The 57,671-nt window shown below is 60.0% G+C and carries 49 protein-coding genes (2 of these 49 only partly in view); 21 read left to right on the top strand and 28 right to left on the bottom strand.

Translation table 11 applies throughout. The features are described 5' to 3' along the window. From FBY12_RS05695 to FBY12_RS05685, 3 genes are all read right to left on the bottom strand, one after another. Positions 1–92: the beginning of a dermonecrotic toxin domain-containing protein gene (locus FBY12_RS05695; RefSeq protein ID WP_145251876.1), read on the bottom strand. 4,639 nt of this gene lie to the left of the window's left edge; the window shows 92 of its 4,731 coding nt (coding positions 1–92); its start codon is at positions 90–92; the stop codon falls past the left edge of the window. Positions 93–289: 197 nt separating this feature from the next. After that, positions 290–1,018 carry a FadR/GntR family transcriptional regulator gene (locus FBY12_RS05690; RefSeq protein WP_121733097.1) on the bottom strand — a complete coding sequence of 243 codons (729 nt, stop codon included), beginning with the start codon at positions 1,016–1,018 and terminating at the stop codon, positions 290–292. Between the two features lie 101 nt (positions 1,019–1,119). Next, positions 1,120–2,856 (bottom strand): IlvD/Edd family dehydratase, encoded by a 1,737-nt coding sequence (locus tag FBY12_RS05685; RefSeq protein WP_121733098.1) that lies wholly within the window; start codon positions 2,854–2,856, stop codon positions 1,120–1,122. Positions 2,857–3,051: 195 nt separating this feature from the next. Between FBY12_RS05685 and FBY12_RS05680 the strand changes: the two genes are divergently transcribed. The 8 genes from FBY12_RS05680 to FBY12_RS05645 all read left to right on the top strand — a co-directional run bounded on the left by FBY12_RS05680 (position 3,052) and on the right by FBY12_RS05645 (position 9,857). Next, positions 3,052–4,374, top strand: coding sequence for an MFS transporter (locus FBY12_RS05680; RefSeq protein WP_145251874.1), 1,323 nt, complete (start codon positions 3,052–3,054; stop codon positions 4,372–4,374). Between the two features lie 146 nt (positions 4,375–4,520). Next, positions 4,521–5,513, top strand: a complete 993-nt coding sequence (araD1, locus tag FBY12_RS05675) for an AraD1 family protein (protein WP_145251872.1) — start codon at positions 4,521–4,523, stop codon at positions 5,511–5,513. Positions 5,514–5,523: 10 nt separating this feature from the next. Further along, positions 5,524–7,119, top strand: coding sequence for an aldehyde dehydrogenase (NADP(+)) (locus FBY12_RS05670; RefSeq protein WP_145251870.1), 1,596 nt, complete (start codon positions 5,524–5,526; stop codon positions 7,117–7,119). A gap of 200 nt (positions 7,120–7,319) precedes the next feature. Next, complete coding sequence (locus FBY12_RS05665) at positions 7,320–7,619, top strand: DUF5629 family protein (protein ID WP_121733101.1); 300 nt, start codon at positions 7,320–7,322, stop codon at positions 7,617–7,619. Beyond that, positions 7,606–8,781, top strand: a complete 1,176-nt coding sequence (locus FBY12_RS05660) for a lactonase family protein (RefSeq protein WP_145251868.1) — start codon at positions 7,606–7,608, stop codon at positions 8,779–8,781. The genes FBY12_RS05665 and FBY12_RS05660 overlap by 14 nt, the downstream gene beginning before the upstream one ends. Before the next feature lie 179 nt (positions 8,782–8,960). Beyond that, positions 8,961–9,140 (top strand): hypothetical protein, encoded by a 180-nt coding sequence (locus tag FBY12_RS05655; RefSeq protein WP_092280610.1) that lies wholly within the window; start codon positions 8,961–8,963, stop codon positions 9,138–9,140. A 247-nt stretch (positions 9,141–9,387) separates the two neighbouring features. Further along, positions 9,388–9,603, top strand: a complete 216-nt coding sequence (locus tag FBY12_RS05650; RefSeq protein ID WP_145251866.1) for a hypothetical protein — start codon at positions 9,388–9,390, stop codon at positions 9,601–9,603. Further along, positions 9,600–9,857, top strand: coding sequence for a hypothetical protein (locus tag FBY12_RS05645; RefSeq protein WP_145251864.1), 258 nt, complete (start codon positions 9,600–9,602; stop codon positions 9,855–9,857). The genes FBY12_RS05650 and FBY12_RS05645 overlap by 4 nt, the downstream gene beginning before the upstream one ends. 96 nt (positions 9,858–9,953) lie before the next feature. Here the strand turns inward: FBY12_RS05645 and FBY12_RS05640 are convergent, their stop codons facing one another. The 17 genes from FBY12_RS05640 to FBY12_RS05560 form a co-directional block, all read right to left on the bottom strand. Next, positions 9,954–10,550 carry a glutathione S-transferase gene (locus tag FBY12_RS05640; RefSeq protein ID WP_145251862.1) on the bottom strand — a complete coding sequence of 199 codons (597 nt, stop codon included), beginning with the start codon at positions 10,548–10,550 and terminating at the stop codon, positions 9,954–9,956. Continuing rightward, positions 10,547–14,188: an AAA family ATPase gene (locus FBY12_RS05635; RefSeq protein ID WP_145251860.1), complete on the bottom strand. Its 3,642-nt coding sequence runs from the start codon at positions 14,186–14,188 to the stop codon at positions 10,547–10,549. The genes FBY12_RS05640 and FBY12_RS05635 overlap by 4 nt, the downstream gene beginning before the upstream one ends. Beyond that, positions 14,185–15,429: an exonuclease SbcCD subunit D C-terminal domain-containing protein gene (locus tag FBY12_RS05630; protein ID WP_145252336.1), complete on the bottom strand. Its 1,245-nt coding sequence runs from the start codon at positions 15,427–15,429 to the stop codon at positions 14,185–14,187. The genes FBY12_RS05635 and FBY12_RS05630 overlap by 4 nt, the downstream gene beginning before the upstream one ends. Before the next feature lie 235 nt (positions 15,430–15,664). Next, positions 15,665–16,414, bottom strand: a complete 750-nt coding sequence (locus tag FBY12_RS05625) for a hypothetical protein (protein WP_256663264.1) — start codon at positions 16,412–16,414, stop codon at positions 15,665–15,667. 485 nt (positions 16,415–16,899) lie between these two features. Continuing rightward, on the bottom strand, positions 16,900–17,859 hold the full coding sequence (locus FBY12_RS05620) for a hypothetical protein (protein ID WP_256663263.1): 960 nt from the start codon (positions 17,857–17,859) through the stop codon (positions 16,900–16,902). 151 nt (positions 17,860–18,010) lie between these two features. Continuing rightward, positions 18,011–21,634 carry a toxin VasX gene (locus tag FBY12_RS05615; RefSeq protein WP_145251856.1) on the bottom strand — a complete coding sequence of 1,208 codons (3,624 nt, stop codon included), beginning with the start codon at positions 21,632–21,634 and terminating at the stop codon, positions 18,011–18,013. After that, a complete protein-coding gene (locus FBY12_RS05610) occupies positions 21,631–22,497 on the bottom strand; it encodes a DUF4123 domain-containing protein (protein WP_145251854.1) in 867 nt (288 codons plus the stop codon). Before FBY12_RS05610 ends, FBY12_RS05615 begins: the two co-directional genes overlap by 4 nt. Further along, positions 22,494–24,497 (bottom strand): type VI secretion system tip protein VgrG, encoded by a 2,004-nt coding sequence (locus FBY12_RS05605; RefSeq protein ID WP_145251852.1) that lies wholly within the window; start codon positions 24,495–24,497, stop codon positions 22,494–22,496. Before FBY12_RS05605 ends, FBY12_RS05610 begins: the two co-directional genes overlap by 4 nt. Positions 24,498–24,631: 134 nt before the next feature. Next, positions 24,632–26,284, bottom strand: coding sequence for a BatD family protein (locus FBY12_RS05600; protein WP_145251850.1), 1,653 nt, complete (start codon positions 26,282–26,284; stop codon positions 24,632–24,634). Next, positions 26,281–28,020 carry a tetratricopeptide repeat protein gene (locus tag FBY12_RS05595; protein WP_145251848.1) on the bottom strand — a complete coding sequence of 580 codons (1,740 nt, stop codon included), beginning with the start codon at positions 28,018–28,020 and terminating at the stop codon, positions 26,281–26,283. Before FBY12_RS05595 ends, FBY12_RS05600 begins: the two co-directional genes overlap by 4 nt. Further along, positions 28,017–29,096, bottom strand: a complete 1,080-nt coding sequence (locus tag FBY12_RS05590; protein WP_145251846.1) for a VWA domain-containing protein — start codon at positions 29,094–29,096, stop codon at positions 28,017–28,019. The genes FBY12_RS05595 and FBY12_RS05590 overlap by 4 nt, the downstream gene beginning before the upstream one ends. Then, positions 29,089–29,583 carry a DUF4381 domain-containing protein gene (locus FBY12_RS05585; protein WP_145251844.1) on the bottom strand — a complete coding sequence of 165 codons (495 nt, stop codon included), beginning with the start codon at positions 29,581–29,583 and terminating at the stop codon, positions 29,089–29,091. The genes FBY12_RS05590 and FBY12_RS05585 overlap by 8 nt, the downstream gene beginning before the upstream one ends. After that, the gene (locus tag FBY12_RS05580; protein ID WP_145251842.1) at positions 29,580–30,524 is read right to left on the bottom strand and encodes a DUF58 domain-containing protein; all 945 of its coding nucleotides are present in this window, start codon (positions 30,522–30,524) and stop codon (positions 29,580–29,582) included. Before FBY12_RS05580 ends, FBY12_RS05585 begins: the two co-directional genes overlap by 4 nt. A 5-nt stretch (positions 30,525–30,529) precedes the next feature. Next, positions 30,530–31,489, bottom strand: coding sequence for a MoxR family ATPase (locus tag FBY12_RS05575; RefSeq protein ID WP_003218556.1), 960 nt, complete (start codon positions 31,487–31,489; stop codon positions 30,530–30,532). Positions 31,490–31,658: 169 nt separating this feature from the next. Beyond that, entirely contained in the window at positions 31,659–33,359 is a 1,701-nt protein-coding gene (locus tag FBY12_RS05570; RefSeq protein WP_145251841.1) for an ABC transporter ATP-binding protein, read from the bottom strand. Next, positions 33,331–34,548 (bottom strand): YcaO-like family protein, encoded by a 1,218-nt coding sequence (locus tag FBY12_RS05565; protein ID WP_145251839.1) that lies wholly within the window; start codon positions 34,546–34,548, stop codon positions 33,331–33,333. Before FBY12_RS05565 ends, FBY12_RS05570 begins: the two co-directional genes overlap by 29 nt. Positions 34,549–35,146: 598 nt before the next feature. Further along, the gene (locus FBY12_RS05560; protein WP_145251837.1) at positions 35,147–35,500 is read right to left on the bottom strand and encodes a hypothetical protein; all 354 of its coding nucleotides are present in this window, start codon (positions 35,498–35,500) and stop codon (positions 35,147–35,149) included. 503 nt (positions 35,501–36,003) lie between these two features. Between FBY12_RS05560 and FBY12_RS05555 the strand changes: the two genes are divergently transcribed. Further along, complete coding sequence (locus FBY12_RS05555; protein ID WP_145251835.1) at positions 36,004–40,896, top strand: NAD-glutamate dehydrogenase; 4,893 nt, start codon at positions 36,004–36,006, stop codon at positions 40,894–40,896. A gap of 165 nt (positions 40,897–41,061) precedes the next feature. Here the strand turns inward: FBY12_RS05555 and FBY12_RS05550 are convergent, their stop codons facing one another. From FBY12_RS05550 to FBY12_RS05535, 4 genes are all read right to left on the bottom strand, one after another. Next, a complete protein-coding gene (locus FBY12_RS05550; protein WP_145251833.1) occupies positions 41,062–41,769 on the bottom strand; it encodes an ATPase in 708 nt (235 codons plus the stop codon). A 220-nt stretch (positions 41,770–41,989) separates the two neighbouring features. Beyond that, positions 41,990–42,388: a cupin domain-containing protein gene (locus tag FBY12_RS05545; protein WP_145251831.1), complete on the bottom strand. Its 399-nt coding sequence runs from the start codon at positions 42,386–42,388 to the stop codon at positions 41,990–41,992. Between the two features lie 237 nt (positions 42,389–42,625). Then, positions 42,626–42,919, bottom strand: a complete 294-nt coding sequence (locus tag FBY12_RS05540) for an antibiotic biosynthesis monooxygenase family protein (protein ID WP_092280640.1) — start codon at positions 42,917–42,919, stop codon at positions 42,626–42,628. Between the two features lie 122 nt (positions 42,920–43,041). Next, positions 43,042–44,475, bottom strand: coding sequence for a PLP-dependent aminotransferase family protein (locus FBY12_RS05535; RefSeq protein WP_145251829.1), 1,434 nt, complete (start codon positions 44,473–44,475; stop codon positions 43,042–43,044). Positions 44,476–44,694: 219 nt separating this feature from the next. On the opposite strand from FBY12_RS05535, the gene FBY12_RS05530 reads away from it, so the two are divergent. The 12 genes from FBY12_RS05530 to FBY12_RS05475 all read left to right on the top strand — a co-directional run bounded on the left by FBY12_RS05530 (position 44,695) and on the right by FBY12_RS05475 (position 56,079). Further along, positions 44,695–45,135 (top strand): carboxymuconolactone decarboxylase family protein, encoded by a 441-nt coding sequence (locus FBY12_RS05530; RefSeq protein ID WP_145251827.1) that lies wholly within the window; start codon positions 44,695–44,697, stop codon positions 45,133–45,135. A 306-nt stretch (positions 45,136–45,441) separates the two neighbouring features. Continuing rightward, on the top strand, positions 45,442–46,329 hold the full coding sequence (locus FBY12_RS05525) for a Dyp-type peroxidase (RefSeq protein ID WP_145251825.1): 888 nt from the start codon (positions 45,442–45,444) through the stop codon (positions 46,327–46,329). Between the two features lie 16 nt (positions 46,330–46,345). Next, on the top strand, positions 46,346–47,311 hold the full coding sequence (locus tag FBY12_RS05520) for a Gfo/Idh/MocA family protein (RefSeq protein WP_145251823.1): 966 nt from the start codon (positions 46,346–46,348) through the stop codon (positions 47,309–47,311). 252 nt (positions 47,312–47,563) lie between these two features. Continuing rightward, positions 47,564–48,316, top strand: a complete 753-nt coding sequence (locus tag FBY12_RS05515; protein WP_109504223.1) for a GntR family transcriptional regulator — start codon at positions 47,564–47,566, stop codon at positions 48,314–48,316. A 17-nt stretch (positions 48,317–48,333) separates the two neighbouring features. After that, positions 48,334–50,064, top strand: a complete 1,731-nt coding sequence (locus FBY12_RS05510) for a fumarate reductase/succinate dehydrogenase flavoprotein subunit (protein ID WP_092281745.1) — start codon at positions 48,334–48,336, stop codon at positions 50,062–50,064. Positions 50,065–50,089: 25 nt separating this feature from the next. After that, positions 50,090–50,335: a ferredoxin family protein gene (locus tag FBY12_RS05505; protein WP_145251821.1), complete on the top strand. Its 246-nt coding sequence runs from the start codon at positions 50,090–50,092 to the stop codon at positions 50,333–50,335. A 226-nt stretch (positions 50,336–50,561) separates the two neighbouring features. After that, entirely contained in the window at positions 50,562–51,980 is a 1,419-nt protein-coding gene (locus tag FBY12_RS05500; RefSeq protein ID WP_178111721.1) for an ABC transporter substrate-binding protein, read from the top strand. Between the two features lie 138 nt (positions 51,981–52,118). Next, on the top strand, positions 52,119–52,901 hold the full coding sequence (locus FBY12_RS05495; RefSeq protein WP_121733123.1) for an ABC transporter permease: 783 nt from the start codon (positions 52,119–52,121) through the stop codon (positions 52,899–52,901). Then, positions 52,901–53,749 (top strand): ABC transporter ATP-binding protein, encoded by an 849-nt coding sequence (locus FBY12_RS05490; protein ID WP_121733124.1) that lies wholly within the window; start codon positions 52,901–52,903, stop codon positions 53,747–53,749. The genes FBY12_RS05495 and FBY12_RS05490 overlap by 1 nt, the downstream gene beginning before the upstream one ends. Continuing rightward, on the top strand, positions 53,746–54,708 hold the full coding sequence (locus tag FBY12_RS05485; protein WP_145251819.1) for a HEAT repeat domain-containing protein: 963 nt from the start codon (positions 53,746–53,748) through the stop codon (positions 54,706–54,708). The genes FBY12_RS05490 and FBY12_RS05485 overlap by 4 nt, the downstream gene beginning before the upstream one ends. Continuing rightward, positions 54,705–55,043 (top strand): DUF971 domain-containing protein, encoded by a 339-nt coding sequence (locus FBY12_RS05480; protein WP_145251817.1) that lies wholly within the window; start codon positions 54,705–54,707, stop codon positions 55,041–55,043. The genes FBY12_RS05485 and FBY12_RS05480 overlap by 4 nt, the downstream gene beginning before the upstream one ends. A 37-nt stretch (positions 55,044–55,080) precedes the next feature. Continuing rightward, positions 55,081–56,079, top strand: a complete 999-nt coding sequence (locus FBY12_RS05475) for an acyltransferase (protein WP_145251815.1) — start codon at positions 55,081–55,083, stop codon at positions 56,077–56,079. Positions 56,080–56,099: 20 nt separating this feature from the next. Here the strand turns inward: FBY12_RS05475 and FBY12_RS05470 are convergent, their stop codons facing one another. The 4 genes from FBY12_RS05470 to FBY12_RS05455 all read right to left on the bottom strand — a co-directional run. Beyond that, complete coding sequence (locus FBY12_RS05470) at positions 56,100–56,306, bottom strand: hypothetical protein (RefSeq protein ID WP_121733144.1); 207 nt, start codon at positions 56,304–56,306, stop codon at positions 56,100–56,102. A gap of 2 nt (positions 56,307–56,308) precedes the next feature. Further along, positions 56,309–56,551, bottom strand: coding sequence for a hypothetical protein (locus FBY12_RS05465; protein ID WP_145251813.1), 243 nt, complete (start codon positions 56,549–56,551; stop codon positions 56,309–56,311). A 24-nt stretch (positions 56,552–56,575) separates the two neighbouring features. Beyond that, positions 56,576–56,881 (bottom strand): hypothetical protein, encoded by a 306-nt coding sequence (locus FBY12_RS05460; protein ID WP_092280664.1) that lies wholly within the window; start codon positions 56,879–56,881, stop codon positions 56,576–56,578. A gap of 184 nt (positions 56,882–57,065) precedes the next feature. Next, positions 57,066–57,671: the end of a dipeptidase gene (locus FBY12_RS05455; protein WP_145251811.1), read on the bottom strand. 1,134 nt of this gene lie beyond the right edge of the window; 606 of the gene's 1,740 nt are visible here — the last part of the coding sequence; its start codon lies off the right edge, out of view; the stop codon is at positions 57,066–57,068.

Below are 57,671 nucleotides of genomic sequence, written 5' to 3'. Positions count from 1 at the left end.
AGGGTCGGACGGCTGTTGAACCGTTCGCTGATGGTCTGCGCGATCAGGTTGGTGTAATCGCCCGTCGCGGCGGGCAATGTTGTGGTTGGCATGATGCAATCCTTTGCATGGCTGATGCCGGAACCATAACGCCTGAATAAATCAGCCGTGCGGTATATAGATACCGCACATTATCGAATTTTCCCGAAACCCCTGTAGGAGGGAGCCTGCTCGCGAAGGCGATCCGTCAGCCACCTTTTTGGTTGCCTGGCACACCGCTATCGCGAGCAGGCTCACTCCTACATTGGGTTCAGTGGTTGTTCGGTGGATCGCCGCCCAGCACCACGTCCAGCGCAGTGCGCGCGTCGTCGAGTTGCACCAGCGTCGCGTGACGTGCGCCGAGGGCATCGCGGTTTTCGATAGCGGTCAGGATCGCCTTGTGCCGTGGCAGCGCCAGCTCATGCAGATTCGGCCGCTGGTTGGAATGCTTCAACGCTTCGGCGATGGCCACGGCGAGCATGTTGCACAAGTTGGCCAGCAAGTCGTTGTGGGTCGCGTCGGCGATGCGGCTGTGGAAGTCCAGGTCCGGTTGCAGCAAGGCTTCCGGGGTCGGCGCGGCTTCCATGCGTTGGTAGGCTTCGCCGATCGAGGCGATGTCGGCGTCGGTGGCGTATTGCGCGGCGAGCGCGGCGGCGGCCGGTTCGATGATGCTGCGCACGCTGGTCAACAAGCCGAAAAATTCATTCTGCGGACTGCTTTGCATCAACCAATGCAATACGTCCGGGTCGAGCATGTGCCATTCCTTGCGTGCCTTGACCACCGTGCCGACGCGCGGACGGGAATACACCAGGCCTTTGGCGACCAACACCCGCGTGGCTTCGCGCAATACCGGCCGGCTGACCGCGTACTCTTCGCACAACAAGGCTTCGGCGGGCAGTTTGTCGTCGGGCTTGAAGCGTCCGGAGACGATCTGCATGCCCAATTCCTGGACGATGCGCGAGTGCATGCTTTTGCGGTCGGAGGGTTTGCGGTAATCCATGGGGAACGGCGCGATCCTGGGCGATGGGGGTGGGGCGCATGATAGCAGGGGAGCGATGATCGTTCCCGCGCTCTGCGTAGGAACGATCAGGGGGGAGGGGATCAGTGCGAGTGGCGCGGCACCTCGGCGCCACGGCAGCCGACCAGGAAGTCGAAGTCGCAGCCCTGATCCGCTTGCAGCACATGGTTGACGTACAACTGGCGATAGCCACCGACAATCAATGGCTGCGGCGGTTGCAGATCGGCCATCCGTGCCGCCAGCTCAGCGTCCGGAATGTCCAGGTGCAAACGCCCGGTGGCGCAATCGAGCTCAATGAAATCGCCTTCCTGCACCACCGCCAACGGCCCGCCTGCTGCCGCTTCCGGCGCCACATGCAAAACCACTGTGCCATACGCCGTGCCGCTCATGCGCGCATCGGAAATCCGCACCATGTCGGTCACACCTTGCGCCAGCAACTTGGCCGGCAGCCCCATGTTGCCGACTTCGGCCATGCCTGGATAACCCTTCGGCCCGCAGTTTTTCATCACCAGAATCGAGGTGGCATCAACGTCCAGTTCCGGGTCGTTGATTCGCGCCTTGTACATGTCGAAGTTCTCGAACACCACGGCCCGGCCGCGATGCTGCATCAGTTCGGCGGTGGCGGCGGATGGTTTCAGCACGGCGCCGAGTGGCGCCAGATTGCCGCGCAGGACACAGATGCCGCCGTCAGCGCGGATCGGATTGTCGAGGGTGCGAATCACTTCGTCCTGACCGTAGATCGGCGCGTCCTTGGTGTTCTCGCCGAGGGTCTTGCCGTTGACGGTCAAGGCGTTCGGATGCGGGATCAGATTGGCTTCGCCGAGGCGCCGCAGCACCGCTGGCAAACCGCCCGCGTAATAGAACTCCTCCATCAGGAAACGCCCCGATGGTTGCAGGTCGACGATGGTCGGCATGCCGCGACCGATGCGCGTCCAGTCGTCCAACTCGAGATCGACACCGATGCGTCCGGCGATGGCTTTCAAGTGAATCACCGCGTTAGTCGAACCGCCAATCGCCGCGTTGACTCGAATCGCGTTTTCAAAGGCTTCCTTGGTGAGGATTTTCGACAGCCGCAGGTCTTCGCGAACCATCTCCACCGCGCGCATGCCGGACATGTGCGCCAACACATAACGGCGCGCATCCACCGCCGGAATCGCCGCGTTGTGCGGCAGCGAAGTGCCGAGTGCTTCGGCCATGCAGGCCATGGTCGACGCGGTGCCCATGGTGTTGCAGGTGCCGGCCGAACGCGACATGCCGCCCTCGGCCGCGAGGAAGTCGTCGAGGGTGATCGTGCCTGCTTTCACTTGCTCGCTGAGTTGCCAGACCACCGTGCCCGAGCCGATGTCCTGGCCCTTGTGCTTGCCGTTGAGCATCGGCCCGCCGGTGACGACGATCGCCGGCACGTCGCAACTGGCGGCGCCCATCAACAATGCCGGAGTAGTTTTGTCGCAACCGGTCAGCAGCACCACGCCGTCGATCGGGTTGCCGCGAATGGCTTCTTCGACGTCCATGCTGGTCAGGTTGCGGGTAAACATGGCAGTGGGGCGCAGGTTCGATTCACCGTTGGAGAACACTGGAAACTCAACCGGCCAGCCACCCGCCTCGATCACCCCGCGTTTGACGTGCTCGGCGATCTGCCGAAAGTGCGCGTTGCACGGGGTCAATTCCGACCAGGTGTTGCAGATGCCGATGATCGGCTTGCCGTGGAACTGATGGTCGGCGATGCCCTGATTCTTCATCCAGCTGCGGTACATGAAGCCGTTCTTGTCGGCGGTGCCAAACCATTGGGCGGAGCGCAGGGTGGGTTTCTTATCAGACATGATCGATTCTCTTATTGTATGACTATATTGTTCGAGCTGACGCTTAACATAAGCGCAAATCTAGGGATTTGGAAGTGTTGCTAGCTTAAATAGTATTACTATATAGTCTGACTCAACGGAGGGATTGGTCCTGGCGGTTTTCCGCGAGAGGCGTCCCCCGAGGTTCTATAACAACAACAATCGGAGACCGATCTCATGAGCCAGGAACTGCGGCTTATTCGTCGCATCACGCTGAAACTGATTCCCTTCCTGATCCTGCTGTACCTGATCGCCTATGTGGATCGCTCCGCCGTCGGCTTCGCCAAGCTGCACATGGGCGCCGACATCGGCATCGGCGATGCCGCTTATGGCCTCGGCGCCGGGCTGTTTTTCATTGGCTACTTCCTGTTGGAAATCCCCAGCAACCTGATGCTCGAACGCTTCGGCGCGCGGCGCTGGTTCGCACGAATCATGGTCACCTGGGGCGCAATCACCATCGGCATGGCGTTCGTCCAGGGCCCGCACAGTTTTTACGTGATGCGCTTTTTGCTCGGCGCCGCTGAGGCCGGGTTCTTTCCGGGCGTTCTGTACTACATCACCCAATGGTTCCCGGTGCGCCATCGCGGCAAGATCCTCGGTTTGTTCATCCTTTCGCAGCCGATCGCGATGATGATCACCGGGCCGGTGTCCGGCGGTTTGCTCGGCATGGACGGCACCCTTGGGCTGCACGGCTGGCAATGGCTGTTCATCGTCATCGGCACGCCAGCGATCCTGCTGACCTGGCCAGTGCTGCGCTGGTTGCCGGACGGTCCGCAACAGGTGAAATGGATGGACCAGGCCGAGAAGGACTGGCTGACCGGCGAGCTGAAAAAAGACCTCGCCGAATACGGCCAGACCCGTCACGGCAACCCTCTGCATGCGCTGAAAGACAAACGCGTGCTGCTGCTGGCGCTGTTTTATCTGCCGGTCACTTTGAGCATTTATGGTTTGGGCCTGTGGCTGCCGACTTTGATCAAACAGTTCGGCGGCAGCGACCTGACCACGGGTTTCGTGTCTTCGGTGCCGTACATTTTCGGGATCATCGGTTTGCTGATCATTCCGCGCAGTTCCGACCGCTTGAATGATCGCTACGGCCACTTGGCGGTGCTTTACGTGCTGGGTGCGATTGGCTTGTTCCTCAGCGCCTGGTTGACCTTGCCGGTCGCGCAGTTGGCGGCGCTGTGCCTGGTGGCGTTTGCGCTGTTTTCCTGCACCGCAGTGTTCTGGACCTTGCCGGGCCGGTTCTTCGCCGGGGCCAGTGCAGCGGCGGGGATTGCCTTGATCAACTCGGTCGGCAACCTCGGCGGCTACATCGGGCCATTCGTGATTGGTGCGCTGAAGGAATACACCGGCAATCTGGCCTCAGGGTTGTATTTCCTGTCTGCGGTGATGGTGTTCGGGCTGGTACTGACGGGCGTGGTTTACCGCTTACTTGAGCGCAAACACGTGCTGCCCGCCGAGCAGTTCGCCGCGAGCGCCCGGGGTGCGACGCGTACTTGAACAACTGACACCGACCCCTGTAGGAATGAGCCTGCTCGCGATGGCGGTGCATCAGCCACCCACAATTTTCAATGTGCCGACGCTATCGCGAGCAGGCTCACTCCTACAGGGATCTGCGGTGTTCTGGAAAACACAGGAGAAGAATGATGCGTTTAGTTCAATTCGAGTTAAGTAATGGCGAGCGCCGGGTTGGCGTGGTTGAAGGCGCTTTGATCCGCGAAGTACAAGACGCGCGCAGCGTGCGTGACCTGGCGCTGGCCGCGATCGAGGCCGGGGTCAACCTTGAGCAACAAGTGCAAACCCACGGTTTGGGCAGCAGCCACGACTATCCAGAGCTACTGGCCAACTTGCGCATTCTGCCGCCGCTGGATCACCCGGACCCGGCGCACATGCTGGTCAGCGGCACCGGTCTGACGCATTTGGGCAGCGCCTCGGCGCGCGACAAAATGCACCAGCAAGTCGGCGATGAAGCCGCGCTTACCGACACCATGCGTATCTTCAAGTGGGGCGTCGAGGGCGGTAAACCGGCGGCGGGCGAGGCGGGCGTGCAACCGGAATGGTTCTACAAGGGCGACGGCAGCATCGTCGTGCGCCCGGGCCAATCGTTCCCGCTGCCACCGTTTGCCGAAGACGCCGGCGAAGAGCCCGAACTCAGCGGTCTGTACGTCATCGGCCACGACGGCAAGCCGTATCGACTCGGTTATGCAGTGGGCAACGAGTTCTCCGATCACGTCATGGAACGCAAGAATTACCTCTATCTGGCCCACTCCAAATTGCGCAGTTGCAGTTATGGTCCGGAACTTCGCGTCGGTGAGCTACCCCAACACTTGGCAGGCACCAGTCGTATCCTGCGCGACGGTGAAGTGCTGTGGCAGAACGAGTTCCTCAGCGGCGAGGCCAATATGTGCCACAGCCTGGCGAACCTCGAGTATCACCACTTCAAGTACAGCCAGTTCCTGCGGCCGGGAGATGTGCACATTCACTTCTTCGGCACCGCGACCCTGTCCTTCGCCGATGGCATCCGCACCCAACCGGGTGATGTGTTTGAAATCAGCCAGGCCGAATTTGGCGCACCTTTGATCAACGGCATTGCGCCGGTGGCAGCGGCATTCGAACCCGGCACCGTCGGCACCCTTTAAGGAGACTTGCATGACCCAGATCCTTGGCCACAACTACATGGGCCACAACTACATCGGCGGCCAGCGTAGTGCGGCCGGCGGCCTCAAACTGCAAAGTGTCGATGCCACCACGGGCGAGAACCTGCCGGGCGATTTCTACCAGGCGACCCCGGAAGAAGTCGACGCCGCCGCCAAGGCTGCCGCCAGCGCGTATCCGGCCTATCGCAGCCTCAGCGCCGAACGCCGCGCGCAATTTCTCGACGCGATTGCCGACGAACTGGACGCCTTGGGCGATGACTTCGTCGCCGTGGTCTGTCGCGAAACCGCGTTGCCCGCCGGGCGCATTCAGGGTGAACGCGGTCGCACCAGCGGGCAGATGCGTTTGTTCGCCAAAGTCTTGCGGCGCGGCGACTTTTATGGCGCGCGGATCGATCAGGCGTTGCCCGACCGCCAACCGCTGCCACGTCCGGACCTGCGCCAATACCGCATCGGCCTCGGACCGGTCGCCGTGTTCGGCGCGAGCAACTTCCCGTTGGCGTTTTCTACCGCCGGCGGCGACACCGCTTCGGCACTTGCCGCCGGTTGCCCGGTGGTGTTCAAGGCCCACAGCGGCCACATGGCCACCGCCGAATGGGTCGCCGACGCGATCATTCGTGCTGCGGAAAAAACCGAGATGCCGGCCGGCGTGTTCAACATGATCTTCGGCGGCGGGGTCGGCGAAGCGCTGGTCAAGCATCCGGCGATTCAAGCGGTGGGTTTCACCGGTTCGCTGAAGGGCGGTCGCGCGTTGTGCGACATGGCCGCCGCCCGTGCGCAGCCGATTCCGGTGTTCGCCGAAATGTCGAGCATCAACCCGGTGATCGTGTTGCCGCAAGCGCTGCAAGCACGCGCAGAAACCGTTGCGCGTGACCTGACCGCCTCGGTGGTGCAGGGCTGCGGGCAATTCTGTACCAATCCGGGGCTGGTAATCGGTATTCGTTCGCCGCAATTCAGCGCGTTTGTGCAGCAAGTGGCTGCGTTGATTGCTGAGCAACCGGCGCAAACCATGCTCAATGCCGGCACGTTGAGCAGCTACGGCAAAGGCCTGCAAAAGCTTCTGGCGCATTCGGCCATCGAACACCTGGCGGGCAGCGCGCAGCAAGGCAATCAGGCGCAGCCGCAGCTGTTCAAGGCGGATGTCAGTTTGTTGATCAATGGCGACGAAGTGTTGCAGGAAGAAGTTTTTGGCCCGACCACGGTGTTTGTCGAAGTCGCGGACCAACCGCAGCTCAGCGCTGCGTTGAACGGGCTGCACGGACAACTGACCGCGACGATCATTGGCGAGCCGACGGACTTCGAGCAGTTCGGCGAACTGACCGCGTTGCTGGAACAGAAGGTCGGGCGGATCTTGCTTAACGGTTATCCGACCGGCGTCGAAGTCTGCGATTCGATGGTGCATGGCGGGCCGTATCCGGCGACGTCCGATGCGCGCGGCACTTCGGTGGGCACCTTGGCCATTGACCGTTTCCTGCGCCCGGTGTGCTTCCAGAACTACCCCGACAGCTTGCTGCCGGAACCGCTGAAAAACGCTAACCCGCTGCGTATTCAACGGCTGGTGGACGGCAAACCTTCGCGCGAAGCGTTGTAACCGCCGAGCAGCGTCCCCTGTGGGAGTGAGCTTGCTCGCGATAGAGGCCCGTCAGTCACTGCAATGTGACTGTGCTGGCGTCATCGCGAGCGAGCTCGCTCCCACTTTTGTTCATGGCTCGATGGAAGTGGGTTGCCTGGCTCGGGCCCGCTCCCACATTGAGCTATCATTGCGGCTTTCCATCCAAATGACTGATTGCCATGACTGCCGTTACCGACACCTTGCTCAATGCCCTCGAAAACTGCGACATGCTGGAAATCGACGGCTTGCACGCCTTTGATTTTTTCCTCGATGAAGCCAACAACAACCTGCACATCGAGTGCATGAATGGTCGAGAGTTGGAACACTGGGAATTCACCAAGGTCGAAATCGACGCCGCGACATTCGATCCAACCCTGCAGAGCTGGTTGATCACCGGTGATTCCGGCGAGCATCGGCTGGTGTGCATGGCTGCAATTGGCGGTCATGACGATGAGGAAGAAGAGCATGAAGATGCGTAATTTCTGGCCGCTGTTGATGGCCGGCAGCGTCGGCGCCATGGGCGTGCCACTGGCCAGTGCCGACGATTTTCAACTGCTGGTCGGCTCGTACACGGCCGGCCAGAGTCAGGGGATTTATCGCCTGAACTTCGACAGCGCCACTGGCCAGATCGGCGCCAAGCCGCTGCAAGTGATCAAGACTGAAAACCCGTCGTGGCTGACCGTCTCTAAAGACCTGCAACGGGTGTTCGTGGTCAACGAAAATGGCCCCGGACAGGCTGATCCGGTCGGCAAGGTCAGCAGCTATGCGCTCGACCCCAAGACCTTCGAACTGAAGCTGATCAATCAGGTGCAGAGCCTCGGCAACGAGCCAACGCACTCGAGCCACAGCGGTGACGGCAGCCACCTGTTTGTCAGCAACTATTCAGTGGTCGAAGATCCGGGCGGCACCCTCGCGGTGGTCCCGGTAGACGCCGACGGCCAGCTCAAACCCGTGGTGCAGATGAGCAGTCATCCGTCGAGTCGGGTCAATCCCGAGCGCCAGATGTCGGCGCACGTGCATTCGACGATTTCCTCGCCGGACGGCAAATATGTGTTCTCCAACGACTTGGGCGCAGACAAGATTTTTGTCTATCACTTCGATCCCAAGGCCAATCCGCAGCTGCCGCTGACCCCGGCCAATCCGCCCTCGGTGGCATTGCCAGCAGGCAGCGGTCCGCGGCATTTGCTGTTCAGCGCCGATGGCAAACACGCCTGGCTGACCATGGAAATGAGCGCTCAGGTGGCGGTGTTCGATTATCAGGACGGCACGCTCAAGCAAACTCAACTGGTGGACATGGCGGCGGGGCAGCCGACTGCCGACAAGGCCGGCGCGGCACTGCACGCTTCCAAGGACGGCAAGTTCCTCTACGTCAGCAACCGTGGCACGGCGAATCAGTTGCTGGTGTTCGCCATCGACCCGGCGACCGCGCAGCTCAAGGAAGTGCAACGCCGTTCCGTGGAAGGCGACCATCCGCGCGAGTTCAGCCTCGACCCGAGTGGCAAATTCCTGCTGATCGCCAATCAGAAAAGTAATCAGATTGTCGTGGTCGAGCGTGATGCCAAAACCGGTCTGTTAGGCAAAACCGTGCAGAAATTGCCGATGGATGCGCCGAGCGATATCAAGTTTTTGGTGCGTCAGTAACGCATCAAAAGCTGCGTCAATACGCCGCAGGCCCCGTTTGATGGGGCCTGCGCACTAGTATTAATCAGACTGATAACGGCTACTGTTACAAAGCATTTCAGGGCGCACAGCCTCGGGCGTTAAGTTTGCTTCACGGCCTAACCAGGCAAGCAAGCCAACTGACTCCGAGGAATACCGCCATGAACTTCAATCTCTTCTCCATCATCGCCGCATCCGCTATCTCTGCCACCGTTGCCCTGCCAGCCAGTGCCAACACTGAAATCAGCAGCAAAAAATCCCACACCCAGAGCTACACGCAAAAATACCTGCAACAAAGTGCCAACTTCTACGCCGCGCTGGACCACAAAACTCAAGCCTGAAATCTAATGAACGTTGCCTATAGGCGCTGCCGAAGGCTGTGATCTTTTGACTTTTAACAGCAAAAGATCGCAGCTTTCGGCAGCGCCTACGCGTGTGCGTTTTCTTGCTTTATAGGTTTTATTCAGCGGCGATATAGATGCTTTTAATGATCAACCAGGTTGATGGTCACTATGGAAAACCCTGAGTGGTGAGCACCGTTTTTTTGATCGATTCTGTCGGCACTGAAACATGCCCACGGAGAACACCATGGCCCACGCAATCATCACTTCCGCCAAACACGGCGCCTACCTGGCCATCGGTCTCTACGTGGCCATGGTCCTCGTCATCAGCCTCTCGCCGCAAGCGCAGCACGACCGTCAGGCACCGATTGAAGTCGCCTATCCCGGCGTCCAGTTCGAACACCGCGCCCAACAAAATGTGGTGGTCGATCGCGCAGACATTGCGGGAGTCGTCGGGGCATGAAAGGGCACAAACTCTGGGTCATTGCCTTTCTGGCATTCATGACCAATGGCGCTTCGTTACTGGGGATCGGGCAGGGCTCGGCAGGTTCGGTAGCGCGGGCCATCGAATGCAATCACAACATTGCGCACAATATTCAGACCGCCAAGGCCTTGGGCCTGCTGGTGGGGAATCCGCCGATCAAGCGCAGCGCCGAGTTTCTCGGGACGTTCCAGGTCGATTGCTCGACGCTGGGGATGTGCTCGGTGTTGGCTTGAACACCCGCATACATGACGCTGTAGGAGCATGGCTGGCCCGCGATGGCGTCCTTGGTAACGTCATCGCGAGCAAGCTTTGCTCCTACGGGTACGCGGTCATTTCTTCATGATGGCGGTGAACAGTTCCGAGTCGAGGAACCGTTGCAGCCAGGCCTGCAATCGCGCATACGGCGTCTGCGCAAACCATTCCCGATCGACATGCGCAAACTGCCGCACGAACGGCAGCAACGCCACATCCGCCAGACTCGGGTGCTCGGCCAGCAAATAATCCTGACCTCGCAGCAACTCATCAAGCATGCGCAAAAACACCTCGCCTTCGGCCCGATACGTTTCCATCGGCTGCTCGGGATACCGCTCGGCGTATTTGTAGCGATTCAAATGCACCTTGAACACTTGATCATTTTCCTCGATCAGCGCCGCGATCCGTTGCTGCCCGACCGCGTCACCTGCGAGCAGCCAGTCCTCAGGATCGTTCTGCGCCAACGCCCAGTGCATGATCGCCAGGCTTTCATCAATCACCCGACCATCCACCGCCAGCACCGGCACCGTGCCTTTGCTCGACAACGCCAGCATCTCGGCCGGTTTGGCTTTCAGGCTGACTTCGACAATTTGCACCTCAACCCCTGAATAACGCAGCGCCATGCGGGCGCGCATCGCGTAGGGACAGCGGCGGAAAGAATACAGCGTGGTCATTTGACCTCCAGCGTGCTCAAGCCATTGCCTTGGCGGCGGACCTGAATCTGCACCGGAATCCGTTCATGCATTTCCTGCACGTGGGAAATCACCGCGACCTTGCGCCCCTGCGCCTGCAAACCGTCGAGCGCGTCCATTGCCAGTTGCAGCGATTCCGGATCGAGGCTGCCGAAACCTTCGTCGATAAACAGCGATTCGATTTTCAACGTGCTCGACGCCATTGACGCCAGACCTAGCGCCAGGGCCAACGACACGAGGAACGTTTCGCCGCCCGACAGCGAATGCACCGAACGCAATTCGTCGCCCATTTCCGTGTCCATCACCAGCAAGCCGAGCATGCTGCCGCCGCGCTTCAGACGATAGCGTCGCACCAGTTGGCGCAATTGCACGTTGGCGTGATGCACCAACAAGTCGAGGTTGTAGGCCTGAGCGATCTTGCGGAAGGTGTCGCCGGTCGCCGAGCCGATCAGCGCACTCAAGCGCGCCCAGCGCTGGTACTCGGTGTAGGCATCGGCGATCTGCTGCGCCAGGGCCTGATTGGCATTTTGCCGGCGCTGATCTTCAGCCTGCTCGGCACGCAATTCGGCGCATCGGTGCTCACTGACGCTGAACTGGTTTTGCAGTTCCGCCAGCGCATTCGCCAATTGTTCGGCGTCGAGGTTGCCGTTGTGCTGCGCCTGATGCTGGAGCAGACGCTTGTCGCGTTCCTCCAGCAACACCTTGGCTTGTTCGATGGCTTTTTCGCTGCTTTGCAGCATCTGCCGCAGCTCACTGACCTGCTTATCGTCCACGCTCAGCAATGCTTCGAGACCACCGTCATCCAGCTGCGGATGCTGCGCGCGCCAGTCGGCAATCTTGCTGCTGAGCTCGCGATCCTCAGTTTCCAGCGCTTGCGAACGCTGTTGCTGCGCCTTGAGTTCGGCGGCCAGTTGCACCAGCGCCGTGCGCACGCTTTGCAGCTCCTGATTGGCGCCGGATTCCGCTGCGCGAGCCTGTTCAACCGCCTGATCGAGTTGCTGCTGCCACTGCTCGGCGCTGGCATGTTCTCCGAGCAATTGTGCGAGTTTGTGCTCGCCAGTCTGGTGCTGTTCGGCCAGTACGTTGAACTGCTGTTGCACGGTTTGCAGGTGTTGCGCGCGGGTCTGCTGGCGATCCTGTTCTTTTTCAAGCGTATGTTGGCGCTGCTGCTGTTCGCCGAGTTCGTCGCGCTGCTGCTCAAGTTGCTGCAAGCGCTGGGCGATTTGCTGGTCGAGCTGCATGAACGTCGCGGCCGGCTCGTTGCGCAGGGCTTCGAGCGTATCGGACGGGAGCAGCGTGCGGAACGCCGTCAGTTCTTCGTCGAGGCGCTGGCGGTCGTTGCCCAACGCTTGTTGCTGATTGCTCAGGTGTTGCGCGGCTTGCTGGCTGGCGGTCTCAGCGTTGCGCAGTTGCTGCGCGAGGCGCGCGGCGTCCTGTTGCAAGGTGAGCAGGGCGCTTTGGCGCTGTTCGTCCTGAGTGATGCTCTGGTTCAGTTGACTGTTCTGTTGCGCGAGCCAGGCGTCGCGTTTGGCCGCGTCCTGATTGAGCAATTGCGCGGACAGCGGGTGCGCTTCGAGGCTCGGCGTCAGGCTCTGTTGCTGGCTGGCGAGCTGTTCCTGCTGTTGCAGCAACTCTTTCTGCTGGGCGATCAGACCGCCGACTTCGGCGCGCAGCTCGGTGAGTTTTTCCTTCAGCACATCGACCGCTTGCTGCGCGTTGGTCAGCTCACTTTCGTCATGCCGGCCGAGGCTTTGCAGCAGCGCTTCGGGCTGATGATAAGGATGCTCGGGGCTGCCACAAACCGGGCACGGCTGATCGTCCTGCAACTGCGCGCGCAGTTCCTCGACACTTTCGCTGCGTGCCAGGCGTTGGCGTTCGAGCAATTGGCGGGTGACGTTCAGGGTCTGTTCGGCGACGGTCAGTTCGGACTTGGTTTTCACCCCGTCCTGGGTCAGGCGTTCGCGTTCCTGCTGGGCGGCGAGTTGGCGCTGTTGCAGCTCGGCACCGCGCTTGTCCAGATCTTGCTGACTGGCCCACAAGCGCGTCAGTTCTTCGAACCCGCGAAGTTGTTTGCGGTTGTCCTGCAGCAAAGTGCTCAGCAGCTGGATTTGCTCGGCGACGGCTTCCGGCTCAGCACCGGCCTCCTTGTAAAGCACTTCCAGATTCTGCTTTTGCGCCGCCAGCGCTTCGGCGGCGTGCGTCGCGCGTTGGTCTAGATTGGCCAGTTCTTCCTGACCTTTGTTCAGGCGATTGCCGATCAACATAAGTTGTTGCAGCCGATCGCGGTAAGCATTCCAGGCATCGCTGAGCGGCGCCAGATGCACGCTTTGCGCAAGCTCCGCGCCAATGCGCTGCAAGCGTTCGGCGACCTGCTGTTGCTGGTCGAGCAAACCTTGAATGGCGGTTTGGCCCTGGGTGCAGGCCTGCTCGGCTTGCTGCTTGAGGTCGGCGCTCGAACTCGTCTCGCGCACCAGGCGGGCGAGGGTGCTTTGCTCTTCAAAAGCCTGACGCAGCAGCGGCGCGTTTGTCGCATGCTGGTCCTGCGCTTCGGTCAACGCGATGTGCGCGGTGTTCAGGCTCTGCTCGAGTTGAGTCTGGCGCTCGGTCAATTGCTGTTGCTGCTGCGTGTGCTGCTGGATCTGCGCGGCCAGCGGCGTGAGCTGCGCGACCAGTTCAGTCTGGCGCGCAAATTGATGGCGCTGCGGTGCCAGTTGCTCCAGCCGGGTCAGCTTCAAACGCTCGCCGGCCAGGCCTTCCCAATGCTGCTGGGCGGTGTGCAATTGCTCGGCGGCGCTTTGCTGTTCTTCCTGCAATTGGCGTAGCTGTTTGAGCCAGGTGTGTTGCTCTTCGAGTTGCTTGAGTTGTGCTTGCTGGAGCTTGAGTTGCTGCTGCGCTTCGTTGAAGCGCTCATCCAGTTCAGCGCGCGCCTCGGGCGCCAGCGGCGTGACGCCGGTGGCCTGATCCTGGAGCAATTTGTGCGCTTCACGCGCCTCTTTGGTCTTGTCGAACGCGCGCCGGCCCAGACGCGTGTAAAGCGCGGTGTCGGTGAGTTTTTCCAGCAGTTCGCTGCGGTCGTTGTCGTCAGCCTTGAGGAACGCGCTGAACTCGCTCTGGGCCAGCAGCACGGCGCGGGTGAACTGTTCGAAGTTCAGGCCCAGCGCGGCTTCGAGTTGGGTCTTGTACTCGCCTTTCTGACTCGCCAGCAACTGATCCTGATCGATATCGCGCAGGCTCTGGCGACTGGCTTGCAACTTGCCGCCAGCCTTTTCCCGAGCGCGATTGGCTTCCCAGCGCGCGCGATAACGACGGCCATCAATGCCGACGAAATCGACTTCGGCATAACCTTCGCCGGTGCCACGGCGCAGCAAGGTACGCGGGTCGCCGGTGCCGATTTCGCCGTCGGCGTCCGGCACTTTGGCGTCGCGCCCGGTGTTGTTCAGGCGCGGCACGGCACCGAACAGCGCCAGGCACAAGGCATCGAGCAAGGTGCTTTTGCCGGCGCCGGTCGGCCCGGTGATCGCGAACAATCCGGCGCTGGCCAGCGGTTCGGCGGTGAAGTCGATTTCAAACGGCCCGGCGAGCGAGGCGAGGTTTTTCAAGCGGATCGCGAGAATTTTCATGGCTGTTCGCGCTCCATTTGCACGTCTTGCAGCAGCTCGGCAAAGTCCTTGAGGGTTTGCTCGTCAACCTCGCTGCCGTAGTTGTCCTGCCACGCGCGGCTGAACAATTCCTGCGGCGAGAGCTGGTCCAGTTCGATCAGCGTGGCATTGTCATCAGCGCCGTCATTGCGTCCGGTGCCGGCGTATTCAGCGGCAATCCGCACCAGCCGCACGGCTTTGCCTTGCAGCGCGGTTTCCACTTGATAACGCAGATCGGGTTGCGGCTCTTCGAGGCGCACGCGCACTTCCAGCCACGGTTGGCGCTGCAGATCTTCGAGCAAATCAGTGTTCGGCAGCTCGGCTAGTTGCAGCAGAATCTCGGCCAGCGGCGCCGGGCCGATGCGCTGCAGATTGACCGCGCGCGGGATCAGTTTCGGTTCGACGCTGAGCAGGGTTTCGCCGTCGAGTTTGACGTCGAGAATCTGGTGTTGGTAATTGATCTCGGAGAACGACAGCGGAATCGGCGAGCCGCTGTAGCGGATGCGTTCTTCACCGTTGACCTTCTGCGGTTTGTGCAGATGCCCGAGCGCGACGTAGCTGATGGTCGTGCCAAACAGGCTGGCGGGCAGGGCTTCGGCATTGCCGATGATCAGGCTGCGCTCGGAATCTTCCGAGACCGACCCGCCGGCCATGTGCGCGTGGCTGATGGCGATCAGCGCCTGCCCCGGCGTGCGTTTGGCGTTGGCTGCGGCGATCAGCCATTCGTGGACCTGCCCGATACCGCGCAAATAGTTGTCGCCCAACTGCGCGCCGGTCACTTCGGCCGGCCGCAGGAACGGCAGCGCCAGGCACCAGGCGCGAATTTCGCCGCTGGCGTCGGGCAACGGCAGCAACAGCCGTTCGGCATCAAGTTGGCCGTCATCCAGCCACAACACCCGACCCAGCGCGTGAGTGCGCAAGCGCCGCATCAGCGGCGCGGGCAGTTCGATGCGCGAGCCGGAATCGTGGTTGCCGGCAATCATCACGATGGTCAGCGACGGCTGCTGTTCGTGAGCGCCGACGATGAAATCGTAGAGGCGTTCCTGGGCTTTGACCGGCGGGTTGACCGTGTCAAAGATATCGCCAGCGATCAGCAAAACGTCGGGCTGGTCCAGCTTCAGCTGGCGCAACAGCCATTCGAGAAAACAACCGTGCTCGAAATCGCGATCCTGGCCGTGCAAGTTCTGCCCAAGGTGCCAGTCGGAGGTGTGGAACAGACGCAAGGCAATCTCCGCAAACAATAAAGTGATGGCCGCGGGGGTAAACATGGGCGGCTAAAGGAGAGGGAGTTTACTGGCAAACACCGCGGATGTGGTCACGCATCACCTGTGGCGAGGGGGCTTGCCCCCGTTCGGCTGCGCAGCAGTCGTGCTTCAAATGATTCGGCGGGCTGGAATAAAACAACGGGGCCGCTTCGCGACCCAACGGGGGCAAGCCCCCTCGCCACAAAGAATGTGTTTATCCGCCGGGTTTTCGGCACGGATTCATCCGCCGCACTTCAGCAAAAATCTCGGTAATTGGCCGCCGAGGCTGGCGTTTGTGCAGTTGCCGGACTTGTTCGCTCATCCGCACCAGTTCCTCGCTGGGTTTGGCCCATTGTTCTTTCGGCAGCGATTCCGACCACTGTTGCATCACTTCCGGCATGGCGTGCGGGGCCATTTTCTGGATGCGGCGGACTTCCCATTCGGTCAGGTGGTTGGGGATCGTCCACAGGGTCATGACGTGGTACAGGTACCAGAAAAATCCAGAGAGCCGGTTACGTTCGCCGTCGCGGATTTGTTGATGCATGCGCGCGCGAGCATTGTGGAAAGTGTGCAGGCCTTCGTGCGGTGGGTCGCCGGGGTTTTGCAGGTCTTGCGGATCCTGGATGGTCTTGAGGTCGTTGATTTCGTATTCCATGTACCCGCGAATCGCTTCCCAATGGCTGATGGCGATGGGCAGGCCGAAGCAGGGGAATTCGACGCTGGTCAGGGTTTCGCCATGCTGGAAACCGATGCCCATGCCGTAGTGGCGCTGGATGCCGTATTGGGTGGCGCCTTGGGATTCGATGACCCACGCGGATAGGGATTCCCAAGGGACGAAGACGGGTTCGGTGGCGTCTTCGGGGTTGAAGCAGACTTCGCGGCGCTGGCGGTTGAAGCGGGTGGGGATGATGGTGAGGCGTTTTTTGTGGTTGTGGTTCCAGACGCAGAGGCCGATCAGCAGCATGAAAGCACCGGTTATCAAAGCGTATGCATAGCCGGTGTCGAATATCCCGACCACTGAGCTCCAGATATCCTCCCAACCGTAACCAAAGAAAATTCCTAATACGCCAGTCAGTAGCGGAAATAGAAAAGCGATAGAGAAGGCGACGCTAAATGCACCTCCCAATATTGCTTGCCATGAAAATACCTCAGGCCATCCCAGTCCGAAGTCCAAGTAGATGTCATTCAATTCCCCTATGTGAGGGCCGTGCGGTGGTATGAGTGTCGGTAGTGGTAACGGCGCCAGATAAGTGATACTTCCACTTGGAAACGGTTCCACATCGCCAGCCTCACGGGATTGCTCAATGTGGGAGGAAGGCAGCGGGCTATCAATCTTGGTGGGCATGATCGGCCAGCTCCAGCAAATGGGTTTCAACCAGCGACATTGGGCCGGCGCTCAGTAATGAGCCGAGTAAAAAGCGCCGCGCGTGTCTAACCCCCCAGAAGATTTCAAGCACTTCGTTTACCCGTCGGATTCATCCGCCGCACTTCAGCAAAAATCTCGGTAATCGGTCGCCGAGGCTGGCGTTTGTGCAGTTGCCGCACTTGTTCGCTCATCCGCGCCAGTTCCTCGCTGGGTTTGGCCCATTGTTCTTTTGGCAGCGGTTCCGACCACTGTTGCATCACTTCCGGCATGGCGTGCGGGGCCATTTTCTGGATGCGGCGGACTTCCCATTCGGTCAGGTGGTTGGGGATCGTCCACAGGGTCATCACGTGATACAGGTACCAGAAAAATCCCGAGAGCCGGTTGCGTTCGCCGTCGCGGATTTGTTGATGCATGCGCGCGCGAGCATTGTGGAAAGTGTGCAAGCCTTCGTGCGGTGGATCGCCGGGGTTTTGCAGGTCTAGCGGGTCCTGGATGGTCTTGAGGTCGTTGATTTCATATTCCATGTAACCGCGAATCGCTTCCCAATGGCTGATGGCGATGGGTAGGCCGAAGCAGGGGAATTCGACGCTGGTGAGGGTTTCGCCATGCTGGAAACCGATGCCCATACCGTACTGGCGCTGGATGCCGTATTGGGTCGCGCCTTGTGACTCGATGACCCAGGCGGATAGCGATTCCCAAGGGACGAAGACGGGTTCGGTGGCGTCTTCGGGGTTGAAGCAGACTTCGCGGCGCTGGCGGTTGAAGCGGGTGGGGATGATTTGGAGACGTTTTTTGTGGTTGTGGTGCCAAGTGCACAGACCTATGACTAAGGAGACCGCTCCTGTGAGTGCTGCATATCCATCTATCTCGAAAAAAACGCCTTTTATGGCGTCAGTAATATCGTCCCAAGCCATTCCGAAAAGAAAAAACAGGAACCCGCTGATCAGCGGGAAAACACACATAGCAATAAAGGCGCCCGTGAACGGGAGCCCTAATATGGCCTGCCACGAAAACACCTCCGGCGTCCCCAATCCGAAGTCCATGAATACATCATTCAATTTCCCGATGTGAGGTCCGTGAGGCGACATGGATGTTGGTAATGGAAACGGCGCAAGATAAGTGATTCTTCCGCTCGGAAACGGTTCGACATCCCCTGCTTGTCGGCACCTTTGATACTGCGGCGTAGGTACAGATCTATTGTTCTTGGTGGGCATGGTCGGCCAGCTCCAGCAGATGAATTTCAACCAGCAGCATTGGCGGACGCTCGGTGACGTGCTGATTCGGCAGAGCCGGAAAATGTCCTTCACCATGGGCATTGAAACGGATGACGCGATTGCAGGAAATCCACTCTCCCTTGTTGCCTAAAGTTTGTATGCACACCGTCAATTCAACAATTTCTGAGGCGGGCGCGTATTCGGCCTCGGGATCTGGTGGATATTGCAAGCAAAGTATCAAGCGATCCGGGCCTTTCTCAACGATGCGTAGACTGCGCGCAACATCATCGCTGATAAAGTCCGTACGCTTCCTGGGCGTACCTCGGTTGTGGAGGGGAGTGGACGAACGTAGAGCGCCGATTCCCATACGATTGGCTGGTTGACCATTCAACGATGGCTGAAAATCATCAGCCGTTAGTCCAGGCAATATCAGATGGATATCCCTGTCTTTCGCTTTTAACAGCAGGTTTCTCAGCCACGAGTCATGTTCGTTTTTACCCAATTGAACATAGGGAGCATGGATCAAATAGGTTAAGTAACTTTTGTATTCTTCCAAAGTATGGTCGCCGCGCACATTGGCATCTAGACTCCACGGCGTCGTTCTGAGCCATTTGTCGTGGGCGCTGATGTTGTATCGGTTGTAGAGCCAAGTACCGGCCAGTTCTAGTACCGTGAACAGCGCACCGGCCAAGTTAAATCGAAAAAACACCGAAGATAGACGAGTGCCTGCGGCGGCCCAAGCGGTTGTTCGCGCAGCGGCATTCTGTGCAGTAATTACTTTGATCGTGGCGCGGAATGTATGGCTAAAACCATAAGCATTAACTGTCGTCATTCCGGTTGCTCCCAGCGCGGCAAGCGCTGCACTGTTCTGAGCTGACTCATTTCCGCTGCGTGTTGCCTGCTGCCAGTTCTGATGCTGAGTATTCAAACTCATTACTGACGCAAGGAACCCGAAAAAGTAGGTGAAGCCACCTAGCCCAATATGCATTTTTCCCATCTGCACGTGAACGCTCTGCAAGGCGTGTCGCTGGAGACCCGCGACGAGCTCCGCACTTCGTGCTTTTAGAGCAGTGTCAAAGAGACTCTGGGCCGCAGTGAATCCCGCTGCTCCGGTAGCAGCAAGTGCATTGGCCAAAGGCATCCATGTTCGCTTGTTACCGGATTGGTTGGTCAATTCTCTTATCACCGAAACCAAATTCACCCCCTGAACCAAAAACACCAACAACCCCATCCCCTCGCTTTTAATCAATCCCGCATTCGGCACCGCGCTAACCCCCATCCGGATACTCTTCAGCAAACTCCTGACCTCGGTCTGCTGCGCCGGCGGAAACACCAGCGTCACCCCCGCGCGAGCCGGCGTCGCCCCGTACAGCCGCACCGATTGATCCGGCAGTTCCGCGATCGGGCTGAGCGCGCCGGCCAACCGCGCCTCGAGTTGCGTCAATTGCCCGCGCACCCGGGCAATTTCGTCCTGCAACTCCACCGCCCGTGGCGACTTGTGGCCCTGGCGGTTTTTGTTGTGGGTGATTTGGTTGCGTTCACGGGTCAGGGTTTTCAGGTAGTCACGCTCCCTGAGTATTTCTTTGAGGTTGGTTTGCAGCGCTGCGTGTTCCGCCGCTGTGGCGACGGTAAAGGTCACGCCGGTGGTTTTTGCCGCGTCGAGCAGTCGCATGTACAGCGCCTTGGGCAGGCGCTGGAACAGTTCGTCGAGGTCAGGGATTTTCTCCGCCGCGAGGTTGAATCCTTCCAACGCGCGACTCAGCCCCATGTTCAGCGCGGGGCTGATGCTGTGTTGCGCCGCGTCGGCGACGGCGCGGGTGTGCTCGGGTAAATCGTCGAGGGCCGGCAGGTGCGGTTGCTCGATTTTCTTCAACTCGGCGAGCCAGCGCGGCAGGTTGTTGAACACGCCCATGCCGGCGTTGAACAACAGCGTGTATTGCACCGCTTGTTCCGGTTGCAGGCGCCACGGCAACGTATAGAACAGTGGCCGGGTCAGCTCCGGATGTTTTTCCAGGTAGCCGAGGATTTTTTCGCTCGCCTCATCGCTGCGACAAATGTCTTTGAGGCAGGCGTATTCGGCGCCGAACGCCTGGCCCAGTTGCGCTGGTTCGTGCGCGTCGTAATACCACGCCGAGCGGTGATAGCGTCCGGCGCACACCAGCATCGTGCGGTCGGCGGTGATGCGTTCGAGCAGGTTATTCCAGCGGCCAATGTCGAAGCGGTACTGGAACAATTCGTCGTCCATGGCGGCGCGGTCGATGAAGTCGTTGACCCCGCGTTTACCGCTGAACACCGAACCCTCGAGCAGATTGCGGATGCGCAGATCGTTGTCCTTGCCGAGGTTGACCAGCGTCTGCAAATGACGCTCGACAAAGTCGCTGGGTGACGCCGCGAAATACTCGCGCGTGTAGTAACGAAGGTCCGCTTCAGCATTCGCGCGACCGTACGCCGTGGCGTCCGGGGCGAGGCCGTCGAAACGGTTCATTGCGTAGGCCTGATCCACGGCATCGCGACGCATCTGCTCCAGTTCAGGCGTGACAGTAACGCTGGGCGGGACAACTTTGCCGCCACGGTTCAGGTAGTCGAGCAAGGTCTTGCGGGTTTGTTCGCGATCCGCTTCCGGCAACTGCTGCAGATCGGCGAACAAGGCTTTTGCGCGAGGGTCATTGCTGACCTCGGACAGCTTGTCGACGTCTGCCGGGCTGAGTTGACTCAAGGACTCGATATAGCAGGCGAGCAAATAGTTGCGTTCGTTGTTATCAGCATTGGTCCAGTCGTCGACCCAGCCGACCAGCACGTCTTGATAATCGGCCAGATCCCGCAGCACGCCGAGGTCGTCCGGCACCACGAGGAACAGCGTGTCGTCCTGATACGCCGGGCGTACCTGGCCGAGAAACTCGCCGATGTGCGCCTCGCGAAAACGCTGAGGTTGTTCCCAAAGATAAGGTTTGCGTTCGTGCTCGGGCACAGCGCTGACGTGCACGGTCGGCAGCAACACGGCGTCCGGCGACGGTTCATCCGGGCTTTGTGCGTTCTCCACTGGCGGAGTCGGCGCCTCGGCAATCTCGGCCAGCCACTGCTGCGATTGCTCAACCGTCAGCAAGTGCTCGCCGCCGGTTGCGCAATCCACCGGGCCGAGGTCGACGGCTTGCATGAAGTGGTCGCGCTCTTCGCGGCTGTCGATGACCTGGGCGCATTTGGCGGCGGTCCATTGCACCTCGGCGAAGCTCACATGCAACACGCTGCGCCGGGAAAAGATCAGGGCCGGGCGCTCTTCGATGGCCGCGCGCTGGTCGCCGACCACCTTGGCGCCCTTGTGCAGCAGGGCGCTGACCAAACCGTTGAGGACGCGATATTCGTGCAGATGGCCGGTGACGCTGTCGATTACGTACAGCCAGCCATCGCGTAGCAAACGGATGCCCAGCGGCCGCGTATCGAGGGCGTAAGGCAACTTCAGATGGTTATCAGGATCGAGGTTTTTTTCGACGAGGCCATAGCGCAATGGCAAAAGCTGCACGTGGGTCTGGCGCAACGGGCAGGCGCCGGGCGAGCCGATGGCAGTTTTCGGCGCCGCCGCTGCGGCGAGATTGGCAGGGTGGTTCATGGGCGGCCTCGTTGATTTGCCCAGTCGTGGGCCATGTCGGCGGCCAGCGCGATACGCTCACCGATAGGTTGCAGGGAAGGCGTATGCAGCAATCGATTGAGGTGCGGGTGTTGTTCGAGCGGTGAGCCATTCAGCCAAGCCATGACGTTGGCGTAATAGAACAGCTCGGATTGGCTGTTCAGCCCCAGGGAACTGGCCTCGGCGCCGAGCTGCTCAAGCACTGGCCAGCGTTGGGCCACGGTTGCGCCGCGATGGAATTCGGGGAAGTGCTTGAGTAAATGCGCGTCGAGTTCAATCAGCACACGCCGCTGATCAGCCAAGTCCAGCGCTGAATTCTGTTCGGCGCTCAGGCGATAGGGCGTTGGCAAGTTGGGGCACTCTGCCAACCGAGGCTGGTGATGTTGCCAATCCGCCGCGACGCCATCGCTCGTTACTACGCCCGCAAGCGGCCCGAACAGGCGCTGATCGCCACTGCCGAACAGCGCTCGGGCGACGGCGGCGTCGGCCAGGCGCAGGAACACTGGCAACCCTTCGGGCAACTCGACGGTCAGCAATTTGCGCAAGTGCTGCGCCACGGCGTGCACCGAATCCGCGCTGAACAGCAGCACGGCCCATTCCTCGTGCGCGTGCTGGAGATAGAACTGCAAAAGTGGTTCGTCGATTGATTGCACGGCGGCTAAAACCGGCGAGATATCTCGCAGGTCGGTGAAGGACGGGCAGTCGTACAAGGCAACCGTGGTGGCGCCGGGGCTCAGTTGTTTCAGGCGTTGCGGCAAATCGCTGACGGTTGCGCCATCGAGCAACAGCAAAGCCTGATGTTTGCCCCACGGCAGGTCTGCGGGCAGAGAGGTTGAGAGCGTCATGCTTGGGCCGCCTCGCAAATCAGGCAACGCGAGCTGCGGTTTGCCACCAGTGCGTGGCGTTGCTGCGCCGGGTCGAACGTCACTTTGAGCAACGGCAGCGCGCCCGGTATCAACGGTTCCGCTGGCATCGTCGTCGCTGGAGCGCCGCCCTCGACAATTGCCACGCTGCTGAAGATGCCGTCCGGCCCGAGCGTCAGCCAATGCCCGCCGGCCTTGACCGTCAGGTGCGCTCCGCCATCAATAACCACTTGCTGGCCGGCGCTGAGGTGGATTTGCTGCGTGGCGTTAAGCCGCTGACTGCTGACGCGAATGTGCTGGTCGCCGAGCACCAGCAGGTGGTCGTCCTGTTTCAGTTCGGTGAGGCGATTGCCGTGGGTGAGGTGCTGTTCTTCGCCGCGCAGGTCGTGGCTGGCGATGCCGCCGACGACCACGCTGCGCTGGTTGTCGACCTGAATGCGCTCGTCATTAAGTACAAGCTGGACGAAATCGCGCTGGGCGCGCAGCGCAATTTCCTCGGCACCGGCGCGGTCCTCGATGCGCAGCTCGTTGAAACCGCCGCCACCGGGGCTGCTCTGGCTGCGCAGAATGCTTTGCGTATGCTGCGCCGGAAGGTCCAGCGGCACCGGCGTCGCGGCGTTCGGCAGACAACCGAGGACGAAGGGTTTGTCGGGATCGCCTTCGCTGAAACCCACCAGCACTTCCATGCCCACGCGCGGAATCTGCACGCTGCCGTATTGCTCATGCGCCCAGTGGGTCGCCACTCGCAGCCAGCAACTGGATTGCTCGTTTTGCTGTCCGTCGCGGTCCCAGAACATCTGGACTTTCACGCGGCCGTAGGCGTCGCAGTAGATCTCTTCGCCAGCGGGGCCGGTGACGACCGTATGCTGGTTGCCGGTCACCCGAGGTTTGCGGTGCTCCAGCGCCGGACGGAAATTCACGTCCCAAGGCGTCGCAACGAAATGGTTGCGATAACCCTGAGTGAAACCGTCATCGGAGCTGACTTCGGGCGCCGCTTCCTCAAGCGATTGTGGCTGGCGGCCGGAATGCTCTACGCGAGTCAGTAACCACAGGCCGTTGCAGTCCGCTCGCGGGTGTTCGCTGAGGTCGAGAAAACTGCCGTTGCGCAGTAGCGGCTGGTCGCTGCGTCCTTGGGCCTGGCGATAATCGGCGCGATGGCGCTCGAGGGTGCGCTGACTCAGATGTTGCCCGCGTTGACGATGGATGAATTGCCCGGGAAAGGCGTAATCCTCCAGTTCAGGCAATCGTGCTTCCCGCGCGTCAGCCTGCAACAGTACGTTGGGTTTTTCGAAGTGGTAATCGCGGCGGCTGACGTGGGTGGTGCGGGTGTGCAATTGCACCTGGAAGCGGTCGATGACTGGAGCTTCGGCAACCATCCCGCTACCCGGGGCGTAGGCGGTTGGCGCGGCAGGTTGGGGGAAAACCGTCTGATCATCGCCGAACACCAGCGTGTGCCCGTCAACGCTGTGCTGGAAATGAAAGTGCAAGCCTTCCTCTTCACACAAACGCTGGATGAAGTGCAGGTCACTCTCGTTGTATTGCACGCAGTAAATGCGCGGCGGGTAATCGGCGCTGAGTTGAAAACGCCAGGTATCCGACTGCATGCCGTGATCGCTGAGAATTCTGGCGATGATCTGCGGGACGTTCTGCTGCTGGAAAATGCGCTGGTTATGCCGGTGCGCGAGGTAGGCGAGGTGCGGCGCCAGAACCATCTGGTAGCTGGTCAGGCGAGCGCCGGAATCGCCTTGAGCGACTCGATAAACCTGCCCGTGAATCCCCGAGCCATCGGCGCCGAAAGACAGGAACGCAGGACGATGCAGGAGCGCTTCGAGATCAAGATCCCGATGCTCGCTGACCAGTTGCAGTTCGACTTCATAGGTCTGGTTGAGCGCTTCGGTCGCGCGAAATTCCACCACCTGAAGATCGTGGTGGGAGCCTTCAAGCTCGAGCTTGAAAACAACGGTTTTGGCAGCCTTCAACATCCACATGTCCCTGTGTCTTTTCAGGCACGGGACTTTGCGGGGGTCGCCAACTTGGCGCAGTCAGGAGAATCGTTTTCTTGTGTAGGAATTTTCCGGGAATCGCTTCGCTGCAGATCAGGCAGCCCGGTAAAGCGTTATTTCGGATACAGCGGCGGCAATCCGCTATCGCCTACCGGGTCTTGAACCCGTTCTGCCAGCGGAATCGCGCGTGTTGCGCGCCACAGGTCTTCGCCCTGCCAGTGCTGGCCGGATTCGCTGTAGAGCGCGCCATTGAGGCCGTCCAGCGCATCCGACAGCGGCACAAACCGCGCGGCCATTTCGGCGAGGGTTTCCGGTTGTTGCCGCGCCCAGGCATCCAGTGCCTGACGGGTGGCGTGGGGGTCGTTGGCCTGGCAGGCGCGTTTGAGGTCGTCGAGTACGCTGCGCGGGCTCGGTCCGGTTTGCGCGGCGCGCAGGATCGCCGGTTGCCAACGCGCGCGCCACCACAAGCCAAAACCGAGCAGGGTGGTGCAGGCCAGAATCAGTGTGCTGAGTTTCCACCACCACAGCGCTTCGCTGTCGGCGCCGTAGACCACTTGCGGGCTGCCGGTCGGGGTATCGACCATCAGGCTCGGATTGTTCAGCACTTGCAGGGTGCGCGCCGGCAGGCTGCTGTGTTCCAGATGATCTTCGAAGGTGTTCCACCAGACCACGTCGACCGTCGGCAACTCGATGGCGCCGCTGTGGGCGGGCACCAGCGCTTCGCGTTCTTCACGGCTGCCGATCAAGCCGCGCTCGCTGTTCTGGTTGCCGAGCACCGGTTGGTCCGGGTAGCGGCGCAAGCCGTTGATGTCGGTGGCGGGCAGTGGCGGCAGTTGCGAACTGGCCAGACCATCGACTTTCAGCGTCAGGCTGCGGGTCAGCGAATCGCCGACCTGCACTTGATCGGGCTCGGGGCTCCAACTCTCGCTCAGGCTCAGGCTGCGCGCGGGCAGCCACGGTGCATCGGCAGGGTAGGAGGCCGGTTTGGCCTTCACCGTCAGGGCGATTTGCGCCGAACTGACGCGGAGTAATTTGCCCGGTTTCGGTCCCTGTCCGGAAGGGTCCTGCGCCGGTTGCGCATCCACCAGCGTGGCGCTGAACTGCTGCGGCGGGATGTTCAGCACACCGCTGTGCTGGGGGAAAATCGCATAGCGCATTTCGATCACGCCATGGCGTACGCCATTGATGTCTTTTTCATAAGTGCGCGAGTCGCCGAGCTGCTCGATACGCGCATCGGGCACCTGCAACGGCGTCAGGCTGCTGTCGTCATACAGCGACACCGAATGGTAAATACGCAACGTCAGGATCGCCTGCGCCTGCACGTACACGCTGGCCTGATCGAGACTGGCTTCGATGAACACCGGGGCGAGTTTGTTCTTGCTGTCCTGGGTTTCGCCTTCGACCACTTGCAGGGTGATCGGCTGGCTGCGCCCGTCGCCCAGTTGCAGCGACGGAATCTCGACGCTGCCATTGCGTTTGGGCAGCAGGGTGATGAACCAGCGCGTGGTCGAGCGGTTGGCGCCATTGATCGTGGTCAACTGGTTGACCTGACGCGTGCCGCGCACTTCGAATTCCGCGTCCAGCGGGGTCAGGTCGGGTTTGCCGAAGATTGTCACGTCGTTGGATTCAAGGATCAACTCGACGGTTTCGCCGGAACTCAGGCGGCTGCGATCGACACTGGCACCCAGCTCCGCAGCCTGCACCTGAGCGTTGGCGAGCATCAGGGCAGACAGCAGGGCAAGCAAGAAAGCGCTGAAGCGGGTCATCGAGTTTTTCCCTGATCCTGATGTTGTTGCTGTTCGTACCAGAACTTGCGTCGAAGCAGTTCGCCGGGGTCGTCCGGAATCTTGCGCAGCCATTGTTCGAGCGCCTGAACCTGCTCGCCTTCGAGGCTGTCGCTCGCCGGGCGCCGGGGTGGCGTGGTGCTTTGCTCGTCCTCCAACTCGCTGCCCGGTACTTCATTCGGGCCGGGTTGCGGCGGCGTGGTGGGCGGTTCTTCGGTGTCCGCCGAGTTCGGCTGGGCCTCGGTTTTCGGTTCGCCACTGCTCAACGGCTGAGTGGCGGACTCGGGCGGCGGAACATCACCGACCGCACCCGGCGCTTCGCCTTCGGGGGGCTCGGGTTCGACCTCCGGTGGCGTCGATTTCTGTTTCAGCAGACTTTCGACCAAGGCCTTGTTGGTCAGCGCCGGACGCAAGTCGGGTTGGCGCTCAAGCGCTTGATCGTAGGCATCCAGCGCCGCGTCCAACTCACCGCTTTTCGCCAGCGCATTGCCTCGATTGTAGTGTGCCCGCGCGTCGTTGCCCTGAGCGAAACGCTGGGCGGCACCGTTGTAGTCGCCGGCCTCATACAGCGCCACGCCTTGCCATTGCGGGTCTTCGAAGTGTTTGGCGGCTTCGGCCGGCTGCTGTTTTTTCAGCAGGTGCAAGCCGCGCTGATCGGGTCGCAACCACAAATCGCCGAAGTCGAAGGCGTAGCTCGGTTGCGGCATCAGAAACAGCAGCGGCAAGCAGAATAGCCAGCCGCGGCGGCCGGCCAGGGAGGCCAGCAGCAACAACGGCAGCAGCAGCCAATAACCCTGATCGGCCCACGTATCCAGGCGCAAGGTCTGGCCGTCGTCGCGCAGGTTGCGCGGGCCATCGAGCAAGCCGAGGGTGCCGAGGTCGGCATCGTCCAGCCGCGCCGCGTGGTAGCGCCCGCCGAGGTCGGCGGTGAAAGACTTGAGCCCCGGACTGTCGAGGTGCGGCACCAGAATCGCGCCTTGGGCATCCTTGAGGAAACTGCCGTCCTCTTGAGCCACCGGCACCCCTTCGGCGGTGCCAACGCCCAGCATCAGGAATTCGGTGGATTTGCCGTCCAGCGCGCGCTCGATGCCGAAGCGTTCCTGTTCGTTCAGCGACGAACCAATCAGCAGGATTCGACCCTGGCCGAGCGCACCTTGATCCAACAGCGCCAAGGCCTTGAGCACCGCCAGATCGGCGCGATGCCCGGCCTCGGGCATCAATGACGGCTTGAGCGCGTCGAGCAAATTGCGACTGGTTGACAGGTCATCCGACAGCGGCACCAGCGTGTGGGCGCTGCCGGCGTAGACGACGATTGCGGTTTGCGCGTCGCTGCGACTTTGCAGCAAGTCGAGCAACTTGCGCCGCGCTTGCTCCAGTCGGGTTGGCGGGCTGTCGGTGGCGAGCATTTCCGGGGTCAGCTCCAGCAGCACCACCAGCGGGTCAGCCGGTTTTTGACTGGTCTGCTCGACTCTTTGCCAACTCGGCCCCAGCAGCGCGCCAATAGTCAGCACCCAGGCAAATCCGAGGACGATCCACGGCAATTTGCTGTCGCGACCGTTGCCGCCACTCAGCAGCGCGGCGTGGAAGGCCGGTGGCAAAATCATCTGCCAACGCCCGGCGCGTTTTTGCCGATGCCAGAGTTGCCAGAGCAACCAGCCGAGCACCGGCAACAGCAGCAGCCACCACGGGCGGAACCAGTACGGCCAGAGCGCGCTCATCGACGCCTCCGCAGGCGCAGACGATTCAGCCGCTGGCGCCAGTCGGGGAGTTGGCTTTGCAAAAACAGGTCCTTGGTCAGCAGGCGTTGCAGTGGATTGTCCGGCCACAGTTCGCGCATCACCAATAACAGGCTCAACAGCAGCGCCAGCGCCAACGGCCAGTGATACAACGCCTGAGCCGGGCGGGCCTGGGTCGGTTGCTGGGTGACGGGTTCGAGGGTGTCGAGGATGTCCTTGATCGCCTGCAATTCCTTGCCGTCGTGGGCGCGGAAATATTGGCCGCCGGTGGCTTCGGCGATGGCTTTGAGTGCCGGTTCGTCGAGATCCAGGCTCGGGTTGACGCCGAGAAAGCCCAGCGTGCCGCTTTGTTCCGGATCGGCGCCAATGCCGATCGGATAAATTTTCACGTTCTCGCTGGCGGCGAGACGGGCGGCAGTCAGCGGATCGATTTCGCCGCCATTGTTAGCGCCATCGGTGACCAGAATCAGCACGCGGCTTTGCGCCGGACGCAGGCGCAAGCGCTTGAGCGCGAGGCCAATCGCATCGCCGATGGCGGTGTTTTTGCCGGCAATGCCGATCCGCGCTTCATCCAGCCACACGCGCACGGTGTGGCGGTCGAAGGTCAGCGGCGCTTGCAGGTAGGCCTGACTGCCAAACAGGATCAGGCCGACTCGGTCACCGTCGCGGCTTTCGAGGAAATCGCCGAGCAAATGCTGGACCAGCGACAAGCGGCTGACGTCTTCGTCCTGCCATTGCATGTCGGGAAAATCCATCGAGCCGGAGACGTCGACCGCCACCAGCAAATCGCGACCACTGGCGGCAATCGGCAGCGGTTCGCCCAACCATTGCGGGCGCGCCGCAGCGATCAGCAGCATGAACCACAAAAGAATGAACGGCGCTTGTTGGCGCCACGCCGGCAGGTTGGCGCGGGCGCGGCGTCGGGCCAGGCCTTCGAGGTCGCTGAGGAAGCTGACTTTCAGCGCCGGTTCGCCGCTGTCGGCCACCGGCAGCACCAGGCGCATCAGCCAGGGCAGCGGCAACAGTACGAAAATCCACGGCCAGGCGAACTCAAACATGTTTGCGAATCCACGTGTCGACGGCTTGGGTCAGGCCGGCGATGGCTTTGTCGTCGAGTTTGCATTCGGGTTTGTAGGCGCCTTCGACCAGCACCATCCAGCGCGTCAAACCGGCGGCCGGGCAGCGGTTGTCGAGGAACGCCAGCCATTTGCGCCCGTTCAGCGTGTGGCTTTGGCTATAGGGGTAGTGGTTGCGGCACAGGCGTTTGAGCAAACCGTTGAGTTGCTGCAACCAGGCGCCGGCCGGCGCGCCGTCATAGGGTTTGGGCATTTGCGCGAGTTCGGCCAGCGCGGCGACCCGTACCGGGTCCAGCGGTTGCTCGGCGCGTACGATTGGGCGTTTGTTCGGGATGAAGCGGCGCAACTGCCACAAACCAAAGCCGATCAGCGGCAGCAATAAAAGCAGAAACCACCACCCCGGCGCGGGAGGCCAGAAGCCAATCGGCGGCGGAGTCATCAGCGGTTGCAGTTGATCGAGGCTGCTCATCGACCTTTCCCCGGTTTCTGCGGGTTCAGGTATTCGCGCAATTGCTCGACCATTTCGCTTTGCGTGCTCAGCGGCATCAACAAAAAGCGCAGCTTCTGCGCGAGCAATTCCCAACGGGCGATGCGTGCTTCGGCCTGGGTGCGATAGGTCTGGCGCAGGTCGTAATTCAGCGTGTCGAGTTCCAGTTGCGCGCCGCGTTCGGCGAAACGCAGCAGGCCGGCGGCGGGCAGGGCGTGGTCCAGTGGATCGGATAACGGCAGCAGTAATAGATCGCAGTGCCGCGCCAGCAGGCTTAATTGTTGTTCCGAACCTTCGGTCAACGCGCGCTCGTCGCAGATCACGATCACCAGACTGCCGGGGCGCAACACCTCGCGGGCGCGGCGCAGGGCCAGGTTCAGCGAATCGCGGTTCTGCTCGCTTTCGGTGTGCAGCGACTGGTTGACCCGCACCAGCCGGTTGAGCAGTTGCAGCAGGCTCTGTTTGCTGCGCCGAGGTTTGATTTCGTAATGCTCGTTGTCGCCGAACACCAGCCCGCCGACCCGGTCGTTGTGCCCCAGCGCCGCCCAGCCGATCAGGCTCGCGGCTTGCGCGGCGAGCACCGATTTGAACATCAGCCCCGAGCCGAAAAACAGCCGACGGCTTTGCTCGACCATGATGAAAATCGGCCGTTCGCGTTCTTCGTGGAACAGTTTGGTGTGTGGCTCTTGGGTGCGCGCGGTGACGCGCCAGTCGATGGTGCGCACGTCGTCGCCGGCCTGATAAACGCGCACCTGATCGAAATCGACGCCGCGCCCGCGCAGCTTGGAGTGATGCAGGCCGATCAACGGGCTGCGCTGGCTCGGCGTCGAAAACAGCTGCACTTCGCGCACCCGATGGCGCATCTCGATCAGCTCGGCGAGGCTGACTCGGATGCCCGGCTCGGGCGGCAGGCTGGCGTTCATCAGGGTCAAGCGACGGCTACGACGTCGAGAATCCGCTGGACCACTCGGTCCTGGTCGATGCCCGCCGCTTCGGCTTCAAAGGACAGAATGATGCGGTGGCGCAACACGTCGAACAGCACCGCTTGAATGTCTTCCGGGCTGACGAAGTCGCGACCGGCGAGCCAGGCGTGGGCCCGGGCGCAGCGGTCGAGCGCAATCGAGCCACGCGGGCTGGCGCCGTAGGCGATCCACTCGGCCATCTCCGGGTCGAACTTGGCCGGCGTGCGCGTCGCCATGACCAGTTGCACCAGGTATTCCTCCACGGCGTCGGCCATGTACAACCCGAGGATTTCCTTGCGCGCGGCGAAAATCGCCTGCTGGCTGACCCGGCGCTCAGGCTTGGTTTCGCCATTCAGCGCTTCGCCACGCGCCTGTTGCAGGATGCGGCGTTCTACGGCGGCGTCCGGGAAACCGATTTTCACGTGCATCAGGAAGCGGTCGAGCTGAGCTTCGGGCAGCGGATAAGTGCCTTCCTGCTCGATCGGGTTTTGCGTGGCCATTACCAGAAACAGCGGCGACAGTTCATAGGTGCTGCGCCCGACGCTGACCTGGCGCTCGGCCATCGCCTCCAGCAATGCCGACTGAACCTTGGCCGGGGCGCGGTTGATTTCGTCCGCCAGCACCAGATTGTGGAAAATCGGGCCTTGCTGAAACACGAAGCTGCCGGTTTCGGGGCGATAGATCTCGGTGCCGGTAATGTCGGCGGGCAGCAAGTCGGGGGTGAACTGGATACGGTGGAACTGTGCTTCGATGCCTTCGGCGAGCTCTTTGATCGCTTTGGTCTTGGCCAGCCCAGGTGCGCCCTCGACCAGCATGTGGCCGTCAGCGAGCAGGGCGATGAGCAAGCGCTCGATGAGTTTTTCCTGGCCGAGAATCTGCGTTGAAAGAAATGTTCGCAGCGCTAGCAGCGCTTCACGATGTTCCATCGATGACTGTTCCTGGAAAGGGTGACCGAAGACGTCCGAATAACGCCAGGGCTGGGGGCGTTACTTTAATGCATGGCGGGGGGTGGCGACTAACGGCATTTTGCGCAAAATGCGGGAAATAAGTCCCGCGTCCTGGTTGCGCTGCGCATGGCGACCATTCACCTGCGAGCTACTCCGACGTCTGAATGTCATTTAACAGCAGCGTGATGGCTGCTCTGTTGCGCAGATCAGACCATGTGCCCTCGTCAACAATCGCGCCGTTTTGCATGACGATGACGCGGTCGAATCGGTGCAAATGGCTGACATCGTGGGTGACACAGATCAATCCACGGCTGCCGAAAGTATCGAATAGCAGGTCCCATACCGGGGCGGCCATTTTCGGTTCGATTGATGCACTGGGTTCGTCGAATAAATTGAAATGACCCGGCCGGTTTATCAGGCGCAGCAGTGACAGGCGTTTAGCTTCGCCGCCAGAGATGTTGGTAGCTTTTTCTGTGATGTTGCGTTGACTGACGATGTTTTCAAGATTCAAGCGCTGTATTGCTTTGTTCAGATGTGACGAAGGCTCAATTCCAAACAGGACCGACTGTTCAAAAGTGCCCTCCAGAAACTGCGGTAACTGTGGGCAATACCTGACGACACTGAGGTGTGTTTCTGCGCTCAACTTCGAAACCGGGACACCATCGATGCTCAGGTGACTTCTCAGCGCAACATTCAAACCGGCGAGCGCCTCCAGCAAAGTCGACTTGCCTGCTCCGCTGGGCCCCGTGATTGCGACCGACTGACCTTCAATCAAAGTAATTGAGGTCTCGATAGACAAGCGAACAGTTGCATCGTCGGTCATGACGCACGGATCGAGGACCAACGTTGATTGTTCGCGAGGCTCGATTTGCTCATGTCGACCTTCATCAAAGTTGGGTAATGACAGGAGCTGCTGAAGCCGACGCTGGTCAGCGAGAAATTGATCCAGCACCCGGTAGCCTTCGGTCAGTGCAGTGATGTTGAGTAAAAAAGTGCCTGCGATCGAGAAAATCGCAACCATTTGTCCAACGCTGATGCTGGGCTCGCTCGCCAATTGACCGAGTACTCCCCAAGCGAGTAGTCCCCCTGTCGACAGGCTGACGAACAAAATCTTCACCCCGCTCAAAATGCCGCCGGAGCTTGCGACGGTGATCGCCGCATTCGCGTACTGCTCAAATGCCCGGTTTAACGGCTGGGTTGCGGTGCACTCGGCGTTTTCCAGTTTTATCGATTTGCCTGAGCTCATGGTGCTGAACAGGATGGCGCTGAGTTCATCCTCTTGCTCGTTGACGGCATCGATGTGTTTTCTACGCCATTTGATGATTCGGTGAGCGGCTAACAGATAGACCAGGCCAAGGCTGATCATCGCGAAGAAAACGCCGACGCCTCCCATGTAAATGAAGGCGCTCCCGACGATCAGAAACTCCAGGCACAGTGGAAATCCGATGGTCACAAAAAATGTCAGCAACTGCTCGTGCGCTGTTATTCCTCGCTCAACTGATTTTATGAAATGTCCGATTCGCCACGAACTGAACTGCAGGAACTCCTTTCGCATCAATTGCGCAACCCATTGAGTGGACGCACTCAATACAACTTGCTGCACCAGCTTGGACAGGAAAAATAATTGCAGTGGATTAACTACCGCTTGTATACATCCTGCCAGAACGAAACCCGTTGTAAGCGTTAGCAGTGTAGACAGCGAGTCGTGATCGCCATTAAGGGCGTCGATCACTTTTCCCAGTAAAAGTGGGGGTGCAAGCGCTATGAGTTTCAACGTTATGATTGTTATGACGGTCGAGAGCAATAAAGCGGTGTGGTTCCTACAGGCTGTTGTGATGAACGTTCGCATGGGTTGCCCTATTGTTGTCTTGGCGTAGGACTCGCTGCGGAGCAACGAAGTACCCGTTTCTTATCAAATTGAAACGTTCAAGACCTGGAATATAAGTCTGGCAGACCGTGCCGTTTTCAGCGTATTGAGCTAAAACCCTGTGGAACATGGTTTTTCCAGACTTTTCAATATTGTTTTGTAATGCTTCGAGCTGCTCGGGAACACTGCTGGCGAGATCCATTTTTGGAATGTCGAGTGTCGGCAGTGTCAAGTTTTTTACCGGGAAGAAATCTATCAGGGATTTCAATGTTTCAGCGCCCGCCAGAAAATTCAGAGTCTTCTTGTCTATTGCTTCTTGTGGGGCGTCATAAAGATCTTCGACTTGAAATTGTTCCGTCACTGCCCTCTGAATCGCAATGCAAATGTCCAGTGAGCAACCTGACCCTATAGGTGATAAATGGAATGGGCCGGCTCCAACTTTTGGTAGCGCGACTGAAAAATATACATTCATGAAGTCTTTTATGATTATTACTTGTAATTTGTCCGCCCGAGAAAGGGCGTAGGAGCTTTCGCTCAGTGCCGTGGCAAGCAAGATTTTAGATGGCGTATACATCGTTATCGCCGGACCGATGGAGCACACCGCCATGAAAAAGCGTGACAGGACGTGCCGTTCAATGACCTCGTGGGTGCCATGAAGCAACGCTTCCGCTTTGGTACAACCAAAAGCCGTACCTGAATTGGATGAGTATCGAGACAAAAATTGTGTGGCTGGACACGCGCTGCTCACTGAATTATTTGTCACCCTCGGGCAAAGCAGAGTGGTTGGAACGAATAACTCTGCGGTGCTATCGACTGTTGTGAGCCTGAGGGATTCTATTGAGTGGGATAAGCGCGTCAGGCTGGTGAGAAAGCCATCGCGCTGCGCATTTTTTTGCCCGGCGATGAATTCGCATGATTGAGTAATAACGTCGCTGGTGGCAGGCATTAATAAGCAAAGATGTTCGATGCTTTCTGCCAGTGCTCCGACTAGCGAGTCGGGACCTTTTCCAGCGCCGGACTGTATGAGGTTATTTTGCGAGTCGAAAAGATCTGCAGTGGCGACGAGTTTATTGCTATCAGTGTGATTCGTGACTGAAAATAAATTTAATGATTTTATGATGTTTTGAATTTTTGATAACGCAGTCGTCGGGGCAAACTCTCGCTCTGACATAAACACCTCATGGGGTTCTGGAATGCCGAAAGGGCCCTTTCGGCATTTTACATGGCGATAACAAGCATTAATCAGGTGGTCAGCGTGGCAAAGAAGCTAACTTCCGTTGCCAGGAAACCTTGTGATCCGCCCATTGCCTGTGGCTCATCATCCCACGGGACTATCTCAGAACGTTTTTTACCCATGACATTAACTCCTTGTATTGGTGGGTGTGGCAGTCCTACCGAGTGCCACGCTTGCGAATATTTTCGCAAGTAAATTAGTAATAGCAGTCGGCTTCATTGGTTTCAATTGCAAGATGCCGCGAAAAGTCGTCTTTTGCTGTGGGGGTTTTCTGATGGAGGGGTGGGAAATATCTCGAAAGACTTTTGCACTTAAACTTGTTTGGCTGTTTGTTTTATTACTTCAATGGGTTGCGATGTTTAAAAGGTTTTAAGCAGGCAGAGCTTTTTTTGCCGGGGGGATATTTGTTTTCGGGATTACTCGGAAAATTAGCGTCCTGGCTAAGCCATCGCGAGCAGGCTCACTCCTACATTGACGGCGTACGACGATCAATTGTAGGAGTGAGCCTGCTCGCGATGAGGTCAAAACAAACACCTCAAATCTGACTGATATAAGTCCCAGTCCCCTTGAGAATGTTCTGCAAAGTTTCCTCAACCTCAGCCAAATCACCCGCAGCCGTGCTGTGAATGATTTCCAGCGAATCATCGCCATTCAGCACATCGGCATCGCCTGCGGCGATTTCAATCAGCAGGCGGGTAGGGCTGAGGGTGACTTTTACCCCGTCCAGCGTCGACGGCTCATCGCCGAGGCTGATGTCCAGCGCGTCCTCGTCCGGGTAGCGGGTCATCAGGAACATGTCGCCCTGTTCGCTGTGGCAGCAGAGCATGGCCATGTTGTCTTCTTCGTCATCGCACGGGTTGACGATCAAGAGGGCGGTGGTCATTTGCATGGGAGATTCCTGGCTCGGCGAGCATTGTGAGGACGATCAAAGGGCGATTCTGCCAGCCGCCGGGAATTTCTGCTCGTCTGAGTGTCAGATCATGTGTCGTGAACATCCGATGTGTTGCTGGTCATTTCGAGGACGAAGATCGCGCAAAACCGGGCTTTTACCGGCCGTTTTGCTGTATGGCTGCTAGTGTTGTTCGGTGCGCAAGGCGCAAGCTGCGTGCCGATGACCGAATATGTCGCAGCACCGCAAGCAGGCACGTTGTCGCACTCGTTAAGCTGCGCATCGAATGGATACCGGTAGAGACCTGCGCAATTCATCGCGCGGGCGCTTTTTCCGGGATTCATTCAAGGAAGGTGAATGTGACCTGAGTGTCTCGTCCAGCTTCACCCACCTGTTGCCCTGTTTCCTCTGCCCGAGATTCAGGAACCGGGTGACGGATCGCCCCGAAAGGGGTTTTGCACGCGACGCTTCCATCAATAACAAGCCCAAGCGGAGTACCACAGATGGCGTTCTTCACCGCAGCCAGCAAAGCCGACTTCCAGCACCAACTGCAAGCGGCACTGGCGCAGCACATCAGTGAACAGGCACTGCCACAAGTGGCGCTGTTTGCTGAACAATTTTTCGGCATCATTTCCCTCGACGAGCTGACCCAGCGTCGGCTGTCCGACCTCGCCGGCTGCACCCTTTCTGCATGGCGCCTGCTTGAGCGCTTCGACCACACGCAACCGCAAGTGCGCGTCTACAACCCTGATTACGAACGCCACGGCTGGCAGTCGACCCACACCGCGGTCGAAGTCCTGCACCACGATTTGCCCTTTCTCGTGGACTCGGTACGCACCGAGCTGAACCGTCGCGGCTACAGCATTCACACCTTGCAAACCACTGTGCTGAGCGTGCGTCGCGGCAGCAAAGGCGAATTGCTGGAAATCCTGCCGAAGGGCACCCAGGGCGAAGGCATCCTGCAAGAATCGCTGATGTACCTGGAAATCGACCGCTGCGCCAACGCGGCCGAACTGAATGTGCTGAGCAAAGAGCTGGAACAGGTTCTCGGTGAAGTCCGCGTTGCGGTTGCCGATTTCGAGCCAATGAAAGAAAAGGTCCAGGAACTGCTCAGCGGCCTCGACACCAGCCAGTTCAATGTCGACCCGGAAGAAAAAGCCGAAATCAAAAGTTTCCTGGAATGGCTGGTGGGCAACCACTTCACGTTCCTCGGCTATGAAGAATTTGTGGTCCGCGATGAAGCCGATGGCGGCCACATCGTGTATGACCAGGATTCGTTCCTCGGCCTGACCAAACTGCTGCGCACCGGCCTGACCTACGAAGACCTGCGCATCGAAGACTACGCCGTGAACTACCTGCGCGAACCGACCCTGCTGTCGTTCGCCAAGGCTGCGCACCCGAGCCGTGTGCACCGTCCGGCGTATCCGGATTACGTGTCGATTCGTGAAATCGACGCCGACGGCAAAGTCATCAAGGAATGCCGTTTCATGGGCCTTTACACCTCCTCGGTGTATGGCGAGAGCGTGCGAGTGATTCCGTACATTCGCCGCAAGGTCGAAGAAATCGAACGCCGTTCCGGCTTCCAGGCCAAGGCTCACTTGGGCAAGGAACTGGCGCAAGTGGTTGAAGTGCTGCCGCGCGACGACCTGTTCCAGACCCCGGTCGACGAGCTGTTCAGCACCGTGATGTCGATCGTGCAGATCCAGGAACGCAACAAGATCCGCGTGTTCCTGCGCAAAGACCCGTACGGTCGTTTCTGCTACTGCCTGGCCTACGTGCCGCGCGACATCTATTCCACCGAAGTGCGCCAGAAGATCCAGCAAGTGCTGATGGATCGCCTGAAAGCCTCGGACTGCGAATTCTGGACATTCTTCTCCGAGTCCGTTTTGGCGCGTGTGCAGCTGATTCTGCGGGTTGATCCGAAGAACCGTCTGGACATCGACCCGGTCCTGCTGGAAAAAGAAGTGGTCCAGGCCTGCCGCAGCTGGCAGGACGACTACGCCAGCCTGACCGTTGAAAGCTTCGGCGAAGCCAGCGGCACCAACGTGTTGGCCGACTTCCCGAAAGGCTTCCCGGCCGGTTACCGCGAGCGCTTCGCCGCGCATTCGGCTGTGGTCGACATGCAGCACCTGTTGAGCCTGACCGAGACAAATCCGTTGGTGATGAGCTTCTATCAGCCGCTGGGCCAGGTTTCCGGCCAACGCGAGCTGCATTGCAAGCTGTATCACGCCGACACGCCGCTGGCGCTGTCCGACGTGCTGCCGATTCTGGAAAACCTCGGTCTGCGCGTGCTGGGTGAATTCCCGTATCGCCTGCGCCATAACAATGGCCGCGAGTTCTGGATTCACGATTTCGCGTTCACGGCCGCTGAAGGTCTGGAACTCGACATCCAGCAACTCAACGACACGCTGCAGGACGCATTCGTCCACATCGTGCGTGGCGATGCCGAAAACGATGCCTTCAACCGTTTGGTGCTGACCGCCGGCCTGCCATGGCGCGACGTGGCGCTGCTGCGTGCCTATGCGCGTTACATGAAGCAGATTCGCCTGGGCTTCGACCTTGGCTACATCGCCAGCACGCTGAACAACCACACCGACATCGCTCGCGAGTTGACCCGGTTGTTCAAAACCCGTTTCTACCTGGCGCGCAAGCTCACCAGCGACGATCTGGAAGACAAGCAACAACGTCTGGAACACGCGATCGTTACTGCACTGGATGACGTCCAGGTGTTGAACGAAGACCGTATCCTGCGTCGTTACCTGGACCTGATCAAAGCCACGCTGCGCACCAACTTCTACCAGACTGATGCGCAGGGCCATAACAAGTCCTACTTCAGCTTCAAGTTCAACCCGCACTTGATTCCTGAACTGCCGAAACCGGTGCCGAAGTTTGAAATCTTCGTTTACTCGCCACGCGTCGAAGGCGTGCATTTGCGCTTCGGTAACGTTGCGCGCGGCGGCTTGCGCTGGTCGGATCGTGAAGAAGACTACCGCACCGAAGTGTTGGGTCTGGTAAAAGCCCAGCAAGTGAAAAACTCGGTGATCGTGCCGGTCGGCGCCAAGGGCGGCTTCCTGCCGCGTCGCCTGCCATTGGGCGGCGGTCGCGACGAAATCGCCGCCGAGGGCATCGCCTGCTACCGCATCTTCATTTCGGGCCTGTTGGATATCACCGACAACCTGAAGGACGGCGCGCTGGTGCCGCCAGTCAACGTCGTGCGTCATGACGACGATGACCCGTACCTGGTAGTGGCCGCGGACAAAGGCACTGCAACCTTCTCCGACATCGCCAACGGTATCGCCATCGACTACGGTTTCTGGCTCGGCGACGCCTTTGCTTCGGGCGGCTCGGCTGGTTACGACCACAAGAAAATGGGCATCACCGCCAAAGGCGCGTGGGTCGGCGTCCAGCGCCACTTCCGCGAGCGCGGGATCAACGTGCAGAAAGACAGCATCACCGTGGTCGGCGTCGGCGACATGGCCGGTGACGTATTCGGTAACGGCTTGCTGATGTCCGAGACCCTGCAACTGGTCGCTGCATTCAACCACTTGCACATCTTCATCGACCCGAACCCGCAGCCGGCGAACAGCTTCGCCGAGCGTAAGCGACTGTTCGACCTGCCGCGTTCGGCGTGGTCGGATTACGACACCAGCATCATGTCCGAGGGCGGCGGGATCTTCTCCCGTAGCGCGAAAAGCATCGCGATTTCCCCGCAGATGAAAGAGCGCTTCGACATTCAGGCTGACAAGCTGACCCCGACCGAACTGCTGAACGCCTTGCTCAAGGCGCCGGTAGACCTGTTGTGGAACGGCGGCATCGGCACGTACGTCAAGGCCAGTACCGAAAGCCACGCCGATGTCGGCGACAAGGCCAACGATGCGCTGCGCGTCAACGGTAACGAACTGCGCTGCAAAGTCGTGGGCGAGGGCGGTAACCTCGGGATGACCCAATTGGGTCGTGTCGAATTCGGCCTCAATGGCGGCGGCTCCAACACCGACTTCATCGACAACGCCGGTGGTGTGGACTGCTCCGACCACGAAGTGAACATCAAGATCCTGCTGAACGAAGTGGTTCAGGCCGGTGACATGACCGACAAGCAACGTAACCAGTTGCTCGCGAGCATGACCGACGAAGTCGGCAATCTGGTGCTGGGCAACAACTACAAGCAGACTCAGGCCTTGTCCCTGGCGGCCCGCCGTGCGTACGTGCGGATTGCCGAATACAAGCGTCTGATGAATGATCTGGAAGGTCGCGGCAAGCTGGATCGGGCGATCGAGTTCCTGCCGGCCGAAGACGCGATCAACGAGCGCGTTGCGGCAGGCCATGGCCTGACCCGTGCCGAGCTGTCGGTGCTGATTTCGTACAGCAAGATCGACCTCAAAGAAGCACTGCTCAACTCGCAAGTGCCGGACGACGAATACCTGACCCGCGACATGGAAACCGCTTTCCCGCCGAGTCTGGTGAGCAAGTTCTCCGAAGCCATGCGCCGTCACCGTCTGAAGCGCGAAATCGTCAGCACCCAGATCGCCAACGATCTGGTCAACCACATGGGCATCACCTTCGTGCAGCGACTCAAAGAGTCGACCGGCATGAGCCCGGCGAACGTGGCTGGCGCTTATGTGATCGTGCGTGACATTTTCCATCTCCCGCACTGGTTCCGTCAGATCGAAGCCCTGGATTATCAGGTCTCCGCCGACGTTCAACTGGAGCTGATGGACGAGCTGATGCGCCTCGGCCGCCGCGCTACCCGCTGGTTCCTGCGTGCCCGCCGCAACGAGCAGAACGCTGCCCGTGACGTCGCACACTTCGGTCCGCATCTGAAGGAATTGGGCCTCAAGCTCGACGAACTACTGAGCGGCGAGATCCACGAAAACTGGCAGAACCGTTATCAGGCGTACGTCGAAGCCGGTGTGCCAGAGTTGCTCGCGCGCATGGTGGCTGGCACTTCGCACCTGTACACCTTACTGCCGATCATCGAAGCGGCCGACGTGACTGGCCAGAACGCAGCAGACGTGGCGAAGGCTTACTTCGCGGTTGGCAGCGCGCTGGACATCACTTGGTACCTGCAACAGATCAGCGCTCTGCCGGTTGAGAACAACTGGCAGGCGCTGGCCCGTGAAGCGTTCCGCGATGATGTCGACTGGCAGCAACGGGCGATCACCATTTCGGTCCTGCAACAGGGCGATGGCAGCCACGACGTGGAAACACGTCTGGCGCTGTGGATGGCAGAGCACGAAGGCATGATCGAACGCTGGCGCGCGATGCTGGTGGAAATCCGTGCCGCCAGCGGCACTGATTACGCCATGTACGCGGTGGCCAACCGTGAGCTGCTCGACCTCGCATTGAGTGGTCAGGCGGTTGTGCCTGCGGCAACGCAGGAGCTGGAACCAGTGGCTTGATTCGGCACTGAATGAAAAGCCCCCGTGTCGTGAGATGCGGGGGCTTTTTTTATGGCTGAGAGTTCTGTGGCGGCGGGTCGGGCCTCTTCGCGGGCAAGCCTCGCTCCTACAAGGCAACGCGTCCCTCTGTAGGAGCGAGGCTCGCCCGCGATGGGGCCATCAATGTCAATACAACTTCTGACCGGTTTCACTTTCAATCATCGACACATTACTTGTCGGTTTGGTCAATAAATTACTGAGCGACTGCTCAAACTTCTGCAGCGCCCTGTCTTGCACATCCTGCTGTTGCCTGATATCCGCGACAATTTCTTCACTGCGCTTGAAATCGGCCCAGAGCGGACTTAACGATCGCACGTCATACCCGCGCGCCGTACCGATGTAATTCAACTTCGCATCATAAAAATCAGCACTGACGTTCGCCTCGATATCCGAACTTCGCGAGGTGATCAATTGGCTGCGGGTATCCACTATCGCCACCACATCTGGCTTGGCAGCCTTGAGACTTTGCATGTCCGGGTAGACCGTGACCGAGCCGAACTGGCGCTGCAACGATGCCTTGACGCCATCCACGGCGAAGTCCGGACTGGACGTCGTCACGTAGGCGTCATGGATCGATTGCACCAGCAAACTCTGGCCGAAACCGGTGCCGGCGTTGGCCTGATAGTGGCGCAGATAATCGCGATTGGTCTGCGTGCCGGCGCTGTAGACGATGCCCAGCGATACATTGCTGCCATTGCTGACGCGGGCGGCGCTGGAGCGGCCGACGGGTTCGGTGAACAACGTATCGAGCGATGCAGCAGTTTGCGGCGCAGTTGGTATGGAACAGCCAACTAACAGTACGGCGACAGTTAATGTGATCAATGGAAGTTTCATGGTGTTTCTCCGGTGAAACAACAGTGCAGGTCGTAACCGGTAATGCCGGTGATGAAAACAGACTAAACCTCTCTTGATTCCTTGGAACTGTCCATGAATGCTCTAAACAACCGGTCCATAGTTTTGTTTGCTGTAAACGTTTTGATTTAATTGCGCGCAGGTATAAAAAAGCCCAAATCATCAATTCGGGCAGTTTTATTTATGGCTGAGGCAACAGCGATTAGTGTTCCAGGGGGATCAGCACTTTCTCGTCCGGCGCCAACACCATGAACACCAAGAGCTTGGCCGATTTGGTTTCACTGGCGTTTTTTGACAGCAGATGCTCGGAGCCGGCAGGTTCGTACCAGTATTGCCCAGCCTTGTAGGTGATCGCTTTCTGTCCCTTGACCTGCGAGATGATCTCGCCCGACAGCACGTACGCCATGGCCGTGCCTTGGTGTTTGTGGGCGATGGAAGATTGGCCGGGTTGGTAGTCGACCTCGATCATCATGGCTTTTTTGCCGGGGACGTTTTGCAGCAGTTCGTCCTGCAACACGGTGATCTTTTCCGAAGGGTCGTGAGCGAATGCCGAGGCAGAAAGGGTCAGGACGAGGGCGGCGAGTAAATGCACTGCTTTCATGGGGAATCACCTGAGTAGTTAGTCGTCAGGGACCACAGTAAGCCGCGAACCGGGGTAACAAAACGGCCAATTTTCGTGAAGGCGAGGGGACCAATCCTGTGGTTTCAACGCAGGAAGCAGGGCGGTAGTGTGGGCGCCATCGCGAGCAAGCTCGGCTCCCACGGTTGATCGCATTCCTCTGAAGGAACTCGTTCAACTGTGGGAGCCGAGCTTGCTCGCGATGACGTCAGTCAGTGTTCACACAATCGGGAAGGTATTGAAATCGACGGCATTCGCCAGCCGGTTATCGATCAGGCCGATAAAGCCCTGCACTTCGGGGTGGTAAAAATGCGATTGCATGGCCGCTTCCGATTGCCAACGGGCACTGACGTTCCAGCGGTTGCTGTCCTCGGGGCAGCGGTCGACCATATAGGAATCGCAGCCGGGAAGTTCGCGCAGGGTTTCCACAATCTTTTGCAGTTGCTTGCCCAGTTCTTCCGAGCGGCCGGCGGCGGCCTGCACCTGTACGGTGTTGATCACTTCGTTGGACATTGCTCACACTCCTGAATCAGGCCGGACGAATCCTGCTCATTGAGGGAAAACGCCCATGCACAATAGGCCTGTACCGGGAGACCGCCAATAGCCAATCGCCGGATAAACCCACAGACCAATCGTCAGCCGACCTGCTGCAAAATGTCGCGCAAGCGGTCCAGCGCGGTGTCGATGTCGAGGGTTTCAATCGCGCCAAAACCGAAGAAAAGCCCGGCCCGTGGCGCTTGCTGATAAAAAAAGGTGTCGATGGCGTACAGCCCGACTTCAACCTTTTTCGCCAATTCGATGACCAATGGAATGTCGATCGGCACCTTGCACAGCACCACCATGTGAAACCCGGCGGTGGTCGGCACCGCTTCCAGCCACGGCGCCAGATCACCGGCGATGCGCGCCAGAATCCGCTCGCGGCGTCCGGCGTAAATGCTGTGGCAGCGGCGGATGTGCTTGAGCAGGCAGCCCTCGGCGATGAACTTGGCCAGCGCCCATTGCGGCAGGGTCGAGGTGTGCAGGTCGGTGAGTTGTTTGGCGCGGATCACCGCTTCGAGGATCGCTGGCGGCAGGATCGTGTAGCCGAGGCGCAGCTCCGGCAGCAGGGTTTTCGAGAACGTGCCGACGTAGGCGACGATGCCGCGCTCGTCCATGCTTTGCAGCGAATCTGTCGGCCGGCCTTCGTAGCGAAACTCGCTGTCGTAATCGTCTTCAATGATGATCGCGCCCAGCTCACGCGCACGCGCCAGCAGGGCCACGCGCCGCGCCTGACTCATCGGCATGCCCAGCGGAAACTGGTGCGACGGCGTCACGTAAATCAGCCGCGTACCGTCGGGAATCAAATCCACCTGAATCCCTTCGGCGTCCACCGGCACGCCGACTACGGTGGCGCCGTGGCTGCCGAACAACAGCCGCGCGGGCGGGTAACCGGGGTCTTCCATCGCCACCACGCTGCCGGGCTGGATCAGCACTCGGCCAATCAGGTCCAGCGCTTGCTGCGCGCCGTTGCACACCACCACGTCTTCGTCCTGACAATTGACCCCACGGGAAAACGCGATGTGCCGGGCAATCGCATTGCGCAGCGCCGGCAAGCCTTCAGGCAGGCTGTAGAAACCTTTGGAACCGGCGATCTGCCGCAACGCATGCGAGGTGCAGCGGCGCCAGTCGTCCTGCGGAAACTGGCCTTTGCTGGTGGCGCCGCCGATAAAGTCGTAACGCAGCGAGCCTTGCAGCGTCGGGTGACGGAGGAACACCGGCAGGTTGCGCCAGGACTCGATGACCTCGCTGCTGGCCAGCTCCGAATGGCTTTGCTTGCGCTGGATTTTCGCCGGCCGCGCGTTGACGTAGGTGCCTTTGCCGGTGACGCCGGTGAGGAAGTTTTCGTAGGTCAGTTGCGAGTAAGTGTCGGAAATGGTCTTGCGCGAAACGCCCAACTGTTCCGCCAGCAAACGGCTCGGCGGCAATTGCGTGCCGGCCGCGAGGCGACCGGTTTCGATCGCGGCGCGCAGCTGCTGGTACAACTGGCCCGCGAGGTCCTTGCGGCCGTTGATGACAACGTGAAGTTCCATACCAGCGGGGCTCCTGCGGCATCTTGGGATCTGAGTTGGCGACTGTGGGTCGCGCCAGATTACGCCCATCTCGCGCTCATGTAGAAGTTGCGCAGGAGAAAACCACCGGATTGGTCTACTGATTGCTGGTCTGCTGGTTTTTCGTCGAATTGGCTCTGTAACGTGGCTGAGTCAGCGCCTACTTTGGGAGCTTGTCTCCGCGCACAACGAGGTCGCGCCATGAATCCCCGACTGGACTACTACAGCGCCTCGCCCAAAGCGATGAAAGCGATGATCGCCATGGAAGCGCTGACCAGCAACCTGAGCATCGAGCCGGCGCTGCTGCACCTGATCAAAATCCGTGCCTCGCAGCTCAACGGCTGTGCATTCTGTACCGACATGCACTCGGTCGACGCCCGGCGCCTCGGCGAGACGGACCGGCGTCTGTATTCGATCGTGGTGTGGCGCGACAGCAGCTTCTTCAACCCCCGCGAACGCGCGGCGTTTGCCTGGACCGAAGCGGTGACGCTGCTCTCTGAAAGCCACGTGCCGGATGACGTTTATATTTTGGCGCGGGAGCAATTCAGCGAAAGCGAACTGGTAGACCTGACCATTGCCGTGACTACGATTAATAGCTGGAATCGGTTGGCGGTGAGCTTTCGCCAGACACCCAGCGAGTGACGCCTGGGCTGAAACCCGCGAAAAACCTGGCAGGCGCTGAGCTTGCTCGCGAAAGCGTCAGATCAGCCACATTACCGCCCAATGACCCACCGCTTTCGCGAGCACAGTTGATTGGTATTGCCCACAATCCCGCGCCCACCCCAAATCCCCCTGTGGGAGTGAGCCTGCTCGCGATCAGGCCAGCCCAACCACATCAATACCCAATGACCCACCACCATCACGAGCAACCCCACCTCCTGCAAAGGCTTTGTTGCCCTTGATCGCCCCGCAACGGTTAAACTTCGCGCTTCTTTCAAAGGAGCTCATATGAGTCACTACCAGCCGGGCATTCTCGCCACCCCTGTTCCGCCTCACGCCCGTCATATGTTCTTCGCTCTCGAATCTGCCGCCGCGCTGCCGGCCGCGCTTGATCACCTGATTCAACTGGCCGACGGCAAGTCCGCCGTGGTCGGTTTCGGCGAGTCGCTGGTGCAAGCCCTGCACGCGCAAATCGACGGTCTGCGGGTGTTCCCGGCGATGACCGGGGTTGGCGTCGATAACCCGTCGACCCAACACGCGCTGTGGTGCTGGTTGCATGGCGAGGATCGCGGTGAGCTGCTCAATCGCAGCACCGCGTGCGAAGCCGCGCTGGCCCCGGCATTTCGTCTGGTGCAGATGAACGAAACCTTCCGCCACCGCACCGGCCACGACCTGACCGGCTACGAAGACGGCACCGAAAACCCGCACGACGAAGCCGCCGTCGCCGCCGCACTGGTCGGCGAGGGCGCTGACGGTCTGGTCGGTGGCAGCTTCGCCGCGATCCAGCAATGGCAGCATGACCTCAAAGGTTTCCACGCCATGTCGTCCCAGGTGAAGGACGACATCATGGGCCGCCGGCTCAGCGATAACGAAGAACTCGACGACGCGCCAATCTCCGCCCACGTCAAACGCACCGCCCAGGAAAGCTTCGCCCCGGAAGCCTTCGTGGTGCGCCGTTCGATGCCGTGGATCGACGGCGAGCGCGCCGGTTTGATGTTCCTCGCGTTCGGTTTTTCCCTCGACGCTTACGAAGCCCAATTGCGCCGCATGAGCGGTCTTGAGGACGGCATCACCGACGGTTTGTACCGCATCAGCCGGCCGATAACCGGCGGCTATTACTGGTGCCCGCCGTTGCAGGACGGCCACCTCGACCTGCGCGCATTGCGCATCGGCTGACAATCAAGGAGTGACTATGAACGTGGTGCGTTGGGGCATGATCGGTTGTGGCAGCGTCGCTGAGCGTAAAAGCGGCCCGGCCTTCTACAAGGCGCCCGGCTCGGCGCTGGTGGCGGTGATGGGCCGGCGACTCGACGCGGTCAGCGATTACGCCGCGCGTCACGGCATCGCCCGGGTCTACACCGACGCGCAAGCGTTGATCGACGACCCCGAGGTCGACGCGGTATACATCGCCACGCCTCCCGACAGTCACCACGCTTACGCTTTGATGGTCGCCGCCGCTGGCAAACATTGCTGCGTGGAAAAACCGATGTCGCTCAGCGCCGGGCAAAGTCGGGCGATGCAGCAGGTGTTCAGCGACGCCGGTTTGCACCTGTTCGTTTCCTACTATCGACGCTCGTTGCCGCGCTTCCAGCAAGTGCGGCAGTGGCTGGAAGAGGGCCGCATCGGCGAGGTTCGGCACCTGACCTGGACCCTGACCAAAGCGCCTTCGCCGACCGACCTGACTGGTGCCGACAACTGGCGTACCGACCCGACGATTGCCGGTGGCGGTTACTTCGCCGACCTCGCCAGCCATGGTTTTGACCTGTTCCAATACCTGCTTGGCGACATTCAGGCAGTGGCTGGTTTCACCGCGCGTCAGGCCGGTTTGTATGCGGCGGAAGATGCGGTCAGCGCCACGTGGCGCTTCGCGTCTGGCGCCACAGGCATGGGTTGCTGGAACTTCGTCGCCGACCGGCGCGAGGACCGCGTCGAGCTGATTGGCAGCAAGGGCCGAATCACTTTCTCCGTGTTCGACGAACATCCTGTGCAGCTTGCAGCCGATGAAAACCTCAGCCTGAATATCGACAATCACCAACACATCCAGTGGCACCACGTGCTAGGCATGAACGCGCATATCCGCGGCGAATCGCAACACCCGGCACTGGCTGCGGAGGCGCTGAAAACCGATTGGGTAATGGACCAAATCCTCAACCGCTAACAAAAATCCTGTAGCAGCTGCCGAGCCTGCGAGGCTGCGTTCGGCGGCGCAGCCGTCGCAAACCCTGCCTGCACGTCATTGGCTGATTTGACGACGGATTTGCCGCCGGACGCAGCCTCGCGGTGCTCGGCAGCTGCTACATGAAGGGTTCGTTTTTGCTGCGAATCTAACCTTATGCTCAAACAGTATTTCTCAAGCAACGGCACCCTTCTCTAAGATCACGTCATAACTCGTTATAACAAGTGATCTGCGATGACCGATAACGTACTTTCCTTAAGCAGCGTTCCGCTGCACACCCAACTGCGCGACGTGTTGCGTGCGCGGATTCTCGATGGCGAATACCCGCAAGACAGCCAGATGCCGTCCGAAAGCGAGCTCGGCGCGCTGTTCAAAGTCAGCCGCATTACCGTGCGCCAGGCGCTCGGCGATCTGCAAAAAGAAGGGCTGATCTTCAAGATCCACGGCAAAGGCACCTTCGTCGCCAAACCGAAAACCTTTCAAAACGTCAGCACCCTGCAAGGCCTCGCCGAGTCGATGACCGGTCGCGGCTACGAGGTGATCAACCGCCTGCGCAGCTTCAAATTCATCGCCGCCGACAAACTCGTCGCCGAGCGTTTGCAAGTCGCCGAAGGGGAAACCGTCGCGCAAATCAAACGCGTGCGACTGATCAACCGCGAGCCGATCTCGCTGGAGATCACCTACCTGCCGCAGGCCATCGGCGAGCGGCTGGAGAAGGCTGATCTGGTCACTCGCGACATCTTCCTGATCCTCGAAAACGACTGTGGCTTGGCGCTCGGGCATGCCGATCTGGCGATTGACGCTGTGCTTGCCGACAGCGACCTGACCCAGGCGCTGAACGTCGAAGCCGGCTCGCCAATCATGCGCATCGAGCGTCTGACCCACGATGCCGACGGCCGCCCCGTGGACTTCGAACACCTTTATTACCGTGGCGATGCCTTCCAGTACCGCTTGCGGATCGACCGGCAAAAAGGGGATCGGGCATGACCCACAGTTCCAGCTCCATGAATAGAAAGACGCTCGAACAGGAATACGACATCGTCGTGATCGGCGGCGGCACCGCGGGCCCGATGGCGGCCATCAAAGCCAAGGAACGCAACCGCGATTTGCGCGTGTTGCTGATCGACAAGGCCAACGTCAAGCGCAGCGGTGCCATCAGCATGGGCATGGACGGCTTGAACAACGCGATCATTCCCGGGCACTCGACGCCGGAGCAATACACCAAGGAAATCACCATCGCCAACGACGGCATCGTCAACCAGGCTGCGGTCTACGCCTATGCGACCCACAGCTTCGAAACCATCGAGCAGTTGGACCGCTGGGGCGTGAAGTTCGAGAAGGACGAAACCGGCGATTACGCGGTCAAGAAGGTCCACCACATGGGCGCCTACGTGTTGCCGATGCCGGAAGGACACGACATCAAGAAAGTGCTTTATCGCCAGTTGAAACGGGCACGCGTGAGCATCACCAATCGCGTGGTTTGCACGCGTTTGCTGACGGACGAAGAGGGCGCGGTCAACGGTTTGATGGGCTTCGATTGCCGTACCGCCGACTTCCATGTGATCAAGGCCAAAGCGGTGATCCTCGCCTGCGGCGCCGCCGGGCGACTGGGCCTGCCGTCCTCGGGCTACCTGATGGGCACCTACGAAAACCCGACCAATGCTGGCGACGGCTACGCCATGGCCTATCACGCCGGGGCCGAACTGGCGAACCTCGAGTGCTTCCAGATCAACCCGCTGATCAAGGATTACAACGGCCCGGCCTGCGCCTACGTCACCGGTCCATTGGGCGGCTACACCGCCAATAACAAGGGCGAACGCTTCATCGAATGTGACTACTGGAGCGGCCAGATGATGTGGGAGTTCCACCAGGAACTCGAAAGCGGCAACGGTCCGGTATTCCTCAAACTCGACCACTTGGCCGAGGAAACCATCCAGAACATCGAAGAGATTCTGCACAGCAACGAGCGCCCGAGTCGCGGCCAGTTTCACGCCAATCGCGGCACCGACTACCGCACGCAGATGGTCGAAATGCACATCTCTGAAATCGGTTTTTGCAGCGGACATTCGGCGTCTGGCGTGTGGGTCAACGAGCGTGCCGAAACCTCGGTGAAGGGTTTGTACTCGGCCGGCGACATGGCGGCGGTGCCGCACAACTACATGCTTGGCGCGTTTACCTATGGCTGGTTTGCCGGAACCAACGCGGCGGATTTTGTCGCCGGGCGCGAATTTTCCGCGGTGAATGCCGAGCAAATCGAAACGGAAAAACAGCGGGTTTACGCACCGCTCGATCGCGAACACGGTCTGCCACCAGCGCAAGTCGAATACAAGCTGCGGCGCTTTGTGAACGATTACCTGCAACCGCCGAAGGTCACCAAGAAGATGCAAATCGGCCTGCAGCGTTTCAGCGATATCCAGCGCGATCTCGATCAGATCAAGGCGCACAACCCCCACGAGCTGATGCGCGCGATGGAAGTCAGCATGATCCGCGACTGCGCCGAAATGGCCGCGCGTGCCTCGCTGTTCCGCGCCGAAAGTCGCTGGGGGCTTTACCACTATCGCGTCGATCACCCGCAACGCAACGACAGCGACTGGTTCTGCCATTGCCATTTGAAGAAGGGCGACGACGGCCAGATGACCAGTTTCAAGAAAGCCGTCGAGCCTTACATCATCCCGCTCGATGCCGAAGAAATGCAGGCCTACGACCGGCTGCGCGTCGGCGCGTTTGCGGCCTGACGATCAATCAGAGAGAGTCCGAACCATGGCCTATCAACCCCAGGAAATCTTCTTCCGCTCCAACGCGCCGGTTACGGTCGACGAAGATCTGTGCATTGCTCACAAGGGCTGCACCGTGTGCGTCGACGTCTGCCCGATGGACCTGTTGGCGATCAATCCGGCCACGCAAAAGGCCTACATGGCGTTCGACGAATGCTGGTACTGCATGCCCTGTGAAAAGGACTGCCCGACCAGTGCAGTGAAAGTGGAGATCCCGTACCTCTTGCGCTGAATCACCCTTTGTAGGAGTGAGCCTGCTCGCGATAGCGGTAGGTCAGCCAGTGAGATGTTGGATGTGTGACCGCCATCGCGAGCAGGCTCACTCCTACATTCTGACAACCCAGAAAAATGCCATCCGGCAACCACCGGACGCCAGATTCAAAACACCCCTCGTTTCCCACCGCGCCCTGATCGTGGCGGAGACGAACATCCTATAAATGATTCGAGGGGCAACACTCATGTCTTTGCATACATTGCTGCGTGCAGGATTCGCCGGTCTGCTACTGGCCACATTCACCATGTCGGCCTCGGCTGAAACCATCCGCATCGCCATCGGCACCCAGGACACCACCATCAACTGCGCCGCTGGCGGGTTGTTGATCCGCGAACTTGGTCTGCTCGACAAATACCTGCCTCACGACGGCCAATACAAAGACGCCAAATACGAGGTGGAGTGGAAGAACTTCACCAGCGGCGCACCGCTGACCAACGAGATGGTCGCCGGCAAACTCGACTTCGGCGCCATGGCCGATTTCCCCGGCGCGTTCAACGGCGTCGCCTTCGAAACCGCCGGCAAGCACAGCCTGTTTATCAGCGTGCTCTCGGGCAGCATCAAGGGCAGCGGCAACGGCATCGTGGTGCCGAGCGCGTCCGGTGTGCAGTCGCTGGCGGAGCTCAAAGGCAAGACCATTTCCGTGCCGTTCGCCTCCACCGCGCACGGCATGTTGCTGCGCGCGGTCGCTGCGCAGGGCTGGGATCCGCTCAAAGATGTGAACATCATCGCGCAGCCGCCGGAAGTCGCCGGTTCCGCGTTGCAGGCTGGCAAGATCGACGCTCACGCGGACTTTGTGCCATTCGCCGAACTGTTCCCGAGCCGGGGTTTCGCGCGCAAGATTTATGACGGTTCCCAGGCCAATGCGCCGACGTTCCATGGCGCGTTGGTCGATCAGGCGTATGCGAAAAAGTACCCGGAAATCGTCGTCGCTTACCTGCGTGCAAGCATCGAAGCCAATCAATTGCTCAGCGCCGAACCGGAGAAATACAGCGAGTTGATCGCCAAAGTCACCGGGGTGGATGCCGAGGTCAATTACCTGTTCTACGGCCCGTTGGGCGTGCAAACCCGCGACCTGAGCTGGAAACCGGAATACCGCCAAGCGGTCGGCACGGCAATCGACACGCTGAAGTTGCTGAAGAAGGCTGATCGCGGTCTCGACCTCAACACCTTTATCGACGATCAGTACATCCGCGCCGCGTTCCAGGCCTCGAATCTCGACTACACCGCGCAACTGGCGAACTACGCGCCGACACCGATCCACGGCGTGGACGGCGCGACCGGCAAAGCCATCACCGACGTCAGTCATGTCGCCGAGATCTGGGTGCGCGGCGAGCCGAAAGTGCGCCAATACGCTTCGGCGGACGCGGCGTTCAGCGCGTTGGCCGGGTTGAAATCGCAAGGCAAAAACATCCGCGCGGTGTATGCGCAGGCCAGCGACAGCGGGATCAAATTGCTGGCGGATCAGGCGTGGTTTGCCAGCGATGCCAAGGGCCGACTCAGCGCATTCCTGCTCAAGGGCCAGGCCCAGCAATTCGCCACCGCTCAGGGCGGCAAAGTGCTCGACTTCACCGACGCCACAACCCAGGCCGTCGCCACTCGCTAACCCCACCACACCGCAATTCCCCTGTGGGAGCGAGCCTGCTCGCGATGGGGGTGGATCAGCCAACAAAAAATGCTGAATGTCAGACCGCAATCGCGAGCAGGCTCGCTCCCACAGTGATCTCGGTTGAGAGGAAGATCTATGTCACGATCCATAACACGCTGGATTCCAAGAGCCGCTTCGCTGCTGCTCTGCCTGCTGTTCTGGCAATTCGCTGCCAGCGGTCACTGGAACCTCGGCCTGGTGACCTTCGCCAACGTGCCGACGCCGCTGGCCGTGGTCGACGCCGCGCTCGGCCTCGGCGACTCCGGCAAACTGGCGCAGCACCTCAGCAGCAGCCTCAGCCGGGTATTCGCCGGTTACCTCGCGGCGCTGATCATCGGCATCGCTTTGGGCCTGGCCATCGGCCGCTCGAAATGGGCCGAAGACCTGTTGTTGCCGCCACTCGAAGTGCTGCGGCCGATTCCCGCCGTCGCCTGGATTCCGCTGGCGATCCTGATGTTTCCGTCGTCGGAACTGTCGATGGTGTTCATCACCTTCACCGGCGCGCTGTTCCCGATTCTGCTCAATACCGTGCACGGTGTCGAAGGCGTCGATCCACGCCTGATCGCCTCGGCCAGAAGCCTCGGGGCAGGGCGCCGGGCGATCCTGCTGGAAGTAATCCTGCCGGGCGCCGCGCCGAGCATCATCACCGGCCTCGCCATCGGCATGGGCACCTCGTGGTTTTGCCTGGTGACCGCCGAAATGATCTCCGGCCAGTACGGCATCGGCTATTACACCTGGGAGTCGTACACCATCCAGAACTACGCCGACATCGTCGTCGGCATGTTGCTGATCGGCGTGCTCGGGATGGGCAGCAGCCTGCTGATCAAGCGCCTCGGCGGGCTGTTCACGCCTTGGCATCGACCACGAGGAAAAGCCTGATGAGCGTTTTGCAGCATCCAGAAGGGCGCATCGATATCGCCCAATTGTCGATCAGCCTCGGTGAGGGCAGTGCCGCGTTCGAAGCCGTGCAAGGTCTGGATTGCCAGATCGGGCCGGGGCAATTCGTGTGCATTCTCGGCCCGTCCGGTTGCGGTAAATCGACCTTGCTCGGTGCCTTGGCCGGGCATCTGCAACCGCGTGTCGGCACCCTTAATGTCGACGGCGCGCCGATCCTCGGCCCGTCGCCGCAGCGCGGGATGGTGTTCCAGCATCACACACTGTTCCCGTGGCGCACGGTCCGCGACAACGTCGCTTTTGGCCTGAAAATGCGTGGCATCGGCAAGGCTGAACGGCACCAAGCGGCCGATGAAATCCTCGCGCTGGTCGGCCTCGAAGGCTTTGCCGAACGCTGGCCGGATCAGCTCTCCGGCGGCATGCAGCAACGCGTGGAAATCGCCCGCGTGCTGATCAATCGTCCGCGCCTGTTGCTGATGGACGAGCCGTTCGGCGCGCTCGACGCCCTGACGCGGCTGAACATGCAAGAGCTGCTGCTGGACATCTGGACGCGGATCCGCACCACCGTGGTGTTCGTCACCCATGACATCGACGAGGCACTGTTCCTCGCCGATCGCCTGCTGGTGATGAGCTCGCGACCCGGGCGAATCATCGAAGACCTGCGCCTCGACTTCCCGCGACCGCGCACCACTGAACTGGTCACCAGTCACGAATTTTCACGCTTGAAGCGTCATTGCCTCGAGCTCCTGCGTCACGAGGACGGTCGGCAATTACCCCGCCTGAACCCCCTCGGACTTCCCCAAGAAAACAAACTGCCGCGATTTGCCCTATGACCTCATTATTTGAAACAACCGAAAACCACGACATCCTTGCCCTGCAACCGCGCCTGACCGACGACGATCCGGGCGTGCGGCGCATTGCGCTGATTGAATTGGCAGACCTTGAAGAGCCGGAGGGCTTGCTCTGGCTGGTTGATCGACTGGCCCACGACCCGACTGAAGAAGTGCGCGCCGAAGCCGCGCGATTGCTCGAAGCCTGGGAGGATGAGCCGGTGGTTGAGGCGCTGTGCCGGGCGCTGACTGATCCGTCAGTGGCTGTGCAGTCTGCCGCTGCGCAGAGTTTGAGCCTGCTCAAGAGTGAAGCGGCCGGACGGGTAATTCTGCCGTGGACCGGGCATGCCGATGTCAGCGTGCGGGTGGCGGCGTTCCGGGCGTTGCGCGAGTTGCGTTTCCCGCAGGCGGCTGACGCGGCGTTGCTTGCGTTGGCGGACGAGGAGGCCAGTGTGCGCCGCGAGGCTGTGGGTGTGCTGGGCTGGCTCAAGCAACTGGATGCATTGCCGGCGTTGGCGCGATTGGCCAGCGCCGACCCGGACACCGAAGTGCGTCGCGCGGCCACCGGCGCGCTGGGTTTGGCCTCGGATATTCAGGTGTTGCCGGCGCTGCGCCAGGCCTTGAAGGATCACGCGTGGCAAGTGCGTGAAGAGGCCGCGACCACGCTGGGCAAAGTCGGCCATGTCGATGCAGGCCCGGCGCTGGTCGAAGCCTTGAGCGACGATTATTGGCAAGTCAGGTTGCGGGCCACGCGCAGCCTCGGGCGTTTGCGATTTGCCGCGGCCCTTGATGCGCTGATCGAAACCCTCGGCCATCGCATCAGCAACTTGCGCAAGGAAGCGGCGTTGGCGCTCGGCGAGTTGCATGACCGAGGCGCCATCGCCGCCCTGCAAGCCGCGCAGGACGACGGCGACCCGGAAGTGCGCAAAGCGGTGCGCATTGCCTTGAGCCAGTTGCAATGAACCCGCTGGCGGTGGGCAACTCCCAGAGCAGACAGCAACTACGGCTGAACTGGCCGGATGGCCGCGAACAGTTGCTCGATCACGCCGAACTGCGCCGCCAATGCCCGTGCTCGCAATGCCGGGCCTTTCGGCTGCAAGGGCTGACAGTGAAGGTTGATTCGCGGATTCGTCTGGTCGAGCTGAACAGCCAGGGCTACGGCCTGCAACTGATCTTCAGCGACGGCCACCAACGCGGCATTTACCCGTGGGCCTACCTCTCAGCCTTGCCCTCAATCCTGGCGTCATCAACGACACGGAAAAACACTTCACCCCAAACCAAAAGCCACGTAACTTGACGCGCAAAATAATAAACGCTGATTAAGGATGATGCGCGTGGGAGCTTTTCGGCTTTTGCTGGCGGTGCTGGTAGCGATTTCGCACATGGGCGTGACGGTTTGGGGATTTAATCCCGGCGTGGTCGCGGTAGTGTCCTTTCTGATCATCAGCGGGTTTGTGATGACTTCGCTGATCGAGCGCAATTACAACGCGCCGACGCAATTCCCGTTGTTTTACCTGGATCGGGTGCTGCGGCTCTACCCACAATTTCTGCTGTACTTCGTCAGTTCCTGCGCGGTGATTTATTTCCTCCTGCCCGGCACCCCGCAAGCCGCCGCACTGACCGTCGAAAACATCGCCACCAGCCTGCCCATCGTGCCGTTGGGTTTCTATATGTTCGGCATCACCGTGCCGGAAATTCTGCCGGCGGGCTGGTCGTTGGGGCTGGAAATGTGTTTCTACCTGCTGATCCCGTTTCTGCTGGTCTATCGGCTTCGCGGCGTCGCGTTTGCGGGCTCGGTCGCGGTGTTCCTGAGCGCAACGCTCGGCTACCTAAACACCGACGTCTACGGCTACCGATTGTTACCCGGCGTGCTGTTCATTTTTCTCTGCGGCAGCTACCTGTACAGGATGCGCGCGCGGGCAGGGGTTATCGTCGCAACCACAGCCATTGCGGCGGCGCTGCTGTTTCTGGCGATAGTGACGGGATGGATCGCTCGGCGACCGTTCAACGCCGAAGTGACTCTCGGCATCGCTCTGGGCATTCCGGCGGTTTTCCTGCTGAGTAAACTGAAATACCACCGCATCGACGAGTTGCTGGGCAACATCAGCTACGGCGTGTTCCTCAATCACTTCGTGGTCATGTATGTGCTGCGCGCGTTTTGGCCGGTGGCTTACGACGCAACAATCATCAACTCGGTGTTGTTGCTGTCATTCACGTTCAGCGGCCTTTCGTATTACTTCGTCGAGCGCCCGGCGTTGAAGCTGCGCCACTTCCTCAGAGCTGGCGGCGGTCGCAGCATACTTCCTCACCTGCAAAACACAACGGCCGCCTGACCCGCAGCCATTGGCCAAGGTCAGCTCAAATAGCCAGTGGCCTGCACCAAATGAGCATCCTGCACAACAGCGATAAAGTGCAAAGGCATGTGCGGTTGCTCATCAGCGGCAGGGACTTCGAAGCCGCCAACAATCTGGAGATGTCGCTCGGTGAGATCGGTCGACTTCTCTGCCATTTCCTTAGCCATTCTCGCGTGGTTCGCTGCGATTTCATTGAGAGTTGACACGGTTACATCTCCAGGGACTGATCAAACTGATATGAGTGTAGCCGCGTCAGAATTATGTCGTCGCGGGCTGACAAGAGCGGCCATTGCAACTCCTGCGCCATGCGCATCCACGCCAGACATGCCAGGTATTCATAAGCGACGAGTGGCGTTTTGTGCGGTAAAAGCTTCATGGAAAAAACCGCCCGAGCACCATGTCGCACATTTTCCCGGCCATGAAAAAGCCCGCAGGCAGCGGGCTTGATCATGTCTTCGCAGTTTGTCCGGATAGATCAGCTGCCGGAGCCGCTGCCTCCTTTACCTTCGCCGCCACCCTTGGCGCCGCCGCTTGGCGTCGGGCCGTTATCGGTGGTGCCAGCATCGGCGCCGTTGGACATCGAGCCTTTGGTGCCATCAATCCCGGTCGCCGACTTGCCGCCGTCCGTGCCCGTGCCGACGCTGTTGGTTTCGTTACCTTGAGGCTGCGCGGTGCCGGGTGGAAGGGCGGAACCTTCGGTGGTCTTGTCCGCAGCGAGCGCGTACAGCGAGCCAGTGGAAAGAAGGCCGGCGAGGGTGAGAACTGCCAATGTGTTTTTCATCGTTCAAGTCTTCCGTGCGAGTGATTGACACAATATTGGAAGAACGACGTTTCAAAAGGTGCTGAGCAGCGGACGAGCGGCATGTATCGGAATATGTCGACGAGCTGCGGGAAGGGTACGAGAAGAGTGCGGGAAGAGTGCGATAAGAGTTGAACCCGCCAGTACGGCGGGTTCGAAGGGTGTGTCAGAGTTTTGGCAACTGGCCGATGCGGCCAAGCATTTCGGTCACGATCTGCAAGTCGAGCATGAACTGGTCAACCGTCTTGAACTCGTTGTCAGTGTGGCCGGTGTATTTGACTTCAGGTCGCGCGAGGCCGAACTGCACGCCGTTCGGCAATTCATGCACCGAAGTAGCGCCGGCCGACGTGCCGAACTTGTGCTCCATGCCGAGGTTTTCGGTGGCCACGACCAGCAACGCCTTGACCCATTCACCCTCAGGGTTGCGGTACATCGGCGCGGCGATCGAGTAATCGAAGTTCGCCGCAACTTTGGACTTGCTGCTCCAGGCGCTGATCTTGTCGGCGATTTCCTTCTTCAGCGCGTCCGGCGTCTTGCCCTTCGGCACGCGCAGGTTAACCGCCAATTTGAAGGTCTTGTCATCCAGCGCAACATACGTCAGCGAAGTGGTCAGCGGGCCCATGAAGTCATCGGCAAAACCGACACCCAACTTGCCACCGAGGTAATCCAGGCCCCAGTTGTCCGCGGCATAACGCGCCGCGTCGGTGATGTGGTTGTGCTTGAAGGCGATTTTGCCGTCGAGGCTACTAATGAAGTAGAGCATGCGCGCGAC

The organism is Pseudomonas sp. SJZ131, assembly GCF_007828705.1.
GTDB classification, from domain to species: domain Bacteria; phylum Pseudomonadota; class Gammaproteobacteria; order Pseudomonadales; family Pseudomonadaceae; genus Aquipseudomonas; species Aquipseudomonas prosekii.
Note: the sequence above shows the minus strand (reverse complement) of the source record. Positions and strands in the feature narration are given on the sequence as shown.

Bases quoted from the DNA above. Each gene is read 5' to 3' on its own strand.
- FBY12_RS05645 (WP_145251864.1), top strand. From the start codon at position 9,600: ATGAAAGGGCACAAACTCTGGGTCATTGCCTTTCTGGCATTCATGACC.
- FBY12_RS05595 (WP_145251848.1), bottom strand. From the start codon at position 28,020: ATGAGCGCGCTCTGGCCGTACTGGTTCCGCCCGTGGTGGCTGCTGCTG.
- FBY12_RS05485 (WP_145251819.1), top strand. From the start codon at position 53,746: ATGACCTCATTATTTGAAACAACCGAAAACCACGACATCCTTGCCCTG.
- FBY12_RS05690 (WP_121733097.1), bottom strand. From the start codon at position 1,018: ATGGATTACCGCAAACCCTCCGACCGCAAAAGCATGCACTCGCGCATC.
- FBY12_RS05500 (WP_178111721.1), top strand. From the start codon at position 50,562: ATGTCTTTGCATACATTGCTGCGTGCAGGATTCGCCGGTCTGCTACTG.
- FBY12_RS05685 (WP_121733098.1), bottom strand. From the start codon at position 2,856: ATGTCTGATAAGAAACCCACCCTGCGCTCCGCCCAATGGTTTGGCACC.
- FBY12_RS05480 (WP_145251817.1), top strand. From the start codon at position 54,705: ATGAACCCGCTGGCGGTGGGCAACTCCCAGAGCAGACAGCAACTACGG.
- FBY12_RS05655 (WP_092280610.1), top strand. From the start codon at position 8,961: ATGAACTTCAATCTCTTCTCCATCATCGCCGCATCCGCTATCTCTGCC.
- araD1 (WP_145251872.1), top strand. From the start codon at position 4,521: ATGCGTTTAGTTCAATTCGAGTTAAGTAATGGCGAGCGCCGGGTTGGC.
- FBY12_RS05510 (WP_092281745.1), top strand. From the start codon at position 48,334: ATGAATAGAAAGACGCTCGAACAGGAATACGACATCGTCGTGATCGGC.
- FBY12_RS05615 (WP_145251856.1), bottom strand. From the start codon at position 21,634: ATGAACCACCCTGCCAATCTCGCCGCAGCGGCGGCGCCGAAAACTGCC.
- FBY12_RS05535 (WP_145251829.1), bottom strand. From the start codon at position 44,475: ATGGAACTTCACGTTGTCATCAACGGCCGCAAGGACCTCGCGGGCCAG.
- FBY12_RS05585 (WP_145251844.1), bottom strand. From the start codon at position 29,583: ATGAGCAGCCTCGATCAACTGCAACCGCTGATGACTCCGCCGCCGATT.
- FBY12_RS05590 (WP_145251846.1), bottom strand. From the start codon at position 29,096: ATGTTTGAGTTCGCCTGGCCGTGGATTTTCGTACTGTTGCCGCTGCCC.
- FBY12_RS05545 (WP_145251831.1), bottom strand. From the start codon at position 42,388: ATGAAAGCAGTGCATTTACTCGCCGCCCTCGTCCTGACCCTTTCTGCC.
- FBY12_RS05490 (WP_121733124.1), top strand. From the start codon at position 52,901: ATGAGCGTTTTGCAGCATCCAGAAGGGCGCATCGATATCGCCCAATTG.
- FBY12_RS05555 (WP_145251835.1), top strand. From the start codon at position 36,004: ATGGCGTTCTTCACCGCAGCCAGCAAAGCCGACTTCCAGCACCAACTG.
- FBY12_RS05665 (WP_121733101.1), top strand. From the start codon at position 7,320: ATGACTGCCGTTACCGACACCTTGCTCAATGCCCTCGAAAACTGCGAC.
- FBY12_RS05680 (WP_145251874.1), top strand. From the start codon at position 3,052: ATGAGCCAGGAACTGCGGCTTATTCGTCGCATCACGCTGAAACTGATT.
- FBY12_RS05460 (WP_092280664.1), bottom strand. From the start codon at position 56,881: ATGAAAAACACATTGGCAGTTCTCACCCTCGCCGGCCTTCTTTCCACT.
- FBY12_RS05520 (WP_145251823.1), top strand. From the start codon at position 46,346: ATGAACGTGGTGCGTTGGGGCATGATCGGTTGTGGCAGCGTCGCTGAG.
- FBY12_RS05580 (WP_145251842.1), bottom strand. From the start codon at position 30,524: ATGAACGCCAGCCTGCCGCCCGAGCCGGGCATCCGAGTCAGCCTCGCC.
- FBY12_RS05660 (WP_145251868.1), top strand. From the start codon at position 7,606: ATGAAGATGCGTAATTTCTGGCCGCTGTTGATGGCCGGCAGCGTCGGC.
- FBY12_RS05625 (WP_256663264.1), bottom strand. From the start codon at position 16,414: ATGCTGCTGATCGGCCTCTGCGTCTGGAACCACAACCACAAAAAACGC.
- FBY12_RS05610 (WP_145251854.1), bottom strand. From the start codon at position 22,497: ATGACGCTCTCAACCTCTCTGCCCGCAGACCTGCCGTGGGGCAAACAT.
- FBY12_RS05495 (WP_121733123.1), top strand. From the start codon at position 52,119: ATGTCACGATCCATAACACGCTGGATTCCAAGAGCCGCTTCGCTGCTG.
- FBY12_RS05540 (WP_092280640.1), bottom strand. From the start codon at position 42,919: ATGTCCAACGAAGTGATCAACACCGTACAGGTGCAGGCCGCCGCCGGC.
- FBY12_RS05560 (WP_145251837.1), bottom strand. From the start codon at position 35,500: ATGCAAATGACCACCGCCCTCTTGATCGTCAACCCGTGCGATGACGAA.
- FBY12_RS05640 (WP_145251862.1), bottom strand. From the start codon at position 10,550: ATGACCACGCTGTATTCTTTCCGCCGCTGTCCCTACGCGATGCGCGCC.
- FBY12_RS05465 (WP_145251813.1), bottom strand. From the start codon at position 56,551: ATGATCAAGCCCGCTGCCTGCGGGCTTTTTCATGGCCGGGAAAATGTG.
- FBY12_RS05650 (WP_145251866.1), top strand. From the start codon at position 9,388: ATGGCCCACGCAATCATCACTTCCGCCAAACACGGCGCCTACCTGGCC.
- FBY12_RS05550 (WP_145251833.1), bottom strand. From the start codon at position 41,769: ATGAAACTTCCATTGATCACATTAACTGTCGCCGTACTGTTAGTTGGC.
- FBY12_RS05635 (WP_145251860.1), bottom strand. From the start codon at position 14,188: ATGAAAATTCTCGCGATCCGCTTGAAAAACCTCGCCTCGCTCGCCGGG.
- FBY12_RS05515 (WP_109504223.1), top strand. From the start codon at position 47,564: ATGACCGATAACGTACTTTCCTTAAGCAGCGTTCCGCTGCACACCCAA.
- FBY12_RS05605 (WP_145251852.1), bottom strand. From the start codon at position 24,497: ATGTTGAAGGCTGCCAAAACCGTTGTTTTCAAGCTCGAGCTTGAAGGC.
- FBY12_RS05525 (WP_145251825.1), top strand. From the start codon at position 45,442: ATGAGTCACTACCAGCCGGGCATTCTCGCCACCCCTGTTCCGCCTCAC.
- FBY12_RS05505 (WP_145251821.1), top strand. From the start codon at position 50,090: ATGGCCTATCAACCCCAGGAAATCTTCTTCCGCTCCAACGCGCCGGTT.
- FBY12_RS05620 (WP_256663263.1), bottom strand. From the start codon at position 17,859: ATGGACTTCGGATTGGGGACGCCGGAGGTGTTTTCGTGGCAGGCCATA.
- FBY12_RS05670 (WP_145251870.1), top strand. From the start codon at position 5,524: ATGACCCAGATCCTTGGCCACAACTACATGGGCCACAACTACATCGGC.
- FBY12_RS05565 (WP_145251839.1), bottom strand. From the start codon at position 34,548: ATGTCAGAGCGAGAGTTTGCCCCGACGACTGCGTTATCAAAAATTCAA.
- FBY12_RS05570 (WP_145251841.1), bottom strand. From the start codon at position 33,359: ATGCGAACGTTCATCACAACAGCCTGTAGGAACCACACCGCTTTATTG.
- FBY12_RS05530 (WP_145251827.1), top strand. From the start codon at position 44,695: ATGAATCCCCGACTGGACTACTACAGCGCCTCGCCCAAAGCGATGAAA.
- FBY12_RS05600 (WP_145251850.1), bottom strand. From the start codon at position 26,284: ATGACCCGCTTCAGCGCTTTCTTGCTTGCCCTGCTGTCTGCCCTGATG.
- FBY12_RS05575 (WP_003218556.1), bottom strand. From the start codon at position 31,489: ATGGAACATCGTGAAGCGCTGCTAGCGCTGCGAACATTTCTTTCAACG.